The sequence below is a fragment of the Vibrio sp. EA2 genome (genome assembly GCF_033042495.1).
Lineage (GTDB): Bacteria > Pseudomonadota > Gammaproteobacteria > Enterobacterales > Vibrionaceae > Vibrio.
This window is the reverse complement of the sequence record NZ_JAWLID010000001.1, coordinates 519,045-576,715: the sequence shown is the minus strand read 5'-3', so window position 1 is coordinate 576,715 and position 57,671 is coordinate 519,045. Positions and strand designations below refer to the sequence as shown.

The following is a 57,671-nucleotide window of genomic DNA, read 5'->3' as shown; positions in this document are numbered from 1 at the left end:
TTTTTTGCACTTTTTTTTCGTTTTAAAAACAGGTTTTGAGGCCTATGCAAACCCATGAACTTTTTGTGATTTTAATCATGCTAAAAGACGAGTAGAATTAACCACTAGTAAAGAATTTCCCTTATAAAGTATTCAGTGAAGCAATGAAGTCTGAGTTTCCAAGTTATAAAGAAAAACACATCGTTGTCGTTGGTGGCGGGGTAGCCGGAGCCACAGCAGCCATTCATTTTGCAGAGCTAGGGTTTAAAGTATCCGTGATTGAAAAGGGGGTGTCCTTAGTCAATGGACCACCAATCTGTCATTTGCATGCGGGCGGTAACTTGTATCGAGAGATCTCTGAGCAACAGTGTTTAGACTTGCTATCTCAATCGATTGATACCGTTCGCCTGTATCCACTTTCGCTGAATATTCGTCCAACCATTATTGCTGTACCACATTCTGATGGTGGTGATCCTTCGACGCTCATCCCTCGTCTTGAGGTAATTAAGAACGCTTACCAAACATTAGTGGATAAGGATGAGCGTAACCGGGTGCTTGGCGAGCCAGACGAATACTACAAATTGTATTCGAAGGAAGAGTTAATCGAGCTTTCAAAGCGCACTCAGCCAGCCAATCCGGTCACCTTCGATGACTGGACTATACCGTTTGCTCAGCACGCAGACTTAGAATCATTGAAATACCCGGTTGTCTCGGTTCAAGAATATGGCTGGAGCGTTTTCCGGCTTGCTGCTATAGCATCCCTAACTTTAGAACAGCTACCTAATGCTCAGGTGATCACTCAAGCTGAGCTTAAACAAGCTGAGTGGGCGAGAGATCACTGGCAGTTGAGCTATCAACACAACGGCTCGAACCATGAGTTAAACTGCGACTATCTGGTCAACGCGTGTGGGTTTGAAACCGGTTCCGTCGACAATGCGGTCGGAGCGAAGCGTGACCGACTGGTTGAGTTTAAAGCTGCGTACATTACACAATGGCAAGCGTGTCATCAGCAATGGCCAGAAGTTATTTTTCATGGTCCCCGCGGTACTGATAAAGGAATGGCACAGTTGACGCCCTATGGCGATGGGTATTTCCAACTGCACGGCATGACGAAGGGGATTACGTTGTTTGATGACGGGTTGGTCGCAAGTACCAGTATCTCAGCTCAACCTGAACTTCCAAGTCTTCTCCTGTCTAAAATTCGTCAGGGTTGGCAAGAGAAAGCACTTGAGGCGAGAACTAACAATGCCATTCAGCATATGGCTCAATTTATCCCGTCATACCACTCGGCAGTTAAAGGTGGTAAAGCGTTATTTGGTGCGCAACAAATCCCAGGTAGCGACCCAGTATTAAGGGCGGCCGATGTCACTTTTGAGCAAAATAACTACGCGCGTGTTGAAATCGTAAAAGCGTCTTCTACCTTATTAGCAGCACAAAAGATACTGCAGCATTGGTTTGATATTGAACCGCAACAAGATGTCGAGTCACAACATCCAGTCGCGGTACATTGGAGTGAGCAAGAAGTCGAGCAATATGCAATACAGCTGACCCAAGAACGAGATTATCCTAAGTCTCTGGCTGAACGTTACGGAATGTAACGGTTTAAATTTAGTGCTGTTCGCTTTTTTCCTTGCTGATCATTGGGTTTAGTAACCGAAAAACTGAGCCCATTGACACCACAAGTCCTGCAACTTCAATCTATCGCCTTTGACGAAACTCACCTTTTGGCCTGGTTTTGCTTGCGCGAGTCTTGGTAGATCTATTCTTGCGACACACCCGAGTTTAGGATAACCGCCGATTGTCTGATGATCATTGAACAGGACGATCGGGTTGCCATCATTAGGAACCTGAATTGCGCCAAGCGCGATGCCTTCTGAAAGTATTCCACCGTAAGGTGGTTCTATCGCATTGCCCTGGAGACGATATCCCATGCGATTAGAATCTGGTGAAATCGTAAACTCACTTGAGTAAAACGTATTTAAAGCCTCATTGTCGAAGTCATTGCTTTGGTAGCTTTCTATTACTCGCAACTCAACCGGCAAGTTATAATCTGGCTTAAAACGAAAGGTCATTTGTCGCGGTTTATGCTGTGGTAATCGATGTGAGGTAAAGGGTAATACATTTCCCGATTTTAACGCACTACCTTGAGCGTCCAATCCCCCTAGTGACTCTCTAGGCACCGTTGATGAACTACCAAGATGCTCAGCAATATTGAATCCACCTTTTACTGCGAGGTAAGCACGCAATCCGTTTTTAGGCATGCCGAAATGCAGCTTTTGTCCTGTTTTGAGAATAAAGTCAGACCAATTCGAAATGGGTTCGCCGTCAACTTTCGCATTTAAGTCACCTCCACAGATAGCGAGATGGCAGTTATGTAACGCGACAAAAGTGGCATTGCCTAATGTTATTTCGATTGTGGAGCAGTTTACCGGGTTTCCGAGTAGGTAGTTCGCCCAGCTATAAGCATAATCGTCGACAGGACCACCTTGAGTAATACCTATATGCGCCAAACCAAAGCGACCAAAGTCTTGAATCAGAGACTGAGGCCCTGGTTTTTCAACCAATAATCCAGCAGCACTCATAAAATGCCTCCTAACTCGATAAACTCTTGTTTATTTATAGCAAAAAACGTCACCCTGTCACCAACATCAAACGGGATAAAAGGCGGTGTATCAGAAAACAAAGCAATAGGGCTTCGGCCAATGATATTCCATCCTCCCGGACTCTCTGATGGATAAACGGCGGTTTTACTGTCTGCAATGCCTACGCTACCTGCAGGTACGAGAGTTCTTGGGGTGGTAAGTCTTGGCATGATGAGCTTGTTACAAACATCGGAAAGAAATGCAAAACCTGGTGCAAACCCGATAGCTGAAACGCTGTAGTGAGTTTGAGTATGCAAATCGATCACGTCTTGCAAAGACAACCCACCATCGTTGAATCGACCTAGATCTAATGCGGTTTCTTCTGAGTAATAAACCGGGATAGAAATATCGTTTGGTTGCCGACGGTCATACTCTTTAGGATCGAACTGACGAATAATCCGGTTTACTGTTTCGATCAGAGCGTTTTCATCGACGCGAAAGGGCAAGTAGTCGATTAGTATGGTTCTATAGGAAGGAACAACATTCATGGTAACACTTGCCAGTTGCTCTCTTATTTGGCGTGACAGTTCTCCGATGTAATCCTCAAGAACACTATCCTCGAATTTTATAAGGATACTGCACTCTGAGACTGCCGAAATACGAAACATTTTTTGTTGCATTAACTCCCTCCAGCATAGAGGCTCTGACGTATTTTCTTTATCAAAGCAATGGACTCTTCGTTATCCCCGTGCACACAAATGGTGTCTGCTTCAAGAAGGATATAATTGCCCGATGCGGTTTTTACACGACCAGACTCACCCAGCATACGCACTTGCTCCAGAATTGCGTGTTCTGTTTTTAACACCGCATTAGGTTGCGTTCTTGGCGTGAGCATACCGTCATCTTGATACAGCCTATCTGCAAATGCTTCGAATAGGAGAGGAACATCAAAATCATCGGCAATTTCTAAATATTTTTCATTCTCTTGTGATGCGAGAATCATCAACGGCACTTTAAAAAGTGCAGCGGCTTTCACAACGGCTCTAAAGATCCCATCGTTTTTCATCATGTCGTTGTATAACGCGCCGTGAGGTTTGATATAGCCGATATCGGAATGCTGGGCTCGGCAAAGCGCTTGTAATGCCCCGACCTGATAAACAACCATGTTAGTGATCTCATCAGCGGTCATACTCAGTGAACGTCGGCCAAATCCCTGTATATCCGGATAGCCAGGGTGGGCACCAATTTCTACATCATTCATGTTGGCGAGAGTGATCGTGTCATGCATCACGTTCGGATCGGATGCATGAAATCCACAGGCAATATTGGCCATATCAACATGAGGCATTACCTCCTCGTCGGCACCCATTATCCAAGAACCAAAGCTCTCGCCCATGTCGCAATTTAATGTGAGTTGTTGTTTATTCAATGTCATACGTTCAATTTTACCCAAGTCATAAACTGACGATGCAGGAAGAAGAGCCCGGCTTCAGTGATTCAGTTCATTATTTCAACATTTAAACCAGGCTAGTGTCGTTACATAAATGACGGTTTAGATTATTTGAATTGATTAGAATTTTCACGTAATTCATTCAATTAAGTCTATTTTTAACGCCGTTTGCGATGGACTTACCAAGCAACGCTTCACGTTAAATTAAAGATGTGCTTAATGTAAACGACAAGAAAAAGTTTAGTTTAATTCTGTCTGAGCTTGTTAAATACCTCACTCACCATGAACCACTAACTGGGCTAGCCAGTCGTACTAAATTCAACGCTAATCTAGGAGAAATGGTACGAAGTTCAGTCGGCGTCAAAAAGGCGCTTGATGTATTTTTCTTAGATGGATCCAAAGCAATGAATGGGACCTAGGTTAATAACACTGGCGAGTCATCTTAAGTAGACAAACGAAAAGTGCTGATACAGCCATGCAGTAAGCTAAAAAAGCCGAAAAAGGACCGGAAATTTAATGGGATATGAGTTGTTGGGGACTATTTAAATTAATGCGTTAAAGCTATAGACTATCCTGATTCGCGTCAGAAGGAACATAAAATGAAAGTACTTGTTACAGGCGGTATGGGCTATATCGGAAGCCACACTTGTATCCAAATGATTGAAGCTGGTATGACACCAGTAATTTTAGACAATCTGTATAACAGTAAATCTGCCGTATTGCATCGAATTGAGAAAGTGTGTGGCGTAAGCCCGAAATTTATTCAAGCCGATATTCGCGATAAAGCGGCGTTAATAGACGCGCTTACCAGCAATGAAATTGAAGCGGTGATTCATTTTGCAGGCCTAAAAGCCGTGGGAGAATCTGTCGCTAAGCCGTTAGAATATTATGACAATAACGTAAACGGTACACTGGTGTTAGTTGATGCTATGCGAGAAACCGGCGTTAAATCGCTAGTATTTAGCTCTTCAGCGACGGTCTATGGTGATCCTGCATCAGTGCCAATTACCGAAGATTTTCCAACAAGTGCAACAAACCCATATGGGCGCAGTAAATTGATGGTCGAAGAGTGTCTGACCGACTTTCAAAAAGCGAACCCAGATTGGAGCATCACTCTTCTTCGTTATTTCAATCCTGTTGGTTCTCATCCGACTGGAGAACTTGGCGAAGACCCTCAGGGCATTCCAAACAACCTGATGCCATTTATCTCACAAGTAGCAGTTGGCCGCCGTGAGTTCCTTTCTGTATTTGGTAACGACTACCCAACTCCGGATGGTACTGGTGTGCGTGACTACATTCATGTTATGGACTTATCTGATGGACATGTAGCGGCGTTAGACAAAGTCGGTCATAAAGCAGGATTACACACTTATAATTTAGGAACAGGCAAGGGTTACAGTGTTCTTGAAATGGTTGAAGCTTTCCAAGTTGCAAGTGGAAAAGAAGTACCATACAAATTAGTTGATCGTCGACCTGGTGATATTGCGGAATGTTGGGCGGATCCTTGTAAAGCGGCCACTGAATTAGGCTGGAAAGCGTCTCGAACGCTTGAAGAGATGACAAGTGATACGTGGAGATGGCAATCTAACAACCCACAAGGTTACCCTGACTTGAATTAATGAATTTAACAATCTAACAACAAAAAAGGCGCATTTCTGCGCCTTTTTTGATCTTAATCTTAAAAATCGTAAATTTGAGGTTAAAAGGTAGCAACGAATCCTAGACGTGTTAAACTATGCGCGATTTCAAGGCTTAGTCTTTAATTTCTCATAATCACTGGGGTAGTAGTTCATGGAACTCGGTCTAATCATCGCTTTCATCGTAGCAGCAGCTGTGATGGTTAAAAAAGAGATGGCACAACAGTAAGTTTTTATTTTACATACTTTTCTTTACCTTTTAGAAATGAAAACTTTGTAAAAAGCCAGCTTAATGCTGGCTTTGTTGTATCTAGCCGAAAATAATTCATTTTAATAAATGTTATCCCTGGAACCGCTCATCTACCAAGTCCTCTACCACAAGTTACCTTTCATATCTGACGATTTAACAGAAACTAAAACGATCTTCCCGATGGTTGTACACTCAGCCTCATTGCAAAATAAGCATTTCTCGTCATTGTTAATCAATGTGTTATATTGTCGTTTCTTGATTTCTTAACTGTCTGTATAGACACTATTAATGTGATTTTTGTCATATAAGGGAAGTGAATGTGCACAGTCCGATCACTTTAGAAGCACTCCATATACTGGATGCGATAGACCGAAGAGGCAGCTTTGCTGCAGCAGCCAATGAATTAGACAGGGCGCCTTCGTCACTTAGCTACCAAATTCAAAAACTTGAGCAAGATCTGGATATCATTATTTTCGACCGTTCCGGCCATAAAGCTCACTTTACCGAAGCCGGTAAACTCATACTTGAACGCGGTCGAGAGATATTAAAAGCCAGTGAGAAGTTAGTAAACGATGCGACGGTATTAGCGAATGGATGGGAATTAGATATCACCGTGGCATTCGACGGGATTATTCCCGTTTCTAACTTTTTTCCGATGGTGAATGCGCTTTCTGAAGTCAGCTCTACTCGCGTCCGGTTACAAGAGGAGATTCTGGCAGGAGGTTGGGAGTCACTTAATACAGGTCGCTCCGATCTACTGATTTGCCCATCACTGGACACACTGCCGCAGGAAGTTAAATCAGAGAAAATTGGTAAGATGACCATGCTCTGGGTCGCGGCTGCAAATCACTATGTACACAAACGCAGTGGTGATTTTAATGAAGCAGCGAGAGAAAAGTACCGTATTATTGCGATCGCAGACACTGCTCGAGAGCAACCGGCACTCTCGATGAATATTATACAGAAGCAACCAAGACTGACGGTCACCAATTTCACAGCGAAGGTAGATGCACTCAGAGCAGGCTTAGGAATCGGAACACTACCAAGCCAAATCGCTCAACCACTGATTGATAGTGGCGAGCTTAAGCTGATCGAAGGTACTGAGCCATTACCCATGGATGTCATCCTGGCGTGGCGTCGAAATACAATGGGAGAGGCTAAATCCTGGTGTATTCAATATTTAAAGAAGAATTGGGCGTTAAAGTAACACTGTCACGTTTATTGCTTAATTTACATTCCCTCAATGAATAAAGCCCAGCTGGAACGGCTCTAATTAACATAGAGGCCGTATACGACTCAATGCCAATCGTTAAATGATCTTATCCGAGTCATTCCAGCGAGCCCTAGCGAGACTAGGAATCTAATAGCAGCGCACTGAACAGCTAATGAAATAACTTTGGTCATAAAGTGCGCGGAATTTAGATCCTGAATCACGCTCCTTCGTCGCTGTTCAGGAAGACGGGAGACTTAAACATACCATTCGCTGTTAAACGAATGGCATTAGTACACGACTGGGCTTTCTTACTAGCTTAAGGGTAATACCATATCCGCTATACCATCCTCAAACTGAACATCAATATCAAATCCAAGGCTTTGTGCTAACATCAGCATTCCTCGATTAGTCGGCATCGTCATCCCTGATATTTGCTTAGTACCTTTGACTTGGCAATAGCTAATAATTTTTTTCATCAGCACTTTTCCAAGCCCTTTTCCTTTTAGATCGGAGCGGATCAGAATAGCAAACTCAGCGTCGCTATTATCGGGCGTGATCAATGCACGTGCGACCCCGATAATTGACGGACCGTTCTTATCAAATGCGACCGCAACAAACGCCATTTCTCTGTCGTAATCGATTTGAGTAAAGTTAGCCAACGCCTCGTGGTTAAACTCACCAACTTCGGAGAAAAATCGCTTGTAGAGGTCTTCTCTGGATACACTATTGATGAATTGCGCATGTAGCGGCTCATCTTCAGGCAAGATAGGACGAAGCAAAACAGGTTGACCATCACGCAGAGTGACCGTTTCAACAAACTCTGCCGGGAAAGGGCGGATAGCAAGACGCGTTTGAGCATCGCCTTCATATCTTGTTAGCGTCAAATCCGCATCAATGATTGTTAAATCGTTTCCAGACACAAGCACTGGATGGATGTCCAGTCTATGTATTTCTGGTAACTCAACCGCCATCTGGGAAATACGAACCAAGAATTTTGATAGTTCAGTAATATCGAAAGCATCTTTATGCTTTTGCAAGCGGATCTTACCTGACTTTAAAGCAACCACGACTAAATAACGCGCTAGAGTCATGTTTAATGGAGGTAACGCAGCCACGGCATCTTGTGCAATGTTCCACTCAGAACCGCCCTGACCAAGCAGAATCACGGGGCCGAATACTTTGTCGACAGCAATACTGATTCGTATTTCTTCAGCACTGCCAAGTTTAGCCATACCTTGCACTAAAAGGCCATGGACATTGGCAGATGGGTAACTGAGTTTTACAGCATCTAAGATAGAATTTGATGCACTCGCGACTTCATTGCTGTTTCTTAGGTTGAGTGCAACACCGTGAACGTCTGACTTGTGTGGGATATCTGGAGAACGAAGCTTCACCGCCACCGGATAACCTATATTTTCCGCCATATGTACCGCTTCTATCGCATCAGATGCGATCCAGGTCGGCAGTACATTGAAGCCAAACAGTTTAAAAAGTGGGCTAGTTTGGTGTGTATCTAACGCTACTGTGTTTTTATCCAGCAATCGTTCATTTACCCATTCCATCGCAGAGTTGATGCTTCCCGAGTGTAACGGTTCTGCCGTTGTTGGCGTTTCCATCAGCTGCTTTTGGTTTCTTCTGTATTCCACAAGGTGCATGTACGCTACGACTGCACTTTCAGGTGTCCGATAAGTCGGTATCCCTGCCTGAGTAAAAGCAAGACGAGCCTCACGGGAGGTTTGTTCGCCCGACCAGTTAGTCAGGATGTTAAAGTGCTTATGCCTCGGATGGGACTTGATCGCCTCAATGACATCATATGCCGTATCCAGAGGGTCGGAGACCGCAGACGGACTGTGCATGATCAAAATCGCATCCGCACAATCGTTATTCATTAACGCATTGACCGTATCGACATAGCGTTTTTTGGTCGCATCACCAGAAAGGTCAATAGGGTTGGTCTCTCTCCAGTTCGGTGGTAAAACGGCTCTCAATTGCTCGGTTGAGGTTTCATCAAGCGTCGCTAAATTGCCGCCTCGTTCGAAAAGCGTATCCACGGCCATTACAGAAGGCCCACCACCATTTGTGATTATCGCCAGACGTTCTCCACGCAGGGGGACAGAGTGCGTTAAGGTTTCTACTGCGGCAAATAACTCGTGAGTATTACTCACCCTCAACATACCCGTTCTGCGTATTGCAGAATCATAAATAATGTCTAAAGTGTCACCATCTTGCTGCTCAAGCGTATTCATCTCTTTCGAGCGTCCTGCTTTTAGCACCAGAATACGGCGATTTCGTGAAGCCGCCCGAGCCGCTGACAAGAATCGGCGAGCATCACGTATAGAGTCAACGTAGAGAAGGATAGCTTCGGTATGTCCGTCCATACTCAAATGGTCAAGCAGATCAGCGAAATCAATGTCTTGACCCCGCCCAATCGAGATAAACGAAGAAAAGCCGATATTTTTATCGTTCGCCCAGTCTAAAACGGTAGTACAAACGGCAGCAGACTGAGAGATGAAGGCGATCTTACCGGGTTTGGCGGCGACGGGAGAAAACGTACAGTTGAAGTTGTGCCAAGGGAGAATAATGCCGAGGCTGTTCGAGCCTAATACCCGGATATTCATTGCAGACACATCGATGATTTGCGCGTCGTCGGAAATCACGATTGCAAATTGAGTTCCGCGTTCATCTAACTCTTTTAAAAGGCTTTCGTTACGAGAAGCATTTGTACATAGGATCGCGATATCAGGGGTTAAGGGTAGGGAAGCGATGTCTGGGTAAGCGATAACGCCTAAGACACTTTTGTGCTTTGGCGTCACTGGCATAATTGCGCCACCAAAGCCACTTTGGAGGAGGTTGCGCATAACCACGTGCCCAGCGCGCAATTCTCTCGGTGATGCGCCAACTACCGCAACTGAATCAGGTTTAAAAAGCTTATGTAGTTTATTCATGCAGATTCCTTGCCTTTAACGCGATATTGCGTCGAGCGTTACTGTATGGATAACAACAATCATAAACGAATACGTCTTGGAGAAAACATACGAAAGATAAACATCGCAGAAATTCTGTACCAAGCATGTAGAGTTTGTGTCATTCATCACATCAAATAGGCAGATTATTGTATTTGATGCTTGATAATCGAGGCGCCTATCGGCATGATTTATCGTAATATTTGTTCAGAGCGTTTGTTATTCATGAAAAAGACCGCAATCATCGGCTTAACCCTTCTTCTTTCCGCTTGTGCATCTGAAAATTACACGACAGATGTTACCTCCGAGAGTTACCGAGAAGACTATTCATCAGATACGATATCAAAGCCAATTATGGCATCTGAAAATGCAGTCGTTGAGAAAGACGTAACACCAACAGTGGTTAAAATGACGCCTCAAACTCAAGAGAAAAAGGTTGTAAAGCTGACACCAAATGATCAGATAAAACCGGTTAAGATCTTGCCTCCAAGCAATAAGCAATCGACAATTCAGCGCTTCGGATACACAATTCAAATTGCTGCAGTCGGCAGTGAAGGCAAAGTTGCTCAGTTTGTGAATAAATTACCGCAAAGTGAACAACCAATCTGGGAGAACTACAAAGTAGTTAATGGCACCAAATGGTATTCCATTTTATACGGTGATTACGCTACAAGTGCCGAAGCTCAGCAGGCGATTTCATCGCTACCAGCTGAATTCCGTCAGTTAAAGCCATTTGTTAAAAGCATCGATACGATTAAAAACTCAGCTTATCCGACGCTTAACAAGCTCAATTGATCAAGCTAAAGTAGGGAGCATATCGCTCCCTTTTTATTTTGTTTAAATCGTACCCGAACGAAACGCCTCACAGTAAAATAACTGTACGTCACTTCTCAAAGGGTTATCATAAAAGCAAATATCTTTTGTAGGTCACGGAAAGATTGATTCATGATTAAAAATATTCTTCTATTATGCGGTGGTGGTTCTTCAGAGCACGAGATTTCCTTGCTGTCAGCGAATTTTGTTGAGCAACAACTGAATCTTATTGAGAACGTCAAAGTTACTCGCGTAGAAATCAAAAACGAAGGTTGGATGACCGATCAAGGCGAACTGGTTTACTTAGATCTCAATACCAAATGCTTGTGTTCTAACGACTCTAATCAAGAAATCGACTTCATCGTACCATGCATTCATGGCTTTCCTGGCGAAACAGGCGACATTCAATCCTTGTTTGAAATTTCAGGTATTCCTTACCTCGGCTGCGGACCAGAAGCGAGCAGTAACAGTTTCAACAAAATCACATCAAAGCTTTGGTACGATGCGCTAGGTATACCAAATACACCATACCTATTCCTGACTAAAAATAATGAGCAGGCTCACATTCAAGCACAGCAAGCGTTTGATAAGTGGGGGAAAGTGTTTGTTAAAGCCGCAAGACAAGGTTCTTCAGTAGGCTGTTACAGTGTCACGGATAGAAATGCTCTTGCTGATGCGGTTAACGCCGCTTTCGGCTTTTCGGACCAAGTGCTCGTAGAAAAGTCGGTTAAGCCTAGAGAGTTAGAAGTTGCCGCTTATGAAATGAACGGTGAGCTCTATGTTACTAAGCCAGGCGAGGTTATTGCACCTGATGGCACGTTTTATTCCTACGATGAAAAGTACAGTAGCGCTAGTCATTCGCTAACTGAAATTGAAGCTAAGAATCTGACAGCAGAACAGATCGAAACAATCAGGCAAGAATCTGAGACCGTATTTAAACAGATGAACCTTCGTCATTTATCTCGTATCGATTTCTTCCTGACCGATGACGGTGAGATTTACCTAAACGAAGTGAATACGTTCCCGGGTATGACGCCAATCTCAATGTTCCCGAAAATGCTTCAAAACAACGGTCATAAATTTCATGAGTTTCTTGAAGACTGCATTAATAACTCAATGTAAATAATGTTACTTAACAACAGAGTATGTTAGAAATATTTTTGTAGAGCACCTAATTAAGTGGTGCTCGCTGAGAACGATGATTTAGCAACGCACGAAACAGATGGGTCATTGGTATGGCAGTTACGACATATAGAGGCTTTAACTTAAAATCGAGCTTGGATCGGAAAGTTTGGAAGGTAAAGATCAAAAGCCACGTTTTACAAGGCAGTCTAACCGCAGTTAAAAAGAGTATTGATTGGTGGTGTGATACCGCATCGATTATCGATCCGAAAGAATTTTCTGCTCTTGCCGCGGAGAGACAAAGCACGGCAGGAGCACAATCAGATACGTTTAACGGCTATACTTTAAAAAATGACACAGGTGAACCAAACGCATGGTACTGCATGTTTAATGGTAAACTGATTAAAGGTGGCAAAGTGGCAATTCAGCGCCATATCGAATCTTATTTAGTCGCGAAACAGAAAGCGTTGCAAACCCAACAACATAAGAAATAACAGTATGTCCTTAGTATATTCAACGGAAACCGGCCGAATTAAACCGGAAGAAGAGAAAGTTGCTCGTCCTAAAGGCGACGGTATTGTACGAATTCAACGTCAAACCAAAGGCCGTAAAGGCAAAGGTGTTTGTATCGTTACTGGATTGGATCTCGATGACGCGCCATTAAAACTGCTCGCCGCAGAACTCAAGAAAGTTTGTGGTTGTGGTGGCTCAGTTAAAGACGGCAACATTGAAATTCAAGGTGACGCTAGAGATAAGATCAAAGCCCACCTGGAAAAGAAAGGCATGACCGTTAAGCTAGCTGGCGGCTAACAATACAGATTGAATAAAAGCGTCGATGCAGACGCTTTTTTTTAACTCTGACTTTCTCACCGAATAATCGGAAGCCTTATTAACGGCTAATTGAAGATTGAGCAATCGCAGATTGATAGATCGATATTAGCTATTTTATGGTAAATAGCCATTATGTTTAATCAAGCTCTAAAAGCATACGTTCTGATAAGCACAAATTTAAAATCTGAGAGGGATAGGAGGCTTAAAGGATAAGATTTCAAGGAGCACCAAATTGTATTTAACATAACACATATAATGCGCACTGAATCGAGAATCTCACCGGACTCGAAATCACCACCGCCAAACCAGCCGCAGCCATTGATATCCCTGATAATCCAAGCCCGTTATACTTTTTTGCAATGCTTTCCCACATGCTTTTTATAGCTGGATTTTCATTGCGATCAGCGTGACAACCTAACAAAGCAAGTTCAGGGTCAATTCCTGCACCGTTCGCTAGAAAAATTGCTTCCTCATCAGACACATAGCGAATGCCTTTTCTTATTTTGCTTATCTTGTTCGGCTGCAAATTCAAATCGTGGGCAATCTGCTTGTCTTGTACGTAGTTATGAGCCTTTTTGTAGGCATTTAATAGTTCATTGGCGTACATGAGCACCTCCTTTTTTTTCCATTCTAGCCCTAAAAGTTCGATTTTTCGCATCTTGTAGATTCGATTTATCGCAATTATAGTTCCGATAAATCGAATTTTGACCGTCTCAGCTTGGGGCGTTTGCCCTTGACGCGTACGTCTTGGCTTTGGCGGTCATTCTATCAATTGAACTCGTCAAGGTGGTTGTTATGTCTCGTTCTAAGTTTGTGCTTTGTCAGGACTGTCTCAAAGTATCAATCTATTCCGATGCTCGTCATAACGAAGATGAACTGTGCTCCTGTGGCGGCCAGTTCTGCGGCTGCTCATCTTGTGACTCCCAAGCACAAGAAATTGTCGATGCAGACAAAAATCATGTTCTTCATGGTTTTTCTGATTCTGCACTTTTTGAGTTGAGCGAGGCATAAATCATGCGCGAATTGGTGGTCGACTTAGCCTCAGGTAAACACGAACACATCGAGTTTGTTCCTGTTAACTCGTGGAACTCAACCGAACATATCGAAGACAACCTGTTCAATCATCGTTTTGATTATGCCGACCACACGCGACCAGATTACCCAATGGCGGCGCGTGCCATGTCGACGTTAGATGCGCAAATCTACTCACACGATAAGTCCGATTTTATTACGCGCCCTACTTCTAATCCTTGTTTTGACCTGCCTAAAGCGTTACATCGTAACGGTGCATTTACTCCTCATATAACAAGGGCTTACACCGATATCTTGAAGACGCGTGATGCGATTCAGGCTGCAAGCGCGGTGACTGAGGCGCACGAACGTTTAACTACGCACGGTTACAGCTATGCGATGTCGGATGATGAAATTAGCGCGTTAGCTAAGCGTAAATCTCGGGATTTCTCGCGTGTTATTAACGCGATTCCTGAGGAATTCTCACAAGCTCGCTTTGATAAAGTGGTTCAGCTTCTCGACTCGCTGGGCTTGGCCTTTTCAGAAGATGTAATCAATCATGCCGAAACGAACTGTGAACTTTTTGCACTGGTGAATCGTGCGCTGGATGAACATTGGCTCGTTCGCCAGCTTCGCCGCAAGTGTGCTTACGAGGTTGAATGCGTTGCCCGTGATTTGGCACTCGTTCAACGCCGTAAGCAAGTTTATTGCTCTGACTTCTCTCTGCATCGTCAACGTGACCGCAATCGCTCTAACCGTATCGCGTTAGACAATACCGTTGCTTACGATGAAAACGATCTTTCTAACTACTTCACGTTAAGCGAACTATCGGCCAAGTCGGTTTCGAATCCCGAGGTTCGCCGTTCTGAGATGTTCGTCCGTCTGCGCGGCTTTGAGGAAATAGCACAAGAATCGAATCATGATGCGGTGTTCTTTACCGTGACGGCTCCGTCTCGTTTCCACTGCGTATCGAACGGAAGGATTAACGACAACTGGATTAACGCCAACAAACCCGACGCGAAACAGGCTCACGGCCATCTCATGTCTGTCTGGTCAAAGCTGCGTAAGTTCCTTGATAAGAACAAAGTCAAAGTGTACGGGATGCGCATCGTTGAGCCTCATCAGGACGGCACACCACATCACCACTTGCTGCTGTTTATGGAAAAGGCGCACCGAAAACTGGTGATTAACGAGTTTCGTCGCTTGGCCATGGTCGATTCACCAGACGAAAAAGGCGCGAAAAAGTTTCGCTTCAAAGCCGAGGTCATCGACTGGTCACAAGGTTCGGCGGTTGGCTACGTAGCGAAATACCTAAGCAAAAACATTGATGGTCAGCATATCGACTCGGATAAGGGATCGTCTCTTACGGGATCCGATGCGGCTGAGCGCGTTGTCACTTGGGCTCGCGTTAATCAGATACGCCAATTCCAATTTATTGGAGGTCCATCTGTCACGGTCTGGCGTGAAATGCGCCGTTTACGTGAAGAATTCAAAGAGGATGATGCTTTGTTCACCGACCTAAATCAAGACGAACACTTTCTGTTAGAGAGCGTTCGCCGCGCTGCCGATGAGGGCGACTGGAAAGCCTTCTGTTACGCCATGGGCGGTGTATTTGTAAAGCGCAATGACCAAACCGTGAAAGCGGAATACACCGTGTCGAATGCGATTGAAAAATTGATTGCCTCCGGTGGTGAATACTCTCCTACCCGCTACGGCGATATGGCTCAGGCTCGCTTAAACGGCCTGATGTTTCAGAAGGTATTTATTGCGACTCGTTTCCGTAACTGGAAGACCGAGAACAAAGAGAAATTCTTACGTGCTCAACAAGGGATCATGTCTAACGTGGTCGATTACTTTGATGCATTAGAGCGCGAACAAGAGTACCAGCGCATGTGTGATGACCTCTACAGCCAGTATGAGAAACACCTCGCGATGTATGAAGAAATGGAAGCGTTGCTGCTCACAGCACCAGAGGAAATCATGCCAGCCAATAAGGAGGGCTCCGCCCCTCCAGATTGGTGGCACTGATTTCCCTTGGACTTGTGTCAATAACTGTCTTTTCTGATTTAAACCAACAACTAAACGTAACAATAAGGGCAAACGATTATGAGAATGGAAGGTTTGATTCTGGATGAATCCGATATCACTCAAGAAACCAAGGTAGACCGTAACGGCGAACAAAAGACCAATGGCAAGTTGCGCCTCATCACCACCAACCCGACTGACACGATTGAAGTCCGTGTGTCTCCTGAACTGTGGGACAACGGCAAAGCGGGCGAACTGCTTAAACGCACGATTGGTAAGCGCATCATGTTTGACGTTGAGCATAAGAAGTTCAGCTTCGCCAATGACGACGGTAAGCACGTTGCGATTGAAGGTTTCCACCTGTACGCCCTGCCTCAGGCTGGCGACAAGTAAATGAATACTGAGTCTCGGCAAAGCGTCGGGACTCGTTGTGTGCAATTGGCATTTATTAAGGGCTCTGTATGTACGTTCTCATCTGCGAACAACCAATAGTAAATAACAGTTGTGCTTCGGGATTTAGTTCGGTGCTCCTCACTGACATTGTGCCGAACTATATGACCACCGCCCAACTCATCGAGGTAATGCCAGCGGCAACACTGTTTCTGGCGACCTGTTGGTGTTGGAAAAAAATGTCTAATTAAATAAGGAATAGACCTATGAAAAATATTCGTACTCGTATGCTGGTTGCGGCTGGCGTTCTTACTGCATCGGCTTCAGCTTTTGCAACTGGCACTGGTCCTGATGCGTCATCAGTGACAGGCATGATTACTGGCTTTGGTGCGTTCGTTGCCGCCGTGGGTGGTGCAATGGTTTTGATTACTGTCGCTAAAAAAGCGTGGGGCAAAATCGGCGGTTAATCACCCCTCTTCTTTTCTTCTTTCTCAAGGGGGCGTTCTTCGCCCCTTTTTTGATCCAAGGGCAAGCTATGACTTATGACACTTTCCTCGTCGTCCTTTTCCTTATCGGCATGTTCGTTCTGTTTGGGTGATTGAGATGAAATACATTATTTCTTTATTTCTTGTATTAATGAGTTTTCAATCCAGTGCAACTGTGGCTTCTATTCCTTCTGAAAAAGGAAGGGGTTTAAAGGTGGAGTTTTATTGTTATTACGAAAATCCATTTGAAACTGTTACTTACCGTCTCGATGCACCTTATAAGGGACCATATCCAGTTCATCTCTGTCGTGAATATTCAGGTGAAGGGAAGCCTGCTTCTTCTAAGTGGGGTAGAACTAAATACATTACTGAATACCATTGCCCTAACCCTGATTATCCAGTTCTTTCTGAGGACAAGATGACTTGTTATGCGGCTGAGCCTGTAAAGCCAAGTTGTGACGACCCAGAGTTACAAAAAGAAATTCAACACGCGCATCATGCCTGTAAATTATCCATGCCTGAAACTGAGTTCTTCTCCAACGTGTTCAAGTGGTGGTGTGAGAACGGTGACGTCTATACCTATTGTGGCCTTGAGCCTAAGAACTGCATTCAAGGTTTAACGTGTTCTAAACCAGACTTTGACGTTCCCGTTTGTAACCCTGCTAAAGAAGAATGCGAACTTCCAGAACCTGACCCCGATACACCAGGAACACCAGAAACCCCAATTCCTGATATCAAAATCGAAAAGCCAGAAGAACCGCCAGAAGATTACTGTAAACAGTTCCCTGATATGTGTATCGTCCCTGAGTATCCAAACGATCCAGATTTGCCGAACCCAGACCCAGACGTTCCTAACAAACCGGACGAAACGGCGAATAACCTCTTAGAAAACATTCACGCGACGCTGGATAGTTTCCGCACTAACTCGATGCTCGATAACAACAAAGACGGCCGTTGGCAGCAACATATGTTAGGCCAAGTACGAGCACTGCTTAAGGCTCTAAAAGATGGAGTGAAAGTGAACGGCGGTGGCGGCGGTAGTGAGGCTGGCATGGCGGCATTGGGCGATAAGTTAGGAGAAAAATTGGATGAAATTAAGTGCGAACTAGCGGAAGACTGTGAAGGAGAAGAAAAGGAAAAGCCGAGCGCCAAAGTCGATTGTGAAAAAAGCATTTTTGAGTGTAAGGGCGATGTCATTCAGTGCGCACTATTAAAAGTTCAGTATGAAGATACTTGCCCCGTTGAGCAGCTGGCCGAACTCAAAGACAAAATGGATAAGCTCTTTGTTACCGACAGAACGGGTGAACTTGTTGATAAAGACACCATCGACTTTTCAAAGATTGATTCGAAATACTTATCTAACGGTGTTTCGTTTGGAAATGCCAATTGCCCTTCACCAGAGAGCTTTACCATCAATCATTTTGCTGGAAGCACGTCGGTTGAAATCTCTTACGAACCCGCCTGTCACTATGCGCGAATCGCGGCACCTGTCCATGTCATTTTAGCTTGGGTTGCGGGTTTGCTTTTAATTGGTAGAACACAAGGAGCGTTCTAATGGGTTACTTCTTTTCTTTTCTTTCGGCAACGCTGCTGCCATTGCTACCGTCTATCTTCCGAACCATAGCAACGTATGTTGCCATTTCCATTGGTTTTGGTCTGGTCGCGTATACCGGAACGAATCAGTTTCTCGATATGTTGGCCGATTACATCCAAGCCAACATATCGGGCGTTCCTGCCAAACTGGCGCAACTTATGGCACTCGCGGCGATCGATACCTGTATCAATGTGATCCTTTCTTGCCTTGTTTTTTCATTCACCCTGAACGGTCTGATGGGTGCAAGCGGTTATCGTCCGTCATGGCGCAAACCGGTTAGTCCAGATTAGGAGATTGACTTATGTTTTTCGCTTTTAGTGGTGGCGTGGGAACGGGTAAAACTCTCCACGCCGTTAAGACGCTCATCGAGAAGGACGAATTTATTGGGCGCCCTATTTTCTATCATGGTGTGCGCGTTCTTCTCTTGGATTACTCCGTGTGTGACAGCTTTCAAGGTTGGTTCTATGGGATTCACTGGCCTGCAAACAATCACAACAAAGCACTAGAGAAAAAGGTACTGCGCATCGAGGATGAAGGACGACTGGCCGAGCTCGAAGACTTCCCGTATCTGGCCTATCAGTTCTCTAAACACAACCCTGTGGAACAATGGTTGTTCTGGTACAAAAAGACCGCCTCAAAGAAACGACTCGCGCACCTTCAAGAAGCACTGGACGTACTTGAAATTGATGAATCCGAGCTTGAGGCCTCGCACATCGCTGAGTTGGGGCTTTCATGGCAAAGCTTTGATAACCCGCTTGAGATCCACAAACTTCCGGCGGGTTCGGTCATCTTCATTGATGAGGTTCAGAACATTTGGCCTCCTCGTGGTGGCAGCACCAAACCAACCGAAGCGCTGAAATGGATGACAAAGAGCCGTCACGGTGGTTCGGACTTGGTGTTTGTCTCTCAGGATTTTCGAGACGTTGACCAAATCATACGGCGCCGTATTCAGGAGCACATTCACCTTGAGTTTATTGGTGGTGATGCGCTTCACCGTTACACACACATTGAAGGTATTGAAACCCCTGCCGATTTAGCCAAAGCGGAAAAGAAAAAGATTCGCCGCGACTCCAACTTTTACGGCGTTTATCTCAGTGCGATTAAACACACTCAAAAGCCAAAACTCGACCCTCAAATCAAGAAAGGGTTAACCATGTTCGGCTTTGTTGCGGTGGGCATGTCCATTTGTGCGTATGGGTTTTACTACTTCTATCAAAACTCAGTGGTTCAAGCGACTGAGGTAGCACCCGTAGAAGATTTTCAGAACGCGCATGCTTCAGTGACTGGAATCAGTACAAACAATTTAGTACCTGGTCAAACGAGTGAAAATTATATTACGCGTTTGCTACCTGCAGAAGAATCACTGCCGTTCTCCGCGCCCGCCTATTACCGCTTAACTGCTGAGGCTTTGCAGTATCCAGAACTGACATGCGTCATTAACTATTCAACGTGTTCTTGCTTCACTCAACAAATGACCCGCTACGCCATCGACGATAACCACTGCGAGAACATAGCGCGTTACGGCTACTTTGATCCTTTTGTTGAGCAACAAGAAAACACAAGAAACAGACGCGACCGAAAAACTCACACATCGAGTGGACTAAACAAAGGAGGTATTCACAATGGTTAGGTTCTTACTGGTACTCATGCTGATTTCCCCACTGGCGAACGCTTTCGAGTCGAACCTATCCGGTAAGACACTGAACGAGTTTTTCATTATCGCGAGTCAGACCTTCCAAAAGACGATAGTTTCTGACCCATCGATTAACGGTGACTTGAAAATCTATCAAGCCTCCGGTGCGGCGAACTTTCGGGATGTGTGGTTTAGTGTAATGCGAGCACATAACCTCACTTACATTGAATCGAAAACCGTGATTCGGGTGCAGTTACGTAACCAGCTGGACGCAGGTAACCTCATCACCACACGGACATACCGACTCGAATACATGGCCGCCGATGATTTGAAAGACTCATTAGCGCAATCACTCCGAGTGCAAGCCTCCGTACTGGACGTTCCTGACGTTACGCATGTATCGAGCATCATTGCGGGAACGGCTTTGATGGTGACAGCCCCTCAAAACATGCACCCATCAGTCGAGGAATTCATTCGCTACATTGATAAGCCAATGCGACAAATCAAAGTCAGAGCCGTAATTGTTGAAACCTCTCGCGGCAACCTATCCGACTTAACCGTGGATTGGAAAGCGGGTGCAGGTGCAGTGAGTGCGGCCTTTTCTGGTGCTGCAGCTGGATTCATGAATGGTGTCCCTAACCTGTCATCCAATAGCGACGACTTTACGGCCTTTATCCGATACATAGAATCCAATGACAACGCCGAAATTCTTAGCCGTCCAGAACTGACTATCTTACACGGCCAAGATGGACTGATTAGCGTTGGCCAAGAGCTGCCTTTTGTAACTGGTAGCTATACCACTGAGTCAGATTCCAGTGATAAACCCTTCCAAACCATCGAGCGTAAAGACGTTGGGTTATCGCTGTTCGTTCAGCCGCATATTGGAGCCAATGGGAATATTAAACTCCGCATACGTCAGGAACTGAGCCGAGTCGATAAGTCTGTAGAAGCAAGTGACATTGTAACGAGTAAACGACAAATCGATACGGTTCTGACGGTTAAATCGGGTGATACCATCGCACTTGGTGGCATGACGTCCAAAGAAACACAGAACGTAGAAATCAAAGTCCCCGTTCTTGGTGATATTCCGTTCCTTGGTCTGCTGTTCCGTTCTGAATCTGAGAAGGTAGCCAGCCGAACTCTCAGCGTGATTTTGTACATCGAGCAAGCCTAATTCAAATCGAGCCATAAGCTCGCTAGATGAACTAAAAGGCAACACTGAACAAGCCCCGCAGGGATAAGCAATGCGCTTGCGCAAGCGAAACACCAAGCCGCCCCATAGACTCAATTGTCCTTTGTCATCGATCGGCGCGGTTAGCTCTCTTAGTCCAATTAACGAGCTACCGCCCCTCGCCCTGCTAAGCCCTCCTCGCAGAGCCTATCAACATCAAAGGCGTGTTGGGCTACTGCAACCCACCTTACTAACAGCGTGCAATCAATCGGGTGTCTCGATGGTTGTTCTATCTTGAATGCCTGACAATAAATCGACAACAACGAAGAGAACAGCATACAAGAGTTTGAGCGTTAACGAATTATGTTGTATAAAACCTAAGTTAATATGACTTGAGGTGCTTAATGACAGCGTTTGGCATTGTTGCGATTTTTCTTAGTGTTTTAGGAGTAATAACCCCAATTATGGGTTTATTGATATCTGCACTATCTGGGCTTTTATCCATTTTGGTTTCTAAAAAATTGGATCCTTTGGCTAATGCTGCATTAATCATTAATTTATTAAACCTTACGATACTATCTCCACGTATAGTAGCTGCGATATTTCACCCAACACCTTTTTTCTTTGCTATGGGTGATGGAACTAAAGTTGTCTATATCATTTGTGTTCTGATCCAGTTGATAGGTATTGCTCTCTGGAGAATGTATTACGTTAGAAGAACATAAGCCCCTTCGCGGGGCTTTGTAATACAGTATTGAATCTGTATTAAGAAAAACGTAAACCAAGCAAACTTGTTTGAACGACTCCGAGATAAACCAGCGGCGTTTTAGCAAAGCGAATCCAGCTGGTGAGATAGAGAGTTTGCCTGGTTGCAGTTTTTCGTTACTCCGCTAACGTTTATACTTAATTTTGTGTAGCGAGCGAACGTATTTCATTATCTTAGATGTAATCACTAAGTCTGATTCCGCACCAATTTCTAATAGAGCTATACCAGTCATTATTTCTTGGGGCGTAACGGATTGGCCTGTTGGGAGTTCGAGTTTGTCTTTATGCATTTTGAAGCGCTCCCATTCTTCAGAGGCCGCCAGTTCTCTCCCTCTGGTCATCCTCATCAGACGTTTGCACTCTGGTGGTATCTGTTCACCCTCATCCCATGATTTGACTACCCTGACGCACTTAAAACACAGTGCTGCTGTTTCCTCTACACTCAAACCACACACAAATTCACGAAAAACGTAATTCTTACTCATCTTTCGAAAGTTCGTCATATAACCCCTTAATTTTAAAAGGGAAGTATATGTACGTGTAATGACATAAAACTCAATTTGGAGCTAGGAGTTATGCGGCGAGGTTAGAATTATCAACTGTAAAATACGTTTCTTAGTAACATTTTTTAATAGCTTTCGATTGCTTGTTACTATATTTCAGTAATGTATCTAGTGAAGGAATGGTTTTAGGGCTCAAACTATATACCGTTTAGTCTTAGTATCTCATGATTTTTGGACTGTCTATAAGTGACTGTTTACAAAAGTTAAAAATCTAATAGAATGTTGTCAACAACATACTAAATGGTCTAACTTGTGTTAGTATTAAACACCGTAGTCGCTACCTTGCTAGGATTGAGTTAATGATAGATTCAATATTCGTAGATAACTTTAAACAATTTTGTTCCTTCAGACTAGAAAACTTAAATCGTGTAAATGTCATATCAGGCTCTAATAACACCGGTAAATCTACGATTTTAGAAGCATTGTTTTTCTTTTATGATAGAGGAACTGCCGATAATATTTTCAAACAACTCAGTTTTAGAGGAATTAACTCTATTAAATTAGATAAATACCCTCTATGGACACCTTTATTTAATGACTTCGATATAACAAAAACAATTACTATTCGTGTTACGGATAGTGGTCAGACATATGAAGCGAAGTATACTCACGAAGATAATGCTCAAGGTGATATTAGTTCAACACAACCCAAAACAGAGAAATTCAACAACTCTATAATCACAAAATCATCTACTATTAGTGCATTAAAATCAGCATATAAGCAAGGTCGAGTTTCTCAGGGTGAGTCCTATCTTTACGCGGGAAATGAGGATAACTTTCATTTGTCCTACAAAAACTTGTTCTTGGTGAAAAAAAGAGTAGTTTATGTAGGCTCCTATACCCGAAATTACGCTATTGATGATGCAAATAAGTATGGAGAATTAGTAGTTGCCGGTGATGATCAGCAAATACTATCGTTAATTCAAAAGCTAGAGCCAAGAGTAAAAAGTATCGTCTTAGCGACTTATAATGGTGAGCCATCTATATATTGCGATGTCGGCCTAAAACGACGGGTTCCTCTTAGTATGATGGGTGAAGGTATTGGTAAATATTTTTCTATAATCGTTTCGCTATCTTACGTTGACAACTCCATTATATGTATAGATGAATTAGAAAATGGTTTACACTATTCTTTATTCCCAAGCATTCTTGAAGCTATAGAAAAAATAGCCATAGAAAAAAATAATCAAGTATTCATAACCACTCACAACCATGATTTATTAAAAGGCTTAAATATTCATTTAAAAGACTCTAAATCAGAATCTTTCGAGTATATAAGAATAGATAGAAAAGGTGATAAATATTTACCGAAATATTACGATTCAGAATTAATATCTTCGGCAATCGATAGTGAGTGGGAGATTAGATAATGTCGCTGAAAATAATGATTGTTGAAGGTGATGACGAATTTAGTTTCTTTAAAACATTTTGTCAAAAAAAGAACATTCCTGAATTCGAATGTATTAAAGTAGGAGGGAAAAGTGAGATTAAACCAACTTTACGTTTAATTAAAAACCGTCGTGATTTTGACGATATTGAGACGATAATTATAGTCCAAGATGCAGATGCATCCCACCAAGCTACTATCCAAAGTTTGCAAGCAACTCTTAGAAATCTCGACTTACCTGTGCCAGATGATCATTTGAAATTTTCCGAAGACAATGGGTTGAAGGTTGGTTTTTATGTTATGCCTGGCGATGGGAGTGCCGGTATGCTAGAAGATCTTCTACTCCAGAGTGTTGAAGATAATCCAGTAAAACTTGAAGCTGAAAAGTATATAGAACAGTTACTTCAACTAGCTCAAACTGAAACTATTGTTGCTCCAAGAAACCTCCCTAAGGCTAGATTACATGCGTATTTAAGTGGGTTAGAACGGCATAAGAAAAATATTGGGTTAGCAACTAAAGCAAGCTGCTTTAATCTTGATAGCCATCATCTAAAACCATTATCAGATTTTTTATCTGATACATAATTACCCAAAGCAAAAAGGCTCAAATACGAGCCTTTACATTATATTTTTTAGTGCTCTAGCATATTTTAAGACTCGCCCTGCTGTATCTAAGTCAGTTTTTGAGCCAATCTCTAGTAATGCAATTCCAGTCAAAACCTGCTGAGCTGTAACAAGTTGGCCAGTAGGTAACTCCAATTTGTCATAGTGCATTCTGAAGTATTCCCACTGCTGCGATGAACTCAGTTCCCTTCCTTTTACCATTCTCATTAACCTTTTACACTCCGGAGGAATAGATTTTCCCTTGTCCCATTCTTTGATAGTTCTCGCAGATTTCAAACAAAGTTCAGCTGTATCTTCGATGGATAAACCACATTCATATTCTCGGAAAATATAATTTTTATTCATTTCGCGAATCCTCAAAGTCAAGCCGGCTAAAACAAGAACTTTTGTTTAATAAGGCCTTGATAACCTTATTAAACATAAGGAGATATAATGCGCAGTGGAGGTTGTAGGAGCAAAGTTAAAATGTCACTTTAGTTTAAAATACAAAACGTTATTTGTTTTAGGATTTAAGCTTAAGGACATATTGAAGATGCTAGTGACTATGAGTAACTCTGATATCAATCGTATTAAAATCATTCAAGATGTTTGTGATCGCAGAATCCGTCGAACTGATGCGGCAGACATTCTTGATTTGCAGCGACTTATGAATCGTCTGCGAGAATTTGGCCTTGCAGGACTGGCTCACCAAGCTCGAGGTTTTCAATTTGATACCCCTTAGCACTCGCATCACAATGCATGACGTCTACACTATCAGCGCGGATAAGGCTTTTAATAAAGTAGAACTGAGAACTAGACCAAGTAACAGTTTAGTTATTTGGAACTATCGTCAATTGACCATCTAATACTAAAGTACTATCTTTACACAATTCCCTCACAATTAATAAGGATTAGTGCTATGGATAAGCTACTTGAATCTGCATTAGAAATAAAACAGAGAACAATGGTAACTGGGTTCTTCGCGAGAAACGGATTTAAGATCGCGATGACCGATTTTGATGATATGACATTTGAACGAGAAGGTGTTCAAGTCAACGTACATTTTGATATGCAGTCGAATGTGGAATCGGCTGACATTCTGAACCAAAGCACCAATATCATACCAAGTCGCTCTCGTTAGCTTTCCATATTCGCTTAACGTAAAAACATTTAAAGCCGAGCAACTAGCTCGGCTTTTTCACTATTTTAGTCGTCATGAAGGTACACAACCAATAGATCAGCCTCTACAGCGTTGGCTAGTTTAGGCACTGAGGAGAAAAAGCGGCTCAATAAGTTGTGGTGATGGCCACAAACCACTAAATCAATACCTTCCTGCTTGACTAAGCCTTCCAATTTAATGTGGAGATCACCAATAACAACCATCGTATCAGAAACAGGATACTTACATTCCGATGCAAGCGCTTGTAGCTTCCTGTTATATTCCTCTTCTTCTTTAGGTTCTAACACAACTCTATCGACATCTACGTACACAAAAGAGAGCTTGCAGCTGGGATCTGATGCCTGACTAATCGCTTTATCTATAACCAATTTGCTAGAATCAGATAAATCAACCGCGACTAATATATGCTTATAGCTCATTACTTTTCTCCCGATTAGTTTTCATAGACTTACAATAAGTCTAGTTCACTTAGACCGATTCAAGGCATGCGTTACTTCAAAACATCGAAATCTTCATCAATATTTCTAGATTGAGATACTAACTGTTAGCGTAGAGATAAACACAACACCACCAGTTTCTGTCTATGGGATTGAATTAAAGCATAGTTTTGTCGCATTAGATCCTCTTGACTTAACCATGCAATGTAACCCACTCATAGTTACCCTGTCACACTTCTTTCTAGAAAATAACTTCGTTTTATCAGGTAGTCGACCAGGTTATTTTTTGAGATTGTCCACACTATAAACACGACAATAATACATTACGTTGTAACCTAGAGTATTCGATTGGTGTTCAACGTTGTACTTGGATATACATGCGAGTTCAAAAACGTTTGCAATAGAAATAACCGCTTTAAATCCTACTTACGCTTCATTCAGTTCTGTAAATGTGCAAGTGCTCACTGCTACCCAACTTTATGTATTTAGTGGCTTCTATTTTCAAGAATGTATGTTACAACGTAGCTAATTAAATTATTTAGCATAATTCACTACCTATCCGATCTGCAAGTTGCCCCATCTTGTAACTTAATTACAGGTCGACTTGCTACTTAGAATACTCCTAGAGAGATATTCCATGTTAAACTATTGTTTTTAAATTATTTTAGTTAATACCTCACCATTTGTTAAGGTCTTTATGGTCGTTTTGTTTAGTGGTTAAAATCTGGGTTAGTAAAATTTTACTAACTATTTACAGTGGGTTTTCAATAAGGAATCCGTTTACTCAATTAAAAATCCGTGACAATGTCACGGTTAAGAAGAGTAAGTTGTATTGTTGGTAGGTACTTGGTTAGCTATACGTTAGGCACAAAAAAAGCAGGGCGTTTCTATGCCCTGCTTCTTGGTTTTATCTTTTATCGAAGTTTAGTCTTGTTGCTGTTTCTCAGCGTATTCTGCGCGGATCTGCTCAGCAACAATTTTTATTGCTTCAGCCGTACTTGTGCCTTTTGACATTAGCGCTTGAATTTTTTCTACGGCTTGCTGTTGTTCTTCGTGAGATAGAGGGGGTAAATCGTCAAACATAAAAAAGCTCCTCATTTTGAGGAGCTGACTATAACCATTCGCTTAATAGGTCGCAAGGAAATTAATTGACGCCCCCATCGCGTTTTCATTGGTATAACTTGCAGCGATATCGAGTTCAATTAAGTTTAGTGGCGACAACCCTACTCCTGCAGTAATCGTTCCGTCGTCGTTACTTCGTGCTAAGTTCTTCATATACCCAGCTCTGAGTGCCATCTGACGTAAAATATCAAACTCAACACCAGCTCGGATCATTTGCGTGTTGTCATCGAATGATGAAAAGCGTTTTTCTTCATTTAAGTCGTAGTCGACACTCATGGTAAAGTAATCTGCAACGATGCCTGCACCAACGGTATAAACTGGTCTCATACTGTATTGGTAAGATTGAATGGTATTGCCGTTGAACTGAAACGATTTGGTGTCCACATCCCTACCGATTAAGTTTTTTGCCGCAATACCGAGCCGGTATTGGCCAAAGAACCAAAGCGCCCCCGCATCCAAATTGAACATGGTTTCCGCGGTGTCGTTTTCACGTAAGTCAGCGGCATCAAAGTTATTAAAGCTTGAGGCGTATGAGTAAGTGTAAATACGTTGTAGCTTAGGTGTAATACCAAACGACAAATGCTGGCCCAAATAGTTGGTGTATTTTGCTAACGAAACTCCTGCCTCGGCAACACCAACGCTAACACCTTGGATGAAGCTGTCATTTCGCGGCTCTGTGCCAGTCATATCAATATTAGGCTGTACAAATGACTCGGTATACAGTTTACCGTATACAGTTGCAGATAAGAATTTGTTGGGGATACCAAGAGCAACGACGCCACCAAGATCAAAGTTTACTTTCTGATTCTCTTCAGCAAGCGTGTTCAATGCACTTTCGATTTCAATCGCATCAGTGAGCTTACTGATTCGATCAATTTCATCAATCAGATCGTATTGATCGTCGAAGCGAATGCCAAAGCTTGGCACAATCATACCGGCATCATCATTACGGCGGTAAATCGCAGTTAAGGCGGGGTTAAAAAATGGCGCGGTAAGGTAACTGGCAGAGACAGTGCCAACACCGCCCATCGCATCGCTACGAGCTTCAATTGCGTAAGTTGCAGCAGAAGCTACATTGGAAAATAGCGATGCGGTGATGACGGTTGATAATATTGTGAATTGTTTTTTCATACTACACTTGTGATTTCGTTCTTCCTGAACTTATATCGGCACAAATGTAATTTCTTTAGTTATTCTTCTTGCGATAGATCATAAGTGCGACTTATCGTTTGAGCTTGCTCAACAATGATGTCACCTTGCCAACGGCGACTGTTGATACTCACTGCAAGAACGTAGCGATCATTTGGTACACCAGCGAGTTCCAGCGACTCAGGGTAATTAGACTCATAGGTTTTCTTCCACATTTGTTCATATTGTCCCTCTACGTAGTCGTAAAGCCCTACTTCAAGTTGTGGCAATGGACAATGTGGATTTCTCAGTGCGCTCTTCTCAACTTTCCAGTTTTCTTTCGACGTCCAGCGAACGTATTGGCTAGAGTTGGAATCACCTAAAATAACCCAGGTCCGATACTCCGGTTTGTCTTTGGCAACCACCGTTAAATGATACAACCCGGATTCCAGTTGGCCCGTTAAGTTGTAGCGTTTGAGAAAACTTCGTTCGTTCGCTATTTCCGTACCCTCTGGTATTTCTTCTAGCGAAAATGAACTGTCTGCAGAGATAGAACTATCAACCCAACGTTTGAATGTAATTTGTTCAATGTCTGTGGTTGCTCGTAACTTGACGACCAAGCGGAACGTATCGCGACCCGGACTTTGGATCGTCTGGCGTATAACGTTAACGCCACTTATCCAGTCTGGTAAAGTAACGGCTGTAAGTGATTTTCCACAATCCTTAGTCAGAGACTGACCAAGCAGATCATTTAAGTGTGAGGTTAAATCGCGGCTGGGTTCTGTCTGCCATAGTTCAACTAATGTATTGAACATCCCTGAAAGATCATCTTCAAGCAGGTGTTGATGAGCCTGTGTTAAGGGCGTATTGGTTCGAAACCAGTCCATAGCATGGACTGGTTTCACTAACGCTAATGACAAAACTACCGGGAGTAGTACTTTCATTATTCTTTAAGCTTTCATCTTGTATCCGACACCACGAAGTGTCTCGATTTCTAAGCCTGGTAATTTCTGGCGTAGCTGAAGTACGTGAGTATCAACCGTTCGTGTAGTTGGGAAGTGGTTGTAACCCCACACGTGATCAAGTAACTCATCTCGCGTAAAGACACGGCCCAGGTTAGACGCTAAGAACAGTAGTAGGTCGAACTCTGTACGAGTCAGAGTAATTAACTCGTCTTTAAACATGACTTCACGAGTCGCGCGATCGATCTCTAAATCCTTTGTGATTACTTTATCTGTCGTTGTGCCTTCCTGCTCTGCAGAATCCGGAGCACGTAGTTGTGCTCGAATACGTGCGAACAGTTCAGCTTCTGCAAACGGCTTGGTTAAGTAGTCGTTCGCACCCGAATCTAGGCCCGCAACTTTGTCTTTTACCGTCACTAGAGCTGTCAGCAGAATGACGGGTACATCCTTGATATTTTTCCATTCAGGAAGATGTTGTACAGAGTCACCATCAGGTAACTGGCGATCGAGAATCACTAAATCGGCGTTCTTCCATTGCGATGCAACGTCCGCAATACGCTCCACATGTAAACACTCATATCCTGCTTGTTCCAGGCTTACTAACAGGCCATCAGCCAAGTTTTTATCGTCCTCAACGAGAAGCAGTGTCTGTTTCACAAGGTATCTCCAATATAAAGGTTGTAGGTGGTCCAATAAGGGACATTTTTCCGCCCATGCGGCCTACCATAGATTCAACGATTGTTAGTCCAAGTCCTAATCCGCTCTTACTTACGAACGGTTTTTTCAAATTTGTCCAGTCTTTTGCGGTCAAGTCACCGGCATCACGGACTTGGAAAACGATTTTATCTTCACTCGTTTGAACGTTCAGTTCAACCGGTGGTACGCCATACTTCAATGCATTACGCAGTAAGTTATCAATGCAAGTGCCAAGCCAGTACACGTTAACTTTAGCTGCCACATCTTCATTTATGTTGATAAGTACAGCGCTATCAAATTCTTCTTCAATCTTAAATTCTAACCATTCGGCAACAGATGGAACCCAGTCTGTTGCAAGCATTTGGTTATCAGATTGCAAATAATCCTTACTCGCCTCCGCTAATTGGCGTAATCGACGTGTATCTTCGCACAGCCTGCGGAATTCGTCATATACACTTTCAGGTAAGTGTTCAAATTCTCGGCGAAATCCTTCAACGGTCATAGACAGAGACGCGATTGGCGTTCTCAATTCATGAGTCAAAATTTGCAGTACCAGCATACGGCTGCGTAACTCTTCCCGTTTGCTGTTCCAACGATACACCGCCCAACCAATAACGAGAAGTATGTTCGCGATGACCAACACAATCATGCTGATACGCAGGATTTGGGAATGGTCTTCAACGTCCCAGCAAATATTACCTCGCTTTACGAAACAGCTTTTGTTCTCTGACGCCAGCGAATAAGACAAACCTGCGTTCGCGACATTCTCTTGCCATAGTTCTTTTTCGAACACAAAGTAGCGATCACCTCGACGTAGCCAAAGTTCATTACTTTCAATGAACATGCTTGCTCCGGCGATCAACGCATTTATGGCGTCATCATTCATGTTTTGCAAGCTTTCGAGTAACTCATCGCCCTCTTCGTTGCCACGCTCTTTTATGTGCATGTACTGAGCGAGCTTTGGTCTAAGTTCTGGATGCTTATCTACATAGCGGGCCGCATAAGTACCACCACCCGGGTGGATCAGTCCACTACGAGAGAACCATCGTGGTGTCAGCTCCGTGCCTTTACATATGGCTCGAGTGAACACAAGCGGCTCAGTGATTAAAGGGCTAAGCGGCAGTTTACCACGACAAGTCTTATCTAAACTATAAAGCTGCTGTATGTCTTTTAGCGGATAGTCGGACGTCTGCGGAAGTAATGAATCAGGCGCAAGTAACTTGGTTGGGTAATTTGATTGCAGAATACGAATATCGTACGACTTAAGAGCTACTTCATAGTTAAATAGCTCTGTAAACGTATCTATTCTCTCTGGTAATGAATCGGCTGCTGCTGTTGCCGAAAAAACCGGCAGGATAGAGGCTAAACCGAGCAAAATCTTGTTAATCAAACTGTTACCGTCACTAATTAGATTACGCGAAACTATACAGCAATCTAGAAACAAATGACATCGGGTAACTTCAGGATTTGCATTACTATAACATTGAACCAGAACAAAAAAGGGCCAGCGATTGCTGGCCCTGAGTACTTTTAAAGCAGTCTTTGATTACAACGCTTTAAAAATATTCTCCACGCTTTCTTTCGCGTCGCCAAATAGCATTGACGTGTTTTCTTTAAAGAACAACGGGTTTTGTACGCCAGCGTAACCGGTATTCATTGAACGCTTGAATACAATAACGTTTTTAGCATTCCAAACTTCTAGTACAGGCATGCCTGCGATCGGGCTGTTTGGATCTTCTAGCGCCGCTGGGTTAACGGTATCGTTAGCACCAATAACAAGTACGGTATCAGTTTCACTAAAGTCGTCATTGATTTCGTCCATTTCAAGAACGATATCATAAGGAACTTTAGCTTCTGCCAGCAATACGTTCATGTGGCCAGGTAGTCGACCCGCTACAGGGTGAATACCAAAACGTACTTCAATACCTTGTGAGCGAAGCGCATCCGTGATCTCATGTACAGGGTACTGTGCTTGTGCTACCGCCATACCGTATCCCGGAGTGATAATGACTGATTTTGAGTTTTTCAGCATTTCAGCCACTTCTTCAGCACTGGTTTCACGGTGTTCGCCCTGCTCTTCATCACCAGAAATAACGATCTCCTGACCAAATCCACCAGCAATAACACTGATGAAAGAGCGGTTCATCGCTTTACACATGATGTAAGACAGAATTGCACCTGAAGAACCAACCAACGCACCAGTTACGATCAATAGGTCGTTTGCTAGCATGAAACCTGCCGCAGCCGCTGCCCAACCAGAGTACGAGTTCAACATTGAAACAACAACTGGCATATCTGCACCACCGATTGAAGCAACCAAATGGTAACCAAAGGCAAATGCAATCAGCGTCATTACGATAAGCGCGAACATGCTGCCGTCTGCTTTTACGAAGTAGATCATAAGAAGCGTAGACACTACGATCGCAGCCAGGTTCATTTTATGTTTATGAGGAAGGTTAAGTGGAGAAGATGAAATCACCCCACGCAACTTACCAAATGCCACGATAGAACCGGTAAACGTCACCGCACCGATAAACACACCAAGGAATACTTCGACAAGGTGGATTACGTGCTCAGCATGTGTTGCCGCTTCTGGTGCGTCGAGGTAGCTGTTGTAACCAACAAGAACCGCAGCCAAACCTACGAAGCTGTGTAGAATCGCAACCAGTTCTGGCATCTCGGTCATTTCTACTTTCTTAGCGTAGAAAATACCGATCGCACCACCGATCGCCATCGCGATAATGATCCAACCAAAACCTTGAGCATCCGGACTGAAGATCGTTGCGATCAGCGCGATCGTCATACCAGCGATGCCGTAGTAGTTACCGTTACGTGCAGACTCTTGCTTAGAAAGGCCCGCCAAACTCATGATGAAAAATAATGCAGCAACAATGTAAGCTGCTTGTACTAATCCTGCAGACATTGTGACCCCTTATTTATCTTTGCGGAACATTTCAAGCATACGCTTGGTGACGGTGAAACCACCGAATATGTTGATACTCGCGATCAACACGGCGATGAACGAAAGGAAGGATACGACCCCATTACCTTGTCCAATTTGCAGTAACGCACCAACAACAATAATGCCCGAGATAGCGTTAGTTACCGACATAAGCGGCGTGTGCAGTGCATGCGTTACGTTCCATACTACGTAGTAACCTACGACACACGCTAATACGAATACTGTAAAGTGTGAAAGGAACGCCGCAGGAGCAACCGAAGCAATCCATGCAAAAGCACCAACAGCTGCAACTAAACCAACAAGTTTTTTGGTCGGAGAAGTTGGCTCTTCAACTTTTGGCTCTTTCTTAGCAACAGGTTCTTGCTTAGCCTGAGGTTGAGCAGAAACTTGAATTGGTGGCGCAGGCCAAGTTATTTCGCCTTCTTTAACAACAGTCACACCGCGAAGTACCACGTCTTCAAAATCGATATCAATGTTGCCGTCTTTCTCTTTGCAAAGAAGTTTTAGTAGGTTGACAAGGTTTGTTGCGTAAAGCTGAGAAGATTGCGTTGGCAAACGGCCTACCATATCGGTGTAACCAACAATTTTAACGCCGTTGTCAGTCATGATAACTTGGTCTTTTACCGTGTATTCACAGTTACCGCCATTCGCAGCCGCCAAGTCTACAATCACACTACCTGCTTTCATGCTGTCAACCATCTCTTTGGTGATCAGCGTCGGCGCAGGTTTTCCAGGGATCAAAGCCGTGGTGATGATGATATCAACGTCTTTCGCTTGCTCAGCGTATAATTCAGCCGCTTTCTTGTTGAAGTCATCAGACATTTCTTTAGCGTAGCCGTCGCCAGAGCCAGAATCCTCTTGGAAGTCCACGGTCAGGAATTCTGCACCCATGGACTCAACTTGCTCTTTTACTTCAGGGCGAACGTCGAATGCGCGTACAATAGCGCCAAGACTGCCTGCCGCGCCGATTGCCGCCAAACCTGCCACACCCGCACCAGCAACTAATACCTTCGCTGGTGGAACTTTACCTGCCGCCGTAATCTGACCCGTAAAGAAACGACCAAATTCATGAGCCGCTTCAACGACCGCACGGTAACCTGCGATGTTAGCCATTGAAGAAAGTGCATCTAACGCCTGAGCTCGAGAGATGCGAGGAACGGAATCCATCGCCAGAACGTTAATGTTCTTAGTAGAAAGCTGTTCCATTAGCTCTGCATTTTGTGCAGGCCAAATAAAACTAATAAGTGTCGCACCGTCTTGTAGTAGCGCGATTTCGTCGATGCCTTTTTCTTCATCTACGAGTGGCGCATTTACTTTAAGGATAAGACCTGATGTCCAAACTTCGTCACTAGAAACGATTTTCGCACCTGCAGCTTCATAAGCAGCATCATCGAAACTCGCTAGCACCCCCGCCTGAGATTCGATTGCGACGTCGAACCCCAACTTAATTAACTGCTCAACCGACTTTGGTGATGCAGCTACTCGCGATTCACCCGCGAGTATCTCTCTAGGTACACCGATTTGCAAAACGCATACTCCTTGTATACATATCTATTAATTAGTCCCAAAAATGAGCTGTGCTCTACTCTAATTCTTTTTTGTTTCTTCCTGTTTAACTACACAAGATAAATGCAATCAAAACACCGATGTTTGGGTTCACCTATTTGCACTGCAATACCCTGTTCAACAGCCCTGTTATATTCTTTTTGTATCTAAGGAGAGTCATGACTGCAAGTGTTTTGTTATATAAAAACTAAATTTCATTACATATTTCGTTAGGTAATCAAATTTTTTCTATTTGCGTCCAAAAAGTCTGGGAATCTCTTCCTGAAAAGAGGTCCAACCAGGATCTTACTAAACCCTTAATTAACAGGTGTTTAAGCCTTCAAAAAAAGAAAGAGCCATCAGCATATATACTAATGGCTCTTATTAAGATGATTCGCATCAAATTACTGTGATTTGTTAATCGAAGATCTTGTCGCCCATTTGATCAATAAACATTTGTGATTTCTTCAACATCAGCTCGTTGGCATCGACTTCTGAACCCAGCAAGTCTGAACGAATGAAACGATGTGTCTTTAGCTCGCCATCAATCTCTTTTTCAATTCGTCCTGCAATACGAAATTGACCGCCTTCAGCGATACTTTCCTGGTAGATAAGAAAGCCTTTGTATTCAACTGGCTCTACAGTTTTTACTTCGACAGTTTTTTCACTGCCTCCAAACAAACGCGAAAAGAATCCCACAATTCCTCCTTGGGCTTACACAACCTCTATAATTACTAGGTGCAGGGTTGTGTATTCATACCTATTATTAACATAAGAATTGGTTTCTAGTACCAATTCAGCGATTTACCTTCATCATAACGGGTATGTGGAAAAATAACAGGCACATCATTGTTACGGTTTTTTGCTTCTATCGCAGTCGTTACCCGATTGCTCATAGCATGTTCTTAACCACTTAGTTAACAACACAGGTGTACTTATGGTGGAAAATTGCTAAGATACTGAAAGCTTATAATCCACAACGATAATATCAACCTGATGCGTATTGTGACTCACTTATGTATTCAACTAATTTTGTAGGCAAACTTTTCGAATGTCCTCATCCTTAATGACATCATCAGGCTTTAAATTCGTTTTCCCCATAGCATTGTTGGGGTTAGCGATATCTGGCATGAATAGTATTATTCAGATGACTGAGTCAAACTGGGGTGTTGCCGCAAATTTACCTTATGTACTGCTGGGTTGTGCACTACTACTTTGCTACTCATTTAAGCAAGGACGAGAGTCCATGGTATGCGTCTCTATGCTCCTTGCTTATTTTATCATCCAGCAGCGTCTTCAAGTGCCGCTTAGTAGCGGAACAGCTCTTATCGAGTTAACGATCTTGGCGACATTACTGCCTATCTCATTTCTGGCAGTATTTCTATTTAGTAAAGATGGCGCAAACTCAAAAGCCATGTTTGCCTATGTTTTGATGCTGGCGATATTTCTACTGTGGTCTTATATAACACTGAGGTTCCATGTCAAAGGGCGATTCGAGGACTGGACACAAGGTATTTTGTTCATTGTACCGAGTATCTCCAAACTCCCATTCATTCTCGTCTTATATTGTCTTGGTATTGTCGGTTTTCTTGGCATCTTGGTCTTAAGAACCAATAAAATCATCCATGCCATGACTTACTCCGCGATGGCTCTGGCCTCTGCAACATTTATCTTTTTCGATGTGCAATACATATCAAGCACCATGTTTACTTTGGCAGGCCTGCTTATGATTGTGTATTCAACAACGGCTAGCCACCACCTTGCCTTTACAGACAGTTTGACGCTTATCCCTAGCCGTAGAGCTCTTGATCTTGATTTTAAAGATATGGATGGTAAGTACACTATCGCGATGTTAGATGTTGATCACTTTAAAAACTTTAACGATACGTACGGGCATGACACTGGCGACAACGTGCTTAAACTCGTCGCAACGTTGTTAATGAAAACGCGTGGTGGCGCTAAAGTTTATCGATTTGGTGGTGAAGAATTCACTATTCTATTTAAAGGCAAATACGCTGAAGATTGTGTAAAGCAATTAGAGGAAGTCCATAAGTTGATCGCGAATTATAAAATGGTCCTGCGTGATTCAGCGTCTCGCCCGGACGACAATAAGCAAGGACAAATGAAGCGCGGCAATGAAAAGCTAAAGAGAAAGTCGGTATCAGTAACGGTTAGTATTGGCGTTGCGGACAGCCGAAATGCCCTAGATCCTGAAGATGTCCTCTCATTAGCTGATGAGGCTTTATATCAAGCAAAAGACTCTGGCCGAAATTGCATAAAATGTTATAGCAAATAGGTTATTTTCAATTCTTATTTACCAATGTATGTGTATCACGTCCAAGTGATTTCGATGTATAGAGCGCTCTATCCACCATTGCGTACAAATCGGCTTTGTTCTCTTTTCCCGTCGCCCGAAAGGCAAGTACGCCCTGTGACACTGTCACTATATGTGAGATGCTTGAGTACTCATGAGGATAATTAAGGAAGTTGATCGCCTCTTGAATGCGCTCAGCTTCTCTTTCTGCCATTTGTCCATCAGTACTACTCAGCAGTACAATAAACTCTTCGCCACCATAACGACCAACGTACTCTCCTGAACGGCTGAAGGTCACTTTGAGCTGACGTGCAATCGCCTGCAAACATCTATCGCCTTCTATGTGGCCATAGTTATCATTAAACGCCTTAAAAAAGTCGACATTTAACAAAATCATCGCCATCGGCATATGACGGCGGCCATGCCACGCAACCATTGACTCAAGTTTTTGGTCGATGTACCTGCGGTTATATAACTTAGTTAACCCATCTTCGTTTGCCTGCTGGGTTAACTGTCGATTCACTTTTTCGAGCTGCGCCGTCACTTGTTTTAACTCACGTCTCATGTGAGCAATTCGCTGCATGGCGATGAGCTTGGAACTTAGCACAAGTTTATCGACAGGCTTGATAAGGTAGTCATCACCGCCCGCCTCTATCGCTTTAGCGATGATCTCGGGTTCTTCATGACTACTAAGGAAGATGATAGGAATCCACTCAGGGAAGGCTTTTCTGATTGATAATGAAAGCTCAAAGCCATCCATTTCTGGCATGGAGATATCAAGCAAAATTAACTCAGGGTCAAAATTTTCATAAACCTCTAAGGCTTCTGAACCGCTGCCTACTGTTTTGACGATATGCCCCAGCTGTTTAAGACGAATGGCCAACTGCATTCTGTCTAATTGAACATCGTCAACAAGAAGAATACGCATTGATGTCCATTTAGGCTGCATAAGGTGTTCCATTATCTTATTGTGTCTTAGTTAACCATATATCATATTCAACGACTTGTTACGTCGTATCAAAAGTTAACTGCTATATTTTTGTTTAAATGTCGCGTAATCCAAAGACTATAATGGTAGATATTTGAATCATTTGATATTACTATTCCCGCCTTTTTGTAACGAGAGACGCACCATGTCAGAAGCAACTAACACCGAAAGCAAAAAAATCGATCTAGAAACCATTTCTCCAGAGCTACGTAAGGTTATTGAGTTCGACGAAGTTCCAGAAGAAATGTTCGAAATGGTTACCTCTATCCATGAAGTGTCAGAAGAAGCTGTTCGCGCGTCTTGGGACGAAATGCCAGCAAGCGCTCAAAACATTCTGGATAATTTTGAACAGTTCCATGCTCTAGTTTCTGTCGGCCAAGCATTTGCTGGTATCAACGTAATGGAAGAATTTCCAACCCTGAATCTGCCAGAAAACATGACAGATGAAGATAAAGAAGAGTACCGATCTCAGTTGCTAGACAATGTTCTTCACAACTGCGTGAAAGACATGGTTAAGCAAATGAAAAAAGCGCGCCGTGATCCTCTGCTAAAACGTGAATTCAAAGAAGTGTTTGCTAAATAACCTGTACTCGGGTTTAGTAACACTCAGTGTTCATGTAAAGGAAGGGCTGCATTGTGCAGCCCTTTGTTGTATTCGGGATTGTAGTTACTCATTGTTATCAGAAGTAACCAGGTGGCTGTAAAGACCATCAATGATAAGAATGTGGTGCAAACGCAATGTCGCGTTGAGTCACACTCACCCCTTTCACTTGTGCATAGACGGAGTCGCCTGGCTTTAAGTTGAGATCATCGAGCGCCCAAGGCGTAATTTTTGCCCACAAACAGCAACGCTCATCTAACTGCAAAGATACCGTTATACTCTGTTTATCATCTCCGACATTCACTTGCTCTATAGACTGAACTGTCGCAGGCAACACATTTCGAATCGATGTGCCAACCGGACGCTCTAGTGCTATAGAAACGTCGCTAGCTCGCACCTGAAGTCGAATCGGTGTACCCGGTTCACCCTCAATCTTTTGTACCCAAAGTGATGCGCTCTGACCCAGCTTTACTGACGTCAGTGCATATTGCTCGTGATGTTCGGCAATTTTCCCTTCAAACAAGCTACTGTGTTCAGAAAACGACTGCCACGGCCTCATGGCGTGCGAGGCCCAGACCTCTTCCAGCCTCCCAGAGGTCACAATTCGACCTTGCTCAATAATAGCCAGGTTCTGCGCCAGTCTGATGATTTCTTGTAGACTATGTGTCACGTAGACAATGGGAATATTGACTTTGTCAGACAGTTCCTCAAGAAACGGCATCACTTCCCGCTTTCTCGGCATATCTAACGATGCTAATGGCTCATCCATTAACAATAAATTGGGTTTAGACAATAATGCACGCGCGATGGCTACTCGCTGTCTTTCGCCACCAGAAAGCGATGCAGGGAAACGCTTTAGAAGTGGCTTTATAGAAAGCAGCTCTGTTACCGCATCAAAGTAAGCGTCGTCTTTCTGTTTAACGCCATACATCAAGTTCCCTTTTACTGAATAGTGTGGGAATAAACGGGAGTCCTGAAAAACGTAGCCAATTTTACGCTTGTGAGTCGGTAAATTTATCGACTTATCACTATCATACAAAACATGATCACCGATGGTCACTTTACCTTGTGTCGGCGTGACTAGCCCACTGATCACATTGATTAACGTTGTTTTGCCTGCACCAGATCGACCAAAAAGTGCGCTTATTCCGTTACAGGGTAACTCTAGATTAATATCAAAATCAGTTTCACCAAGTAACTGTTTAAATTGAATTTTAATGCTCATTATTTGGCTCCCAGTCGGCTTGACGCTTTTCGATTCAGCCACTCAGATGCCATTAATGTGGATAACGCCAGTACAATAGAAATAATACACAGGCGTGCCGCTTCCATCTCTGCACCGGGCGTTTCTATAAAGTTATACATTGCAAGCGGTATTGTTTGTGTCTCTCCCGGAATATTAGATACGAAGCTAATTGTGGCACCAAATTCGCCCAGGCTGCGCGCGAACGACAACATGGTTCCGGTAATGATGCCAGGGATTGTCAATGGCAGTGTTATCGTCATAAATACTTTTAGTCGAGAAGCACCAAGCGTGGAAGCTGCATGTTCAAGTTTGGGATCGACATTTTCCAGGCTTAAACGAACAGAGCGAACCATAAGTGGCAACGCGACAACAATACAAGCGACAACTGCGCCTTTCCAATTAAAGCTAAATACCAAACCAAAATGCTCATAGAGCCAACTGCCGAGGAACCCTTGTCGTCCAAGTGAGACCAACAGTAAATATCCGATAACAACAGGAGGTAACACCAACGGTAAATGAATGAGGCTATCAAGGACTGATTTGCCAAAGAACTCTTTGCGCGAAAGTAGCCAAGCCAATAAAACCCCTAAAGGGATGAGCCATAGTACCGCGTATGTACCGACTTTCAGGCTTAAGATTAAAGCTTGGTATTCAAGTTCCGTCACGCTTAATCCTTATTACTGAAACCATATTTGATAAAGACATCTTTGGCATCATCTGTACTCAGATAGCGGAAGAACTGCTGCGATTCCGTTGAGTCATTAACAATCGCCGCGGGGTAAACGATTGCAGAGTGTGTGTCACTTGCAAGTTCCGATACGATTTTAACTTTATCCGTTAACAATGCGTCTGTTTTGTACACAATACCTAATGGCGCTTCTCCGCGCTCGACCAGAGCTAACGCAAGGCGAACATTTTTTGCTGGTGCGACTTTATACTCGATATCTTTCCATACACCCAGTGTAGTCAGAGATTCTTTGGCGTACATACCCACAGGTACCGATGTTGGATTACCGAGCGCAAGACGTCCATCACTCAACGCAGTTTGCCATGCTTGGCCGTTGTTATAATTAAATTCGCTGGCGTTCGATGCTTTTGGTGCGATTAACACTAAACGATTACCGACCAAATTAGTGACACCGTCACTGTTAATCACCTTTTCATCGACCAAATAGTCCATCCACTTGGTATTTGCCGAGATAAAAACATCAGCAGGTGCGCCGTTCATGATTTGACGGGCTATAGACGAGGAGCCACCGTAAACAGGTGTAACCGCAACGTCGAACTTGTCTTCAAAGTTTTGAACGATCTCGTCGATCGCATTGGTCATAGAAGAGGCTGCGTAAACTTTGAGTTTTTCTTCTGCGTTTGTTGAAAATGCCACGCTTAATATTGCCGTTAGGCAGCAATGTGTTTTCCACGCTTTCATTGTTAGATTCCTTTACCAGACAAGCCAAAAAATGAACTTATGTTCATATTGTTAACGCACTATTTAAACAAAAAATCTAAGTTCATGTGTTTTTCTATCGCATCGGCAATACGATTTATACCGAGCTCTTTAAGCTCTTGGAAATTTTGCTGCTTTATTTGAGCGCCATTGACCCATTCAGCAATAAGATTAAGGATATCTACCTCGTCAAAGAAACCGTGTAAATAGGTTCCCATAACCTGGCTGCATTCACTGAGTGCTCCATCGAAAGTCCCATCGGCAAGTTCAAGTGGCTGTACTCCTGACACTTCGCTTCGGCCTACATGAATTTCGTAGCCTTTTGCAGTAGCACGCTTACCATCTAGGCTCACGACAGCTTGTGTCTTGGTCAGTTGCTTACTGCCAGTGAGGACCGTGTGGACGTCGAGCAGTCCTAAACCTTCACTTACTCCTGGCGCACTCTCCACACCATCAGGATCATCAATGGTTTTGCCGAGCATCTGGTAACCGCCACAGATGCCCATGACTTTTCCACCCAGACGAATATGGCGTAATATATCCTTATCCCAACCCTGGCTTCTTAAATACGCTAAATCGTCCCTGACCGATTTTGTACCTGGCAGGATAACCAAATCAGCTTTATCGATCTTTTCGCCTTTGCCCACATAACGTAAGTTAATATCTGGATTAAGGCGTAACGCGTCAAAATCCGTATGGTTACTGATGCGAGTTAATATAGGTACCACAATATTGAGTTTTACTTCGGAGTTTAACTCTTGTTGATCTGTGATCGCGTCTTCAGCTTCGAGATTGAAACCATGTAGATACGGCAGTACGCCTAAAACGGGCTTACCGGTTTTTTCTTCAAGCCAGTCCAAGCCTGATTGTAACAAACGAATATCGCCCCTGAACCGGTTGATTACAAAGCCTTTCACACGTGCTTGTTCCGATTCTGAAAGTAACGCTAAGGTGCCGTATAAGTGAGCAAATACACCACCCCGATCGATATCAGCGACGATGATGACTGGAACGTCAGCAGCTTCTGCAAAGCCCATATTGGCAATATCCCCTTCTCTCAGGTTGATCTCTGCCGGGCTGCCTGCTCCCTCAATCATAATCGACTCGTACTCTTGGGTAAGTCGCGAAAAGGAATCAAGTACAGTATTCATCGCGACTTTTTTGTAATCATGAAAGCCCGCCGCGTCCATATCAGACAAAGCTTTGCCTTGCAGAATGATCTGCGCCCCTGTATCGCTGTTCGGCTTGATTAGTACTGGGTTCATGTGGACACTGGATTCAATATTACAGGCTTGTGCCTGAACTTCCTGAGCTCGTCCAATTTCACCACCATCTTTGGTTACCGCGCTATTGAGCGCCATGTTTTGTGGTTTGAATGGGGCAACTTTAATCCCTCTTCGGGCTAATACACGGCATAAACCTGCCACGAGTACACTTTTTCCGGCATCCGATGTCGTGCCTTGAACCATTAAAGAAGGAATCGCTGATTTCATGAGTATTCTTAGAGACAAAATAGATGAGCAATCATAACGTTATCGTTGCATGTTACTCAAGAAAATGAACAGAAGAACAAGGTGAATAGCCCTATTATTTACTTTTTGAATTAGGGTTGCGGGTGAGAAATGGCAATTAGCTGGTTGGTAATAACCCTAAGTAGTTAAAAACTGACACTATTATCATTTATGGTCTGGTTTTTGCTTTGCTCCATGTTCATTTTAATGATCTGATCTGGAGTCACCATGCTAGGTAAAGTGCTAAAGGTTACGGCCTTTGGTTTGTGCGCTATGCTGCCACTTTCTTCTTATGCCAATAATTTTAACTACAATACGTTCGAAGTCCGTATGGGTACCAGTCCTGCGACCTTTGGTGGCGAGTTTACAAGCTACTTTACCGAGAACACCCACTTTATTGGTCGCGCTGATAGTGAGTTCAGCGGTGATTGGGATGTCGCCGGTGGTATTGGGTTTAATGGCCCTGCCGGACAATTTGCTGATATTTATGGTCAGATGTTACTGCACAATATTAAACAGGCTAGTAGCGATAAAGTGGGTGACCAATGGCACGGAGAAGTCAATATTGGTACTCGTATCTGGTTTACGCAAAATGTTGAGCTTCACGCTCGCTTAGGCCAGTTAATGGACAGCGACGATTCCCATACCGTCTATAACTTCGGGGCGCGATTCCATTCTACTCAGCAGTTGGCACTGGGCGCTGATTTAAAAAACAACGGTGTTTATGGACAGCAACTCGTGATGTCCGCCCGCTTTGGGTTTTAAAAACAAAACGTTTGAATAAAAAATGGCCTCCAATTTTGGAGGCCATTTCAGTTTTGATCATGTTGCTATTTATTGCTCGGTTTGTCTTGAACGTATTTTTTCGATACATCCACAACCGCAATATCTCTGAAGAAGCTACGGCCCAATAACATTGGGAACTTCATGTGACCCCTTTCGGCCAAAGTAAATTCCGTCTTCTCCTTGTAATCACCAACTTGAATGTAGGCCATCACAACCGCACGTTTATTGACGTCATCTGATGATGACTGTTTGATCTTAGCCCAGCGTTCAACAGGTACTTTAAATTCTTTACTCGCCTTATCACCGAGGTCGATTTTAAACTGTACCCAATCTTTGCCATCACGTTCAAACGGTACGATATCGAGCGCACTGATTGAAGATGTCGTTGCGCCAGTATCTACACGTGCTTTAAACGTTTCATCAATGCCCGGTGCGTAAACCCACTCTTCCGAGCCAAGAATAAGCATACCGTCAGGCGTTTTTTGTACCTTAACTGGCTTTTCTGGTTTTGGCTCAGGTTTCGGCTCTGGCTTTATTTCCGGTTTTGGTTCGACTTCTGGCTTTGGCTCAACCTCTGGTTTAACTTCTGGCTCTACCACGACAGGTTGTTCTATTTCAGGCATTTCTGGCTCAACAGGCTCCGTCGTCGTTTGCGTTGACGTACAAGCAATTAAACTACCGCTCATCATAAGCGGCAGAATCAGTTTCCAGTTTTTCATCCACACTCCGAATTAAAGTTGAGAGACTTTATTGATCGCGTCCGCTACGTAAGGAATATGTGTTTCGGTTAGACCTGCGATATTAATTCGGCCATCACCAACACCATAAATGGCATAATCTTCACGCAGATGCGCCATTTGCTTTTCAGTAAAGCCTAGCACAGTAAACATGCCTTTGTGACTCTCAATGAAGTCAAATTGATCTGTATTATGGTTATTTCTCAGTTCGTTACACAAGTTTTGACGAAGACTCACCAAACGCTGCTGCATTTCGCTCAATTCTTGTTTCCAGACTGAGGTTAGGTTCGCGTCTTTAAGGATGGTTTTGACCAATGCAGCGCCATGATCTGGCGGCATGGTGTAAGTAGAACGAGCCAACGTTAATAACTTACCCTTCGCGTTAGTGACGTCTTGAGTATTTTTACCGACGACAATCGCAGCACCAGTACGTTCACGATAAAGACCAAAATTCTTCGAGCAAGAAGTCGTGATTAGCATCTCTTCAACGTTATCGGCCATAAAACGAAGGCCTTTCGCATCTTCTTCCAGACCATCGCCAAAACCTTGGTAGGCGATATCAACAAAAGGTGTAAAGCCATTCTTCTGAGATAACTCAGTAATTGCTTGCCAAGCAGCAAAATCAATGTCTGCACCCGTCGGGTTGTGGCAGCAACCATGAAGTAGCACGACATCAGAAGGTCCAGCTTTAGACAGATCATCGATCATTTTCGCGGTGTCGACTTGCTTGGTTTCTGGAGAGAAGTAATGGTAGAACCTTACTTTGAGGCCCGCAGCTTCCATCACAGGTTTGTGATTCACGTAGCTTGGATTAGAAATCCATACCGTCGTATCGGGTTGTGCAACTTTCATTAAGTCGCCCAACATACGCAAAGCACCACTTGCCCCTGGAGTTTGAATTGCCGCAACACGATCCATTGCGGAGGTTCCGGATAACAAAAGATCAACCATGCTTTGGTTAAACTCTTCGCAGCCAGCAAGGCCAACGTAAGCTTTGGTTTTTTGAGTTTTTACAACAACGTCTTGCGCCATCTGAATGGCTTTCATGATTGGCGTTTCGCCTGCGCTGTTTTTGTAAACGCCAATACCAAGATCAACTTTGTTTGGACGTTCATCGTTACGGTAAGCAACGGATAAAGATAAAATAGGATCTAATACAGGAGTTGGTAGATTAGAAAACATGAAAGTCACAACCCTTTGAAATTCAAGTACAGACTTCACGTTAACATTATCATTTAAAATGGCGAAATGATTTTTCACTAATTTCGTTAATTAGAGGACAAAATTCTGTATCCAACGAAGTGTTGTACCACCCATTGGTTACAAACACAGCGAGTGATTACTCGGTCAGTATCTCAATGCGTCCATTTTGTCTGAATTCTCTTGGTGTCATCCCAGACCAAAAGCGAAAACGTGTACTGAAGTTTGCACTGGTTGGATAACCAACAATTTCACCAATGTGCTGAATCGGCCATTCTGTGGAGCGCAACAACCTTGCGGCGTATTCCATCCTCATGCGCGTTAAATGAGCCATCGGACTTCGCCCAAAATGCTGTTGAGTTATTCGGTAGAGGTGTGCTGCCGAGCAAGGATATAGCGCAGCTAACTGTTCCACTGTCCATTCTTTATGTAGTTGCCTTTGGACAAGATCAAATACGCGGCGCAACTTTAATAGATTGCGCGAAACAGAGTCGGACTGCGGCATGTTTAGCATCACCTCCAGTTGAGCGACGCTGTGGGCACTTACCGTACCACTATAATCAATAGGTAAGTTAATGCTACGTAGAAGCGTTTGAATGCATGCATACATCACTTCTGGCACAGGAGTCAGCTGGTAACTAATTTCATCACCGACCATTGGCCAGTCAGTATGCTGTGAAAGAAAGACCCAGGCTAGCTGCCAGGTTTCGTCTTCCATACCAAACCCATTTTCAACGCCAGCGGGGACGATAACCAGAGAGCCAGGCTCTAGTTCATAGCGACATGCTTTGCTTTCCAGCCAACCTTTTCCACGCACGGTGTAGAGCAGCATGTGTTTTCTTTGGTTTTTTCTGTACACCGAAAAGAAATCTCGGCATGTTGCGATACCGCATTGAACGATGCCTCGTTCTTCTAACGCCAAAACTCGTGTGTGGTCGATCATTTCCTGATACGTTTTTTCGGAAATGGAGTAACACTCTTGTTTTTCTTCCATATTTCGATGTCTCACACGGTATTTATTACGTCTTGGCAACATTAGATTTAAGGGCTCAGATCCATTGCGAGTTCTGCAAAAGCTCCGGATACCTTTAAAAAATACAACGTGAGATCATGGGGATAAACTACACGCACTATTCTTGATGGAGAAATGCGAGGCTCTTAACAAGTGGGCACATCGACAAAACATTTTGCAAACGGCTTATTGCAACCATCGAAGGATGGACAAAGCGACTTACACTAACTAAAAAGGCACACTCGCTATTTACGAATGTGCCTTTTCTATTTACTGGTCTATCTATTGATTATGACCAGCTTCTTCTGTCTAGTTTAAAAATGCTTAAAATGGTGTATCACTTGATTAGCACTGCCGCGCCATTCTAAATTCAGGTCTTTCTTATCTTGCTCAAACTTACCGTCGATAAGCACATCGATGTATTGGGTCACTTCTCTTTGGGCATCGTCAAGCTCTGCCAATGTGTAACCTGTCCAAACCCAGATATCTTTACCCGGGCATTCTTCTCTCACTCGTTTCACTAGTTTGAGGGTATAGGTCACGTTTGCCGGATGGAGCGGATCGCCTCCCGACAACGATAAGCCCCGGCGCTTAATTCGCGTGTCATTTAGATCAGCAATGATTTTATCTTCGAGCTCTTGAGTAAATACATGCCCAGAATCCACACGCCAAGTTGATTGATTATAACAACCTCGACACTGGTGAATACAACCAGAAACAAACAGCGTACAGCGCGTACCCGGTCCATTTACAACATCAATTGGATAGTATTGGTGGTAATTCATTGTCGTGTCTCATTAGGTTTGTGAAAATAGAAAATCAACCCGAAAAGGTTGATTTTCTTTATGCTGTTTCCGTTACTGGTTAAAGGTGCTTCACTCGGCGCTTCACTTCTTCTTGCTTACCGAAGTTAAACGGACGTGCATCAGGGCTACCAAGATAACCACACACACGGCGCGTTACCGATACTTTGGTGGAATCATGATTACCACAGCTTGGGCAGGTAAAACCTTTGCTGGTACATTCAAACTCCCCCGTATACCCACACTCGTAACACTCATCGATAGGCGTATTAGTGCCGTAGTAAGGCACTCGGGTATAGCTGTAATCCCACACGTTTTCTAATGCTTCAACGTTACGTTGCATGTTTGGGAATTCACCGTAACAGATAAAACCACCGCTGGAGATTTCTGGATACGGCATTTCAAAGTCAATCTTATCGTAAGGGTTTACCTTCTTCTCGACATCTAAGTGGAAGCTATTGGTGTAGTAGCCTTTATCTGTCACCCCTTCGATCACACCAAATTCTTTGGTATCGATACGACAGAAACGACTACATAAATTTTCACTTGGTGTCGCGTATAGACTGAAACCATAGCCGGTTTCGTCTGCCCACTGATTCACTGCATCTTTTAGGTGTTTGATCACCTCAACCGCTTTTTCACGTAAGACCGCATCGTCGTACACGTGCGCTTCGTTGCCAAACAGTGCGTTAATCGTTTCATGCACACCGATATAGCCCAGTGAAATTGAAGCACGACCATGTTTGAAGATCTCGGCAATAGAGTCATCCGCTTTCAGACGAACACCACATGCTCCTTCCATATAAAGGATTGGCGCGACGCGTGCTTTCACGTTTTCCAGACGCGTAATGCGAGTTTCTAACGCTCTGCGCGCTAAACGAAGGCGATCATCAAGTAGCTCGTAGAACTTCTTCTCGCTTCCTTTGGCACGTATGGCAATACGAGGCAGGTTCAAGCTCACAACACCAAGGTTGTTACGACCTTCATGGATAAGCTCTCCGTCCTCTTCATAAGTACCCAAGAAACTTCTGCAACCCATCGGCGTTTTGAATGAACCCGTCACTTCAACCACTTTGTCGTAGTTGAGAATATCTGGATACATACGTTTAGAGGCACACTCAAGCGCAAGTTGTTTAATGTCGTAGTTTGGATCTTCAGCTTTGTGGTTCAGACCGTCTTTAATGCCGAATACCAGTTTTGGGAACACGGCCGTTTTGCGATTTTTGCCAAGCCCCGCAATACGGTTTTTTAGAATCGATTTCTGGATCAAACGAGACGCCCAGCTTGTACCTAAGCCGAAGCCAAAAGTAACGAATGGCGTTTGACCATTTGCGGTATGCAATGTGTTTACTTCGTACTCAAGTGATTGGAACGCGTCGTAACACTCTTTCTCTGTACGCGCTTTTGCAAACTCTTCCTGCTCAGCAATGTCCCACTCTTTGGCAATTTTCAGATGCTTCTCGTAACTTGTCATTACGTATGGGGCGAGTACTTCATCAATACGGTTGATCGTTGTGCCGCCGTAAATATGGCTCGCAACTTGTGCGATGATCTGTGCCGTTACTGCGGTTGCTGTAGATATCGACTTAGGCGTATCAATTTCTGCATTACCCATTTTGAAGCCGTGTGTCAGCATGCCTTTTAGGTCGATCAGCATACAGTTAAACATCGGGAAGAATGGTGCGTAATCTAAGTCGTGGTAATGAATATCACCCACTTCATGCGCTTGTACGACATCGCGAGGAAGAATGTGAGTTTTCGCGTAGTGTTTCGCAACGATACCAGCCAGTAAATCACGTTGAGTTGGAATCACTTTGCCATCTTTATTCGCATTTTCATTAATCAGGTCGAGATTACTTTCTTCAATCAGGCCCTCAATTTCACGAGTAAGTGCGCTCTGTTTCTCTCGAGCAATATCGCGATCATGGCGGTACTCGATGTAAGAGCGAGCCAGAGATTTATAAGGACCTTGCATGAGTTCATTTTCAACTAAGTCCTGAATCTCATGGATGTGAACTTCATCGTGATCTTTTAGCTGTAACTCGACAGCAAGAGCAACATTGAGAGCATAAATGGCGACATCTTTATCTTTGTTTTCCGCCGCGGCTTCGACTGCTGCTTGAATACGATCCCTGTTGAACGGAGCTCTTGAGCCGTCACGCTTGATTACGATTGGTTTCACTTTCTTCTCCTTACCCAGCATACTCACAGAGTTATCCACAAACACACTATATGGGGTGATTTATTATTCTTGAGCCACAATATATTGTGGCGTATTTAACGAGAAGCACCAGTCGAAAACATTGATTTTGATCAACAAAAATTGGGTAGCGGATAAGAACAAATCGATCTTATTGCAGATGCCCTTTATTAAAAAGAAATCCATGAAAATTGCAAAATTGGTACGTAATACACTTGCTTTTTTTAGAGGTCTTATAGGATAAAGGTTACAAAGGGACACGCACTAAAACGGGAGTGAAATAAGCCAATATGCGATCACTTTTTGCTACAGCCATGTTAGTTTTTTGTTCCGCCTCATTTGCTCAAAATTCAATCAACATAACCAGTTGGAATATTGAATGGCTAGCAATTAACGGTGGAAAAGTATCGAGAACCGAGAACGATTTTGCCAAACTCAATCAATATGTGAGTAACTCACAAGCTGATGTATTAGCATTCCAAGAAGTCGATAGTGAAGCTGCGATTAAGAAAGTTGTGGGAAATGGCTACGATATTTACTTTTCGGATAGAGCTCAGCCCGGCAATAAACATTTGCAGTTCTCAAACACAAACCAGTACACAGGGTTTGCCGTGCGTAAAGGCATCCCGGTATCGGACCCCTCCGATTTTTCAATCACTCGAGGCAATAGCAAATTACGCTTTGCGAGCTATATTGTTTTAAACCCGGATGAGAGGAATGAAACCCACCTACTCTCCGTTCATCTAAAAGCGGGATGCAGCGGCGCTTATAAAAACAGTCGTGAATGTAAAACGCTCAAACAGCAAGGCGAAGCACTAGCTCACTGGATAAAGGCTCGCGAGAAGAACCAAGAGCAATATGCGATATTAGGAGACTTTAACCACAATCTCGATTATCAAGGTGATTGGCTATGGTCGACAATGACATCAAATACCAGCGCTAGGCTAGCGACAAAAAATACCAAAGCAGAATGTAAGGTTCGTTCAAATCGTAACCCAAACAAAACACATCAGTTCCGATCGGTTATCGACCACATCATTGTGAGTGGTGATCTAACAGCGCACCCAGCCAAACAGGTGATATTTAAGTCTCAAGATGTTCTGGATTATCAGTTGAGTGATCATTGTCCTGTGAGTGCGCAGGTCAGGCTGTCTAAAAACTGAGCTCCCTTATACCACCCTTGATCATTCCAGCGAGCATTAGCGAGACTAGGAATCTAGCATCTGTTTGCTGAGAAGTATCAGAAATAGTTTTGCCAACAAAGTGCTCGTAAAGTAGCTCCTGACTCACGCTCCTTCGTCGCTGTTCAGGAGGACGGATTGGTTTGAATAGGCCGTTCGCGGTTAAGCGAGCGGCATTGACCAGAATACTGAATATTTAATACATAGCAAATTATAGCTCTCTCGGATTAAGTATCACGACATCGCCCTGCTTCAATCCTGTTCTGACTCTATCCAACTCGCCCAACTGAATTAAACGCGTTTCGACTTCGCCACCGTCTTGCAACACCTTCACATAATCCAACTGCCCTACCTGATAAACAGCTTCTTGCGGGATGCGTAAAACCACATCGTCCGTTAAGGTCAGCGCAACCTTTGCAAAGGTTCCTGGGTATACCGTATTTGGTGACTCAAATTGCAATTTGACCGTATAACTGCGTGAATTCGCGTCCGCGGAAGGCGTCACTTCTCTGATCGTCGCAACTGCGCTCACATCATAAGAAGGAAATGCCACGTTCACCTGTTTATCGTAGTTAACGTAAGGCATAACTGACTCAGCGAAATTCACCTCTATTTCTAGAGATTCCGGGTTGTACATTGAGAGCAAGAGTGACCCCGGCGTTGCGGTATCTCCCTTGTTGATCGGTTTCTGAGTGATTAAACCGTCGAATGGCGCGGTGATAATGCTGTAACCAAAGGTGGTCTCGGCTTCGGAGACTGCCGCTTGAGAACGATTGAAGTTGGCTTGCGCCGTTTGCAGAGTACTCTCAGCTTGGTCGTACTGCGATTGAGGTATCAGTTTTCGATTCAATAGTGTCTTAACACGTGCAAACTCTTTACGTGCGGCATTTAGTTGCGCTTGTGCAGAAGACAATGCCTGCTCGCTCTGACGGACTCTCGCATCTAAATCATCGCTTTCTAAACGCACTAACACATCGCCTTGCTTAACGTTATCACCCACTTTAACCAACACTTCTACGACAGAGGCCGTAAGTCGCGCGGCAATATCAGCTTGCTGATCGGCAACCACAACACCAGGAAACTCCCTTACAACCGGCTCACTGGTCAACATCATCTCGTGGGTTTTGACTGAATTAGCATCAATCACGTTGGTTTTCGCTGCATGCTCAGTGGGTAACTTTTCGGAGAAAAAACCAGCCATATAAAGAAAAAGAAGCGCGAGCACGATAATTAAAATGATGCCCAGCAATTTGTTATCTAATTTCATTGTTCTTCCTCCACCTGAGGCAATCCATGTCCTTTTGTGTTCTGGTATGCGAGGTTGTACACCACTGGAACGACGAGAAGTGTAAATACCGTCGAGGCCGCAATACCAAATATAATAGCCCACGCCAGCCCATTAAAAATGGGGTCAAGGGTGATAATGATATTACCCAACAGCGTCGTCCCTGCGGTAAGCAGTATTGGCCTCATACGCACCACACCAGACTCAATTAATGCTTCATGTAAGCCCTGACCCGCTTCCAGCGATTGCTGAATAAACTCGATAAGCACCAGAGAATTACGTACAACGATACCAGCCAATGCGATCATCCCTATCATTGCCGTTGCAGTGAATAGTGCAGGATTTGGGTAATTGCCAATATCATTACTTAAGATATTCAATATCCAGAAACCCGGCATGATTCCGATAACGGTGAGAGGAATGGCCAACATGATGATTCCAGACACGGCAGGCAAACCCGTCTGAATCAACATAACCACGAATACACCTAATAGTGCGGCACCATATGCGATGCCTAGGTCGCGGAATACATCCACCGTGATTTTCCATTCACCTTCACCACTCCAGACAACATGAATATTCTCTGGAACGCGCCAAGCAACGCCAGCACCATTGTTTAAGTAAGTACGATCTTGCCAGTGAACCTGGGCGTCACTCGCATGTTCGGTGTCCTGGTCAGCTATTACATCCGCAATGATTTCACCAGGTACACGCCCAACGACTTCGGCATACACATACACAACCGGATTGAGGTTTTTATGGAATATCGGTTTATCCGCTGGACGTTTCACGAAATGTCCAATCTCTGAGAGCTGAACAACGGGTTGAGGAGCATCCACAACTGCGCCGCCCATTTCCACTTTTGCAATCCCCGGTCTGCCGCGAACATACAGCTGCTCTAATCGATTTAAATCATCGCGGTCTTCACGACGCAACTGAACTTCAATCGGCAGCGGGTTCAGCTCCCTGCGATCGGCAATATGGCCCAGGGTTTTGGCATTCGCCGCTGTGATTAACGTGTTATTCACCTCCGCTACCGAGACACCAGACAGTGCGGCTTTTTCCTGATCAACCACAAACTGCCAGGTCTCTAAATCCCCTTGTACACTGGTATCCACCTCTGACACTAACTGTTCTTTACGCAAGCGTTCCGCCACTTTCTTGGCCTGAGTCATTAGCTCCTCATAAGAGGTTGTCTCATCGCCATAAACTTCTGCTGTGATCGTCGCGATAACAGGCGGCCCCGGTGGTACCTCAACCAATTGAATGTCGGCGTCAAAACGTTCTGCAATGTGTTCTAAGTCACTTCGTAGTCGAGTAACAATTTCATGTGATTGCATAGAGCGGTGTTGTTTCGGCGCTAATACAATGCGTAATTCACCTTGGTATGGCTCGCTACGCATGAAGTAATGACGCACCATGCCGTTAAAATCCATTGGCGAAGCGGTACCAGAAAACCCAGACACGCTGGTTACTTCAGGAACCGTCATCAGGTAATCAGAAAAGCTGGATAACGCATTGGAGGTATCTACAAAACTTGAGGATTCCGGCATGTTTAATACCAATTGGAATTCATTTTTGTTGTCGTATGGCAGCAGTTTGAGTGGTACCAAACGCAATGCAGGTAACAATGCGGCCAGCACAAATAACAACGCGACCACTCCAAGGAAAGCCCAGGCTTTTTTACGGCTTTCCAATAACGGGATTAATACGCGACGGTACAAACGATACATGGTTGAGGACTGGATATCGTAATGACCGCTTTCTTGCGCGCCAGTGAGAATTTTTTTCGCAAGCCAAGGCGTAATCATAAAGGCGACGACAGTACTGAACATCACACTAATCGGCACGTTAAAAGCCAGAGGCGCCATATACGGGCCCATCATACCGGTTATAAAAAACATTGGCGTAAACACAATGACAATCGCTACAGTAGACATTAATAACGCGCTGCGAATTTCAGCCATCGCCAATACAATCGCTTTAGTACGGCTTATATCTTTCCGTTTTAAGTAGCGTTCGATGTTGTCGATACTGGCGATTGGATCATCAACGATCAAACCGAGCGCTAAGATCAACGCAAACAGCGTTACCCGGTTTATGGAGTAACCAAAAAGCAAGTCCATCCCCAGCGCGGCACCATAACTGATCGGAATGGCGATCCCCACAACCAATGCACTTCGCCAATCCAGGAATAAACCCACGAAAACCACAACAGTCAGAATGGAAACACCAAGACTGGAAACCAAGTTATTCACTTTTGCATTCGCAGTTTCGCCATAGTCACGAATGATGGCGACCTTAACTTGGGGTGGAAACTGCTCCGATTCTAGCTGAGCTAATTTGTCATTCACCGCCTGCGCGACGTTAACCGCATTGGAACCTTTTTGCTTAGCGACCGAGATAAACACGGCAGGAAGGGCTTGGTCACTATTTTTGTCTCTGTACCAGGTATCTGACGTTGCCTCACCGGCTCCATCATAGATTCTCGCCACATCTTTCAGATACACAGGCTTACCATTGAGTACCGCGATAACAAGATCACCAACATCCTTCGCGCTGATAAGGTACTGTCCAGATTCTAAAGTGAAATTACGCCCGTTAACCTGGATATTTTTACCCTGGGTTTTCGCGTTACTGTATTGGATTGCCTGTTCAAGATCGTCGATAGTGACTTTAAAGTTCGCCATCGCAACGGTATCGAGTTCAATCTGAACTTTTCTCGGTTCACCGCCAATGACTTCGACTTTGTTGGTCGCATCAAGCGATTTAATACCTAAAGTCGCCTGATCTGCGATTCTTCTGAGTTGATGACGATCGAGTATGGATGGATCCGTTGAATAGAGAGCTGCGACCACAATGGGCACATCATCAATCTCAACCGGTTTCACTAACCAGCTAGTGACGGAAGGTGGGACTTTATCTTGGTTGGAGTAGAGTTTGTTGTAGAGTTTGACTAAAGCGTCTTCACGGTTTTCACCGACATAAAAACGCACAATAACTTGAGCAGCGCCCTCCATTGACGAGGAATAAACGTATTCAACGCCATCTATCTGACTGACTAACTTCTCTAGGGGTTCTGTGATTTGATTTTCGACTTGTGAAGCACTCAGGCCCGGTGCAGAAACCAGAACATCAGCCATAGGTACCACGATCTGAGGATCTTCTTCCTTTGGCGTTAGCCACAGCGCCGCCGCGCCGACCATAAAGGCTAGTAAGATCATGATCGGAGGGAAAAAGCTGTTCATCACAGACTGAACAAAACTTCGCTTCTGATTTGCGGGCATCCTATTCCCTCCATTTTTGATCACATAATTTATGCTTTGGCTGTTTTCATCTTCACTTCACGCGAGTTGATAACCAATTTCGCAAACATTGAGCCCGCCAGCATTGCAACAAAGAACAAAACAATACTGACATTACCTAACGCCAAACTCGCCACTGCAGGCCCCGGACAAATACCGGCCAACCCCCAACCCAAACCGAAGATCGCTGCACCAGACAACAATCGAGAATCGATCTTTGTGTTGGTTGGGGTACACATTTCAGCACCGCTAACTGATTGTTTTCTCGGCTTGATAATTAAAAAGTAGCTTGGCATAAACACAGCCAGTGCGCCGCCCATCACAAAAGCTAAACTTGGGTCCCAATTTCCAGAAATATCCAAAAATCCAATAACTTTCGCAGGATCAATCATGCCCGAAACGGCCATGCCCATACCAAATAAAACACCGCTCACAAGCGCAGCAATACGAAAAATAGTGTTGTTCATGGAATCTCTCTTAAACTAGGTGAAGTCGAACAAAAACGGTCAGTCCGGCAACGGCCATAAATACGCATGTTGCAACGATAGAGCGCTTAGACAAACGCCCCATGCCACAAATGCCATGACCACTGGTACATCCGTTACCTAGTCTGGTTCCAATACCAACAAGTACGCCCGCCGCTAATACCAAACCTATTGAAAGGTTCGCTGTGCTTGGCACGGTTACGCCGAGCAATAAAACACTCACAAAGCCACCGACAATCATGCCGACTGCAAACAGAAGTCGCCATGAATAATCCCCTTTCTTCGGGGCCATAATGCCATTCATAATTCCACTGATACCGGCAATTTTACCGTTAACCAACAACAAAACCGTGGCAGAAATTCCCAATAAGATGCCACCAAACAACGATTCCCATGGAATGACGTCTAACATTATTTACCTCTATTACTTTTAGATTAAATTTTTGATTTAACGTAAATTATTCACTGCATAGTGCTAACTACAGAAAACGCCATGCAGTGCTTTAATTAATGACTCAACTCTCGGTTCAGACAACGAGTAAAATACCTGCTGTGACGACTTCCGAGCGCTGATTAAATTGTGCTTACGCAACACGGTTAAATGTTGCGAGAAGGCGGACTGACTCAGGAAAGAGTGTTTTTGTAACTCTCCTACACCAACCTCACCTTGTGTTAGCTGGCACAAGACCATCAATCTTTCCGGATGCGCCATTACTTTCAGTAGATCAGCGGCTTCAATTGCGCTGCCTTTCATCGCCGCTACGTCCATTGCTGTATAGCTCATGACTCACCTCTACATTAACAACTAAATTAGATATTACTAAATAACAATATTTAGTCAACACTAAATTAGCTTATATGAATTTAGTTAAATTAACATTAGACATTTCTAATTTAGGTAATTATAGTGAGATTATTAAAGGATGGCTGTTTCAGTTGAACAGTTCTAAGGAGAAGAGTTATGACGTTAGAAAATGCTGTAAGAGTATTTGCCGGTACCATGATTTTAGTTTCGGTCCTACTCACCGTATTCGTTCACAGTAACTTCATTTGGTTTACCGTGTTTATTGGCGCTAACCTAATTCAGAGTGCTTATACCGGAATTTGTCCTGCCGCGTATTTTTTAAAGAAATTTGGTTTTAGATAACCTGAATATCTCGAGCTGGCTCTACAATATGTAAGTCAGCTCATACTAAAACTTGGAGTTAATAATGACTAAGATTTTAATCGTCGGTGGTGTCGCTGGTGGCGCATCTGCAGCAGCACGTGCGCGTCGTCTAAGTGAAGACGCAGAAATTATCATGTTTGAGCGTGGTCCTTTCGTTTCTTTTGCAAACTGTGGCCTGCCTTATCACATTGGTGGTGATATCCAAGAACGCAGTAAACTCTTACTACAAACACCCGAAAGTTTCTTAGCACGCTTTAATGTTGATGTTCGTGTGATGAATGAAGTGGTCGCGGTAAACCGTCAGGACAAAACGGTTACAATAAAGAATCTTCTTGATGGCTCAGAGTACCAAGAATCATACGACTTCTTACTACTTAGCCCGGGCGCAGGCCCAATCGTTCCGCCAATTCCTGGTCTCGATAACCCACTCACCCACTCGCTACGCAATATCCCAGACATGGATCGCATTATTGAAACGATCCATATGAACAAACCAGAACATGCGACAGTGGTCGGTGGCGGTTTCATTGGCCTAGAAATGATGGAGGCTTTCCATCAACTCGGTATCAAAACCTCGCTTATCGAGATGGCAGATCAGGTGATGACACCTGTCGACCGTGAAATGGCAGGATTTGCTCACGCCGAAATTCGAAACAAAGGCATCGACCTCAAACTTGGCGTGGCACTTGAGTCTGTTCAGTTCGTACCTAACGAGCATGTTGCCAGCTTTGACTCAGGTGAAAGTGAAAAGCACCAACACTTAAACGGTGAACTAGAGCTAACATTGAATAACGGTGAAACACTGACAACCGATATTCTGATTATGGCAATTGGTGTTCGACCTGAAACCAAACTCGCCCAAGAAGCTGGCTTAGAAATCGGAGCCCTAGGTGGTATCTCTAC

57 protein-coding genes (1 of these 57 only partly in view) are annotated in these 57,671 nt (G+C 43.8%); 26 read left to right on the top strand and 31 right to left on the bottom strand.

Going from position 1 to position 57,671, the window contains the following annotated elements:
• Positions 1-143 precede the first annotated feature (143 nt).
• Positions 144-1,577 carry an FAD-dependent oxidoreductase gene (locus RXX31_RS02615; protein ID WP_317587531.1) on the top strand — a complete coding sequence of 478 codons (1,434 nt, stop codon included), beginning with the start codon at positions 144-146 and terminating at the stop codon, positions 1,575-1,577.
• A 48-nt stretch (positions 1,578-1,625) separates the two neighbouring features.
• Here the strand turns inward: RXX31_RS02615 and RXX31_RS02610 are convergent, their stop codons facing one another.
• From RXX31_RS02610 to RXX31_RS02600, 3 genes are read right to left on the bottom strand one after another with little or no spacing between them, the layout of a single operon-like run.
• Positions 1,626-2,561, bottom strand: a complete 936-nt coding sequence (locus RXX31_RS02610; protein WP_317587530.1) for a biotin-dependent carboxyltransferase family protein — start codon at positions 2,559-2,561, stop codon at positions 1,626-1,628.
• Positions 2,558-3,241 carry an allophanate hydrolase subunit 1 gene (locus tag RXX31_RS02605; RefSeq protein ID WP_317587529.1) on the bottom strand — a complete coding sequence of 228 codons (684 nt, stop codon included), beginning with the start codon at positions 3,239-3,241 and terminating at the stop codon, positions 2,558-2,560. The genes RXX31_RS02610 and RXX31_RS02605 overlap by 4 nt, the downstream gene beginning before the upstream one ends.
• Entirely contained in the window at positions 3,241-3,996 is a 756-nt protein-coding gene (locus RXX31_RS02600; RefSeq protein ID WP_317587528.1) for a 5-oxoprolinase subunit PxpA, read from the bottom strand. The genes RXX31_RS02605 and RXX31_RS02600 overlap by 1 nt, the downstream gene beginning before the upstream one ends.
• Before the next feature lie 614 nt (positions 3,997-4,610).
• Between RXX31_RS02600 and galE the strand changes: the two genes are divergently transcribed.
• Both galE and RXX31_RS02590 read left to right on the top strand, forming a co-directional pair.
• Complete coding sequence (gene galE / locus RXX31_RS02595) at positions 4,611-5,630, top strand: UDP-glucose 4-epimerase GalE (RefSeq protein ID WP_317587527.1); 1,020 nt, start codon at positions 4,611-4,613, stop codon at positions 5,628-5,630.
• A 587-nt stretch (positions 5,631-6,217) separates the two neighbouring features.
• On the top strand, positions 6,218-7,105 hold the full coding sequence (locus tag RXX31_RS02590; protein WP_317587526.1) for a LysR substrate-binding domain-containing protein: 888 nt from the start codon (positions 6,218-6,220) through the stop codon (positions 7,103-7,105).
• Positions 7,106-7,422: 317 nt separating this feature from the next.
• On the opposite strand, the gene RXX31_RS02585 is transcribed toward RXX31_RS02590, so the two are convergent.
• A complete protein-coding gene (locus RXX31_RS02585) occupies positions 7,423-10,056 on the bottom strand; it encodes a bifunctional acetate--CoA ligase family protein/GNAT family N-acetyltransferase (RefSeq protein ID WP_317587525.1) in 2,634 nt (877 codons plus the stop codon).
• Between the two features lie 243 nt (positions 10,057-10,299).
• Here RXX31_RS02585 and RXX31_RS02580 point away from each other — a divergent pair, with 243 nt between their 5' ends.
• From RXX31_RS02580 to yciH, 4 genes are all read left to right on the top strand, one after another.
• Entirely contained in the window at positions 10,300-10,869 is a 570-nt protein-coding gene (locus RXX31_RS02580) for an SPOR domain-containing protein (protein WP_317587878.1), read from the top strand.
• A gap of 150 nt (positions 10,870-11,019) precedes the next feature.
• Positions 11,020-12,009: a D-alanine--D-alanine ligase gene (locus RXX31_RS02575; RefSeq protein WP_317587524.1), complete on the top strand. Its 990-nt coding sequence runs from the start codon at positions 11,020-11,022 to the stop codon at positions 12,007-12,009.
• A gap of 113 nt (positions 12,010-12,122) precedes the next feature.
• On the top strand, positions 12,123-12,503 hold the full coding sequence (locus tag RXX31_RS02570; protein ID WP_317587523.1) for a DUF3319 domain-containing protein: 381 nt from the start codon (positions 12,123-12,125) through the stop codon (positions 12,501-12,503).
• Positions 12,504-12,507: 4 nt separating this feature from the next.
• Positions 12,508-12,819: a stress response translation initiation inhibitor YciH gene (yciH, locus tag RXX31_RS02565; protein ID WP_317587522.1), complete on the top strand. Its 312-nt coding sequence runs from the start codon at positions 12,508-12,510 to the stop codon at positions 12,817-12,819.
• A 259-nt stretch (positions 12,820-13,078) separates the two neighbouring features.
• On the opposite strand, the gene RXX31_RS02560 is transcribed toward yciH, so the two are convergent.
• Entirely contained in the window at positions 13,079-13,447 is a 369-nt protein-coding gene (locus RXX31_RS02560) for a DUF3693 domain-containing protein (RefSeq protein WP_317587521.1), read from the bottom strand.
• Positions 13,448-13,635: 188 nt separating this feature from the next.
• Between RXX31_RS02560 and RXX31_RS02555 the strand changes: the two genes are divergently transcribed.
• The 9 genes from RXX31_RS02555 (at position 13,636) to RXX31_RS02515 (ending at position 21,874) form a co-directional block, all read left to right on the top strand.
• Entirely contained in the window at positions 13,636-13,851 is a 216-nt protein-coding gene (locus RXX31_RS02555; RefSeq protein WP_317587520.1) for a hypothetical protein, read from the top strand.
• Positions 13,852-13,854: 3 nt separating this feature from the next.
• The gene (locus RXX31_RS02550; RefSeq protein WP_317587519.1) at positions 13,855-15,879 is read left to right on the top strand and encodes a replication endonuclease; all 2,025 of its coding nucleotides are present in this window, start codon (positions 13,855-13,857) and stop codon (positions 15,877-15,879) included.
• A gap of 84 nt (positions 15,880-15,963) precedes the next feature.
• Positions 15,964-16,269, top strand: a complete 306-nt coding sequence (locus RXX31_RS02545; protein ID WP_081281059.1) for a chemotaxis protein — start codon at positions 15,964-15,966, stop codon at positions 16,267-16,269.
• A 263-nt stretch (positions 16,270-16,532) separates the two neighbouring features.
• On the top strand, positions 16,533-16,733 hold the full coding sequence (locus RXX31_RS02540) for a major capsid protein (RefSeq protein ID WP_317587518.1): 201 nt from the start codon (positions 16,533-16,535) through the stop codon (positions 16,731-16,733).
• A gap of 136 nt (positions 16,734-16,869) precedes the next feature.
• Positions 16,870-18,306, top strand: coding sequence for a virulence factor TspB C-terminal domain-related protein (locus tag RXX31_RS02535; protein WP_317587517.1), 1,437 nt, complete (start codon positions 16,870-16,872; stop codon positions 18,304-18,306).
• Positions 18,306-18,635: a DUF2523 domain-containing protein gene (locus RXX31_RS02530; RefSeq protein WP_317587516.1), complete on the top strand. Its 330-nt coding sequence runs from the start codon at positions 18,306-18,308 to the stop codon at positions 18,633-18,635. Before RXX31_RS02535 ends, RXX31_RS02530 begins: the two co-directional genes overlap by 1 nt.
• Positions 18,636-18,646: 11 nt before the next feature.
• The gene (locus RXX31_RS02525; protein ID WP_317587515.1) at positions 18,647-19,975 is read left to right on the top strand and encodes a zonular occludens toxin domain-containing protein; all 1,329 of its coding nucleotides are present in this window, start codon (positions 18,647-18,649) and stop codon (positions 19,973-19,975) included.
• Positions 19,968-21,152, top strand: a complete 1,185-nt coding sequence (locus RXX31_RS02520; protein ID WP_317587514.1) for a hypothetical protein — start codon at positions 19,968-19,970, stop codon at positions 21,150-21,152. The genes RXX31_RS02525 and RXX31_RS02520 overlap by 8 nt, the downstream gene beginning before the upstream one ends.
• A 401-nt stretch (positions 21,153-21,553) precedes the next feature.
• On the top strand, positions 21,554-21,874 hold the full coding sequence (locus tag RXX31_RS02515; RefSeq protein WP_317587513.1) for a hypothetical protein: 321 nt from the start codon (positions 21,554-21,556) through the stop codon (positions 21,872-21,874).
• Positions 21,875-22,039: 165 nt separating this feature from the next.
• On the opposite strand, the gene RXX31_RS02510 is transcribed toward RXX31_RS02515, so the two are convergent.
• Positions 22,040-22,417 carry a regulator gene (locus RXX31_RS02510; RefSeq protein WP_317587512.1) on the bottom strand — a complete coding sequence of 126 codons (378 nt, stop codon included), beginning with the start codon at positions 22,415-22,417 and terminating at the stop codon, positions 22,040-22,042.
• Between the two features lie 359 nt (positions 22,418-22,776).
• Between RXX31_RS02510 and RXX31_RS02505 the strand changes: the two genes are divergently transcribed.
• Together RXX31_RS02505 and RXX31_RS02500 are read left to right on the top strand one after the other, a co-directional pair.
• Positions 22,777-23,847: an AAA family ATPase gene (locus tag RXX31_RS02505; RefSeq protein ID WP_317587511.1), complete on the top strand. Its 1,071-nt coding sequence runs from the start codon at positions 22,777-22,779 to the stop codon at positions 23,845-23,847.
• Positions 23,847-24,449 (top strand): DUF3226 domain-containing protein, encoded by a 603-nt coding sequence (locus tag RXX31_RS02500; RefSeq protein ID WP_317587510.1) that lies wholly within the window; start codon positions 23,847-23,849, stop codon positions 24,447-24,449. Before RXX31_RS02505 ends, RXX31_RS02500 begins: the two co-directional genes overlap by 1 nt.
• A 33-nt stretch (positions 24,450-24,482) precedes the next feature.
• Here the strand turns inward: RXX31_RS02500 and RXX31_RS02495 are convergent, their stop codons facing one another.
• The gene (locus tag RXX31_RS02495) at positions 24,483-24,833 is read right to left on the bottom strand and encodes a regulator (protein ID WP_411197962.1); all 351 of its coding nucleotides are present in this window, start codon (positions 24,831-24,833) and stop codon (positions 24,483-24,485) included.
• 187 nt (positions 24,834-25,020) lie between these two features.
• On the opposite strand from RXX31_RS02495, the gene RXX31_RS02490 reads away from it, so the two are divergent.
• On the top strand, positions 25,021-25,209 hold the full coding sequence (locus RXX31_RS02490) for a hypothetical protein (RefSeq protein ID WP_317587508.1): 189 nt from the start codon (positions 25,021-25,023) through the stop codon (positions 25,207-25,209).
• A gap of 177 nt (positions 25,210-25,386) precedes the next feature.
• A complete protein-coding gene (locus tag RXX31_RS02485; RefSeq protein ID WP_317587507.1) occupies positions 25,387-25,608 on the top strand; it encodes a hypothetical protein in 222 nt (73 codons plus the stop codon).
• 65 nt (positions 25,609-25,673) lie between these two features.
• Here RXX31_RS02485 and RXX31_RS02480 read toward each other — a convergent pair whose 3' ends face one another.
• The 9 genes from RXX31_RS02480 to RXX31_RS02440 all read right to left on the bottom strand — a co-directional run bounded on the left by RXX31_RS02480 (position 25,674) and on the right by RXX31_RS02440 (position 35,198).
• On the bottom strand, positions 25,674-26,066 hold the full coding sequence (locus tag RXX31_RS02480; RefSeq protein WP_317587506.1) for a universal stress protein: 393 nt from the start codon (positions 26,064-26,066) through the stop codon (positions 25,674-25,676).
• Between the two features lie 942 nt (positions 26,067-27,008).
• Entirely contained in the window at positions 27,009-27,167 is a 159-nt protein-coding gene (locus RXX31_RS02475) for a YoaH family protein (protein WP_317587505.1), read from the bottom strand.
• A 42-nt stretch (positions 27,168-27,209) separates the two neighbouring features.
• Positions 27,210-28,337, bottom strand: coding sequence for a conjugal transfer protein TraF (locus tag RXX31_RS02470; RefSeq protein WP_317587504.1), 1,128 nt, complete (start codon positions 28,335-28,337; stop codon positions 27,210-27,212).
• Between the two features lie 59 nt (positions 28,338-28,396).
• Positions 28,397-29,278, bottom strand: a complete 882-nt coding sequence (locus tag RXX31_RS02465; protein WP_317587503.1) for a DUF2861 family protein — start codon at positions 29,276-29,278, stop codon at positions 28,397-28,399.
• A 6-nt stretch (positions 29,279-29,284) separates the two neighbouring features.
• Complete coding sequence (vxrB, locus tag RXX31_RS02460; protein WP_317587502.1) at positions 29,285-29,953, bottom strand: response regulator transcription factor VxrB; 669 nt, start codon at positions 29,951-29,953, stop codon at positions 29,285-29,287.
• Complete coding sequence (gene vxrA / locus RXX31_RS02455) at positions 29,928-31,382, bottom strand: sensor histidine kinase VxrA (RefSeq protein WP_317587501.1); 1,455 nt, start codon at positions 31,380-31,382, stop codon at positions 29,928-29,930. Before vxrA ends, vxrB begins: the two co-directional genes overlap by 26 nt.
• A gap of 156 nt (positions 31,383-31,538) precedes the next feature.
• Positions 31,539-32,915 carry a Re/Si-specific NAD(P)(+) transhydrogenase subunit beta gene (pntB, locus tag RXX31_RS02450; protein ID WP_317587500.1) on the bottom strand — a complete coding sequence of 459 codons (1,377 nt, stop codon included), beginning with the start codon at positions 32,913-32,915 and terminating at the stop codon, positions 31,539-31,541.
• Positions 32,916-32,924: 9 nt separating this feature from the next.
• On the bottom strand, positions 32,925-34,481 hold the full coding sequence (locus RXX31_RS02445; protein WP_317587499.1) for a Re/Si-specific NAD(P)(+) transhydrogenase subunit alpha: 1,557 nt from the start codon (positions 34,479-34,481) through the stop codon (positions 32,925-32,927).
• 435 nt (positions 34,482-34,916) lie between these two features.
• Positions 34,917-35,198 carry an HlyU family transcriptional regulator gene (locus RXX31_RS02440; RefSeq protein ID WP_317587498.1) on the bottom strand — a complete coding sequence of 94 codons (282 nt, stop codon included), beginning with the start codon at positions 35,196-35,198 and terminating at the stop codon, positions 34,917-34,919.
• A 352-nt stretch (positions 35,199-35,550) separates the two neighbouring features.
• Here RXX31_RS02440 and RXX31_RS02430 point away from each other — a divergent pair, with 352 nt between their 5' ends.
• A complete protein-coding gene (locus RXX31_RS02430) occupies positions 35,551-36,795 on the top strand; it encodes a GGDEF domain-containing protein (protein ID WP_317587497.1) in 1,245 nt (414 codons plus the stop codon).
• Between the two features lie 7 nt (positions 36,796-36,802).
• Here RXX31_RS02430 and RXX31_RS02425 read toward each other — a convergent pair whose 3' ends face one another.
• Positions 36,803-37,762 carry a diguanylate cyclase gene (locus RXX31_RS02425; protein ID WP_317587496.1) on the bottom strand — a complete coding sequence of 320 codons (960 nt, stop codon included), beginning with the start codon at positions 37,760-37,762 and terminating at the stop codon, positions 36,803-36,805.
• A 184-nt stretch (positions 37,763-37,946) separates the two neighbouring features.
• On the opposite strand from RXX31_RS02425, the gene RXX31_RS02420 reads away from it, so the two are divergent.
• On the top strand, positions 37,947-38,384 hold the full coding sequence (locus RXX31_RS02420; RefSeq protein ID WP_317587495.1) for a DUF3069 domain-containing protein: 438 nt from the start codon (positions 37,947-37,949) through the stop codon (positions 38,382-38,384).
• 127 nt (positions 38,385-38,511) lie between these two features.
• Here the strand turns inward: RXX31_RS02420 and modC are convergent, their stop codons facing one another.
• Genes modC through RXX31_RS02400 form a run of 4 tightly spaced genes read right to left on the bottom strand, consistent with a single transcriptional unit; the run spans position 38,512 to position 42,588 of the window.
• Positions 38,512-39,627 (bottom strand): molybdenum ABC transporter ATP-binding protein ModC, encoded by a 1,116-nt coding sequence (modC, locus tag RXX31_RS02415; RefSeq protein WP_317587494.1) that lies wholly within the window; start codon positions 39,625-39,627, stop codon positions 38,512-38,514.
• Entirely contained in the window at positions 39,627-40,313 is a 687-nt protein-coding gene (gene modB, locus RXX31_RS02410) for a molybdate ABC transporter permease subunit (protein ID WP_317587493.1), read from the bottom strand. Before modB ends, modC begins: the two co-directional genes overlap by 1 nt.
• 2 nt (positions 40,314-40,315) lie before the next feature.
• On the bottom strand, positions 40,316-41,077 hold the full coding sequence (gene modA / locus RXX31_RS02405) for a molybdate ABC transporter substrate-binding protein (RefSeq protein ID WP_317587492.1): 762 nt from the start codon (positions 41,075-41,077) through the stop codon (positions 40,316-40,318).
• A 59-nt stretch (positions 41,078-41,136) separates the two neighbouring features.
• Positions 41,137-42,588, bottom strand: a complete 1,452-nt coding sequence (locus tag RXX31_RS02400; protein ID WP_317587491.1) for a cobyric acid synthase — start codon at positions 42,586-42,588, stop codon at positions 41,137-41,139.
• A gap of 246 nt (positions 42,589-42,834) precedes the next feature.
• Here RXX31_RS02400 and RXX31_RS02395 point away from each other — a divergent pair, with 246 nt between their 5' ends.
• The gene (locus RXX31_RS02395; protein ID WP_317587490.1) at positions 42,835-43,371 is read left to right on the top strand and encodes a hypothetical protein; all 537 of its coding nucleotides are present in this window, start codon (positions 42,835-42,837) and stop codon (positions 43,369-43,371) included.
• Between the two features lie 65 nt (positions 43,372-43,436).
• On the opposite strand, the gene RXX31_RS02390 is transcribed toward RXX31_RS02395, so the two are convergent.
• From RXX31_RS02390 to nrdD, 5 genes are all read right to left on the bottom strand, one after another.
• Complete coding sequence (locus RXX31_RS02390; protein WP_317587489.1) at positions 43,437-44,111, bottom strand: RimK/LysX family protein; 675 nt, start codon at positions 44,109-44,111, stop codon at positions 43,437-43,439.
• A gap of 12 nt (positions 44,112-44,123) precedes the next feature.
• The gene (locus RXX31_RS02385) at positions 44,124-45,311 is read right to left on the bottom strand and encodes an amino acid aminotransferase (protein ID WP_317587488.1); all 1,188 of its coding nucleotides are present in this window, start codon (positions 45,309-45,311) and stop codon (positions 44,124-44,126) included.
• 157 nt (positions 45,312-45,468) lie between these two features.
• Positions 45,469-46,323 (bottom strand): AraC family transcriptional regulator, encoded by an 855-nt coding sequence (locus tag RXX31_RS02380; protein ID WP_317587487.1) that lies wholly within the window; start codon positions 46,321-46,323, stop codon positions 45,469-45,471.
• 332 nt (positions 46,324-46,655) lie between these two features.
• The gene (gene nrdG, locus RXX31_RS02375) at positions 46,656-47,126 is read right to left on the bottom strand and encodes an anaerobic ribonucleoside-triphosphate reductase-activating protein (RefSeq protein WP_317587486.1); all 471 of its coding nucleotides are present in this window, start codon (positions 47,124-47,126) and stop codon (positions 46,656-46,658) included.
• Between the two features lie 79 nt (positions 47,127-47,205).
• Positions 47,206-49,326 carry an anaerobic ribonucleoside-triphosphate reductase gene (gene nrdD / locus RXX31_RS02370; RefSeq protein ID WP_317587485.1) on the bottom strand — a complete coding sequence of 707 codons (2,121 nt, stop codon included), beginning with the start codon at positions 49,324-49,326 and terminating at the stop codon, positions 47,206-47,208.
• A gap of 308 nt (positions 49,327-49,634) precedes the next feature.
• Here nrdD and RXX31_RS02365 point away from each other — a divergent pair, with 308 nt between their 5' ends.
• A complete protein-coding gene (locus RXX31_RS02365; RefSeq protein ID WP_317587484.1) occupies positions 49,635-50,507 on the top strand; it encodes an endonuclease/exonuclease/phosphatase family protein in 873 nt (290 codons plus the stop codon).
• A gap of 229 nt (positions 50,508-50,736) precedes the next feature.
• Here RXX31_RS02365 and RXX31_RS02360 read toward each other — a convergent pair whose 3' ends face one another.
• From RXX31_RS02360 to RXX31_RS02340, 5 genes are all read right to left on the bottom strand, one after another.
• The gene (locus RXX31_RS02360; protein WP_317587483.1) at positions 50,737-51,792 is read right to left on the bottom strand and encodes an efflux RND transporter periplasmic adaptor subunit; all 1,056 of its coding nucleotides are present in this window, start codon (positions 51,790-51,792) and stop codon (positions 50,737-50,739) included.
• The gene (locus tag RXX31_RS02355) at positions 51,789-55,097 is read right to left on the bottom strand and encodes an efflux RND transporter permease subunit (RefSeq protein ID WP_317587482.1); all 3,309 of its coding nucleotides are present in this window, start codon (positions 55,095-55,097) and stop codon (positions 51,789-51,791) included. The genes RXX31_RS02360 and RXX31_RS02355 overlap by 4 nt, the downstream gene beginning before the upstream one ends.
• A 29-nt stretch (positions 55,098-55,126) precedes the next feature.
• The gene (locus RXX31_RS02350; protein WP_317587481.1) at positions 55,127-55,582 is read right to left on the bottom strand and encodes a YeeE/YedE family protein; all 456 of its coding nucleotides are present in this window, start codon (positions 55,580-55,582) and stop codon (positions 55,127-55,129) included.
• Positions 55,583-55,592: 10 nt separating this feature from the next.
• Positions 55,593-56,012, bottom strand: a complete 420-nt coding sequence (locus RXX31_RS02345; RefSeq protein ID WP_317587480.1) for a YeeE/YedE family protein — start codon at positions 56,010-56,012, stop codon at positions 55,593-55,595.
• Positions 56,013-56,075: 63 nt separating this feature from the next.
• Positions 56,076-56,384 carry a metalloregulator ArsR/SmtB family transcription factor gene (locus tag RXX31_RS02340; RefSeq protein ID WP_317587479.1) on the bottom strand — a complete coding sequence of 103 codons (309 nt, stop codon included), beginning with the start codon at positions 56,382-56,384 and terminating at the stop codon, positions 56,076-56,078.
• A gap of 177 nt (positions 56,385-56,561) precedes the next feature.
• Here RXX31_RS02340 and RXX31_RS02335 point away from each other — a divergent pair, with 177 nt between their 5' ends.
• Together RXX31_RS02335 and RXX31_RS02330 are read left to right on the top strand one after the other, a co-directional pair.
• Entirely contained in the window at positions 56,562-56,747 is a 186-nt protein-coding gene (locus RXX31_RS02335) for a DUF2892 domain-containing protein (protein WP_014234195.1), read from the top strand.
• Positions 56,748-56,811: 64 nt separating this feature from the next.
• Positions 56,812-57,671 carry the 5' portion of an FAD-dependent oxidoreductase gene (locus tag RXX31_RS02330; RefSeq protein ID WP_317587478.1) on the top strand. The gene runs 844 nt beyond the window's last position, so only the first 860 of its 1,704 coding nucleotides appear in the window; it begins with the start codon at positions 56,812-56,814; its stop codon lies off the right edge, out of view.

Bases quoted from the DNA above. Each gene is read 5' to 3' on its own strand.
- RXX31_RS02500 (WP_317587510.1), top strand. From the start codon at position 23,847: ATGTCGCTGAAAATAATGATTGTTGAAGGTGATGACGAATTTAGTTTC.
- RXX31_RS02545 (WP_081281059.1), top strand. From the start codon at position 15,964: ATGGAAGGTTTGATTCTGGATGAATCCGATATCACTCAAGAAACCAAG.
- RXX31_RS02350 (WP_317587481.1), bottom strand. From the start codon at position 55,582: ATGAACAACACTATTTTTCGTATTGCTGCGCTTGTGAGCGGTGTTTTA.
- RXX31_RS02515 (WP_317587513.1), top strand. From the start codon at position 21,554: ATGACAGCGTTTGGCATTGTTGCGATTTTTCTTAGTGTTTTAGGAGTA.
- RXX31_RS02575 (WP_317587524.1), top strand. From the start codon at position 11,020: ATGATTAAAAATATTCTTCTATTATGCGGTGGTGGTTCTTCAGAGCAC.
- RXX31_RS02335 (WP_014234195.1), top strand. From the start codon at position 56,562: ATGACGTTAGAAAATGCTGTAAGAGTATTTGCCGGTACCATGATTTTA.
- RXX31_RS02505 (WP_317587511.1), top strand. From the start codon at position 22,777: ATGATAGATTCAATATTCGTAGATAACTTTAAACAATTTTGTTCCTTC.
- RXX31_RS02585 (WP_317587525.1), bottom strand. From the start codon at position 10,056: ATGAATAAACTACATAAGCTTTTTAAACCTGATTCAGTTGCGGTAGTT.
- RXX31_RS02495 (WP_411197962.1), bottom strand. From the start codon at position 24,833: ATGAATAAAAATTATATTTTCCGAGAATATGAATGTGGTTTATCCATC.
- RXX31_RS02400 (WP_317587491.1), bottom strand. From the start codon at position 42,588: ATGAAATCAGCGATTCCTTCTTTAATGGTTCAAGGCACGACATCGGAT.
- modC (WP_317587494.1), bottom strand. From the start codon at position 39,627: ATGAGCATTAAAATTCAATTTAAACAGTTACTTGGTGAAACTGATTTT.
- RXX31_RS02340 (WP_317587479.1), bottom strand. From the start codon at position 56,384: ATGAGCTATACAGCAATGGACGTAGCGGCGATGAAAGGCAGCGCAATT.
- RXX31_RS02555 (WP_317587520.1), top strand. From the start codon at position 13,636: ATGTCTCGTTCTAAGTTTGTGCTTTGTCAGGACTGTCTCAAAGTATCA.
- pntB (WP_317587500.1), bottom strand. From the start codon at position 32,915: ATGTCTGCAGGATTAGTACAAGCAGCTTACATTGTTGCTGCATTATTT.
- RXX31_RS02355 (WP_317587482.1), bottom strand. From the start codon at position 55,097: ATGCCCGCAAATCAGAAGCGAAGTTTTGTTCAGTCTGTGATGAACAGC.
- RXX31_RS02520 (WP_317587514.1), top strand. From the start codon at position 19,968: ATGGTTAGGTTCTTACTGGTACTCATGCTGATTTCCCCACTGGCGAAC.
- RXX31_RS02485 (WP_317587507.1), top strand. From the start codon at position 25,387: ATGGATAAGCTACTTGAATCTGCATTAGAAATAAAACAGAGAACAATG.
- RXX31_RS02365 (WP_317587484.1), top strand. From the start codon at position 49,635: ATGCGATCACTTTTTGCTACAGCCATGTTAGTTTTTTGTTCCGCCTCA.
- RXX31_RS02425 (WP_317587496.1), bottom strand. From the start codon at position 37,762: ATGCAGCCTAAATGGACATCAATGCGTATTCTTCTTGTTGACGATGTT.
- RXX31_RS02490 (WP_317587508.1), top strand. From the start codon at position 25,021: ATGCTAGTGACTATGAGTAACTCTGATATCAATCGTATTAAAATCATT.
- RXX31_RS02470 (WP_317587504.1), bottom strand. From the start codon at position 28,337: ATGAAAAAACAATTCACAATATTATCAACCGTCATCACCGCATCGCTA.
- RXX31_RS02535 (WP_317587517.1), top strand. From the start codon at position 16,870: ATGAAATACATTATTTCTTTATTTCTTGTATTAATGAGTTTTCAATCC.
- RXX31_RS02610 (WP_317587530.1), bottom strand. From the start codon at position 2,561: ATGAGTGCTGCTGGATTATTGGTTGAAAAACCAGGGCCTCAGTCTCTG.
- RXX31_RS02560 (WP_317587521.1), bottom strand. From the start codon at position 13,447: ATGTACGCCAATGAACTATTAAATGCCTACAAAAAGGCTCATAACTAC.
- RXX31_RS02385 (WP_317587488.1), bottom strand. From the start codon at position 45,311: ATGTTTTCTAATCTACCAACTCCTGTATTAGATCCTATTTTATCTTTA.
- nrdG (WP_317587486.1), bottom strand. From the start codon at position 47,126: ATGAATTACCACCAATACTATCCAATTGATGTTGTAAATGGACCGGGT.
- yciH (WP_317587522.1), top strand. From the start codon at position 12,508: ATGTCCTTAGTATATTCAACGGAAACCGGCCGAATTAAACCGGAAGAA.
- RXX31_RS02465 (WP_317587503.1), bottom strand. From the start codon at position 29,278: ATGAAAGTACTACTCCCGGTAGTTTTGTCATTAGCGTTAGTGAAACCA.
- RXX31_RS02420 (WP_317587495.1), top strand. From the start codon at position 37,947: ATGTCAGAAGCAACTAACACCGAAAGCAAAAAAATCGATCTAGAAACC.
- RXX31_RS02360 (WP_317587483.1), bottom strand. From the start codon at position 51,792: ATGAAATTAGATAACAAATTGCTGGGCATCATTTTAATTATCGTGCTC.
- RXX31_RS02525 (WP_317587515.1), top strand. From the start codon at position 18,647: ATGTTTTTCGCTTTTAGTGGTGGCGTGGGAACGGGTAAAACTCTCCAC.
- RXX31_RS02570 (WP_317587523.1), top strand. From the start codon at position 12,123: ATGGCAGTTACGACATATAGAGGCTTTAACTTAAAATCGAGCTTGGAT.
- RXX31_RS02615 (WP_317587531.1), top strand. From the start codon at position 144: ATGAAGTCTGAGTTTCCAAGTTATAAAGAAAAACACATCGTTGTCGTT.
- RXX31_RS02580 (WP_317587878.1), top strand. From the start codon at position 10,300: ATGAAAAAGACCGCAATCATCGGCTTAACCCTTCTTCTTTCCGCTTGT.
- RXX31_RS02530 (WP_317587516.1), top strand. From the start codon at position 18,306: ATGGGTTACTTCTTTTCTTTTCTTTCGGCAACGCTGCTGCCATTGCTA.
- RXX31_RS02395 (WP_317587490.1), top strand. From the start codon at position 42,835: ATGCTAGGTAAAGTGCTAAAGGTTACGGCCTTTGGTTTGTGCGCTATG.
- RXX31_RS02550 (WP_317587519.1), top strand. From the start codon at position 13,855: ATGCGCGAATTGGTGGTCGACTTAGCCTCAGGTAAACACGAACACATC.
- RXX31_RS02540 (WP_317587518.1), top strand. From the start codon at position 16,533: ATGAAAAATATTCGTACTCGTATGCTGGTTGCGGCTGGCGTTCTTACT.
- RXX31_RS02600 (WP_317587528.1), bottom strand. From the start codon at position 3,996: ATGACATTGAATAAACAACAACTCACATTAAATTGCGACATGGGCGAG.
- galE (WP_317587527.1), top strand. From the start codon at position 4,611: ATGAAAGTACTTGTTACAGGCGGTATGGGCTATATCGGAAGCCACACT.
- RXX31_RS02480 (WP_317587506.1), bottom strand. From the start codon at position 26,066: ATGAGCTATAAGCATATATTAGTCGCGGTTGATTTATCTGATTCTAGC.
- RXX31_RS02390 (WP_317587489.1), bottom strand. From the start codon at position 44,111: ATGAAAAACTGGAAACTGATTCTGCCGCTTATGATGAGCGGTAGTTTA.
- RXX31_RS02380 (WP_317587487.1), bottom strand. From the start codon at position 46,323: ATGGAAGAAAAACAAGAGTGTTACTCCATTTCCGAAAAAACGTATCAG.
- RXX31_RS02475 (WP_317587505.1), bottom strand. From the start codon at position 27,167: ATGTTTGACGATTTACCCCCTCTATCTCACGAAGAACAACAGCAAGCC.
- RXX31_RS02510 (WP_317587512.1), bottom strand. From the start codon at position 22,417: ATGACGAACTTTCGAAAGATGAGTAAGAATTACGTTTTTCGTGAATTT.
- modA (WP_317587492.1), bottom strand. From the start codon at position 41,077: ATGAAAGCGTGGAAAACACATTGCTGCCTAACGGCAATATTAAGCGTG.
- RXX31_RS02605 (WP_317587529.1), bottom strand. From the start codon at position 3,241: ATGCAACAAAAAATGTTTCGTATTTCGGCAGTCTCAGAGTGCAGTATC.
- RXX31_RS02345 (WP_317587480.1), bottom strand. From the start codon at position 56,012: ATGTTAGACGTCATTCCATGGGAATCGTTGTTTGGTGGCATCTTATTG.
- RXX31_RS02430 (WP_317587497.1), top strand. From the start codon at position 35,551: ATGTCCTCATCCTTAATGACATCATCAGGCTTTAAATTCGTTTTCCCC.